Raw genomic sequence first — 57,287 nt, forward strand, 5'->3', positions numbered from 1 at the left:
ACAAGGTCTCGATCGTCAAAGTCGACTTACCGCCGCCTGATACACCCGTGACGCAGACGAATTGCCCCAAGGGGAAGTCAACGGTGATGTCGTGCAAGTTGTTGCCCGAAGCTTTGAGGCTATTCTGGCGGCAAAAGTCACGGCCCCCGGCGAAGATACCGGCCTTACATCGCGGTTGGCCCGCGGTACCCGTGCCTTTACCATCAAAGTGGACGTGTCCAGCGGCGTGTCAGGCTTTTTGCGCCCCGGTGACCGCGTCGATGTCTATTGGACCGGCCGCATCACAGTGGGTGACAGCAATCTGCGCAACGCCGGAGACGTGACAAAACTGATCGAAGCAGGTGTTCAGTTGATCGCCATCGACCAAAGCGCCGGTGGTGAGATGAATGAAGCCAACATCGCCCAAACAGTGACAGTCGCCGTAAAGCCAAGCCAGGTCGCGGCCTTGGCTCAGGCCCAATCGACCGGCAAGCTGTCGCTGTCCTTGGTGGGTGCCGATGACGACACCATCGCCGGTGCGATCGAAGTGGACCAGCGCAGCTTGCTTGGCATCACAAACGAGACGGTGCAGGTTGAAGTCGAAAAGGAACGGGTCTGTACGATCCGGACCCGCCGTGGCGCTGAAGTCGTCGCAATTCCGATCCCCTGCACCAACTGATCTCACCATCGACAGACATCAAAGGCCGCGCATCCTTGTGCGGCCTTTGATTTAAATGGCACATGTTGCTGTTAATCCACAGCCATACAGCGCTGCATCTCATTGATTCTTGCAAAAAAAACAAAATAAACGCACAATGGTACGAACCGCGGGCACCAAGACCCTATCCAGAGGCGTGATCACAAAGGCAGGTCACATGAAAATCGACAGATTTATCACAGCGGCCCTCTTCGGGCTGACCATATGTGCAATGCCGCTTGCTTTGGCGGCACCGACCGCCGTTCAGGCGGATACGTTGCGCGTGGTCAACAGAGGTACCAACCGCGCCCTGGAAGTCCCGATGAACCGCGCCGTCGTTGTCGAAAGCGACATTCCCTTTGCAGAACTCAGCATCGCCAATCCCGGCATTGCGGACATCTCGTCCCTTTCCGACCGCACGATCTATGTTCTGGGCAAATCCCCCGGCCTGACAACCCTGACGCTTTTGGACGCTGCAGGGCAGTTAATCACCAACGTGGACGTCCGGGTTGCATCCGACATTTCCGAATTCAAGGAACGCCTGCGGCAGATCCTTCCGGGTGAAAAGATCGAAGTGCGCACCGCCAACGACGGGATCGTCCTGTCGGGCATCGTGTCATCGACCCAAGGTTTGCAGCGCGCGCTGGATCTGGCGGAACGCTATGCGCCCGAACGTGTGTCCAATCTGATGAGCGTAGGTGGCATTCAGCAGGTCATGCTGAAGGTCCGTTTCGCTGAAATGCAGCGCTCCGTTTCGAAATCGCTTAGCGCGTCCTTGGCGCTCAATGGTTTGCTGGGCTCGGATCTTGCCATCAACGGCGGCACGAACACGACCAACGGATCGACCGCGATCGCGAATTCCCTGAATGGTTCGACACCCACAACGAATAGCAATGCGGGTGCCGTCCTGTTCGGCTTCAACGCAGGCTCGACGCAGGTTGGCCTGCTGCTTGAAGCGTTGGAGCAAAAGGGCGCTGTGCGCTTCCTTGCCGAACCCAACCTTGTCGCGCTTTCCGGCCAAGAGGCGACATTCCTTGCGGGCGGTGAATATCCTGTGCCCGTATCCCAGTCCGGCGACCGGATTTCCGTCGAATACAAGCCCTTCGGCGTCGAGATGAGCTTTATCCCCCGCGTGGTGGACAAGAACCTTATCAACCTTGAACTGAAGGCCGCCGTTTCCGCGATTGACCCCAGCAACAGCGTGTCCCTGGGCAACGGTTTTGATATTTCCGCCTTCACGCGGCGCGAAACCTCGACCACGGTCGAGATGCGCGATGGCGAAAGCTTTGCCATCGCCGGTCTCCTGACCGATGATTTTACCGACACCTCACGGCAGTTGCCGTGGATCGGCGACGTGCCGGTCTTGGGCGCGTTGTTCCGCAGCGCAAATTACCAGCGCAGCCAGACAGAGCTGGTGATCATCATCACGGCACATCTTGTGACGCCGACGCGCGGCGACGCGCTGGCCTTGCCGACCGACCGGATCAAACCCCCGACCGAAAACGAGCTTTTCCTGAGCGGTCGCACGTCGAGCGGCGGAAAGGCCCCGACACGGGGTGCCGCCGGTGAAGTCGCCAAACAGGATTTCAGCGGCTCCTACGGCTATGTACTGGATTGATCAGATGAACACGCGGATCATTGCAAAACTCAGCACAGTCAGCCTTATCGCCGCACTTGCCACGCTCGCGGCCTGCGCGCGCAGCAACGACCCCGTCTATACGCAGTTCTACCGCGAAGCCGGGTCGCTGTCGGATCTGGGCACCTTTGGCGATGCGACACTGAACAATCGTTTGGTGATGACCGGCGAGCGTCAATATACATTTGATCTTGCCAATCGCTTTGCTGGCGAAGTGCAATCGACCGTCACGTTCGACTTCAACTCTTCGCAGCTGGACGCGGCCGCGCAGGCGATTTTGCGCCAGCAGGCGAACTGGATCAGGCAGTTCCCCGAGGTGCGGTTCCGTGTCTACGGCCACACCGATGCGGTGGGGTCCAACCGTTCAAACAAGGCACTCGGCTTGCGCCGCGCACGGTCTGTCGTGGCCTTCCTGACAACCCAGGGCATCAGCACGTCGCGGCTTGAAGCTGTTGTTTCCTTTGGGGAAACCCAGCCCCTTATCGTGACGCAGGGCCGCGAACGCGCCAACCGGCGCACCGTGACCGAGGTAAGCGGGTTTGTCGGTCGCCACCCCACTGTGCTGGACGGAAAATACGCGCAAATCATCTATCGCGACTACGTCGCCAGCGCCGTCCCACCGACGCAGTTGACCGGCGGTACAGCCACGGCAACGACGGAATAATATCCGCCATTTGACCTTGTCAGACCGATCGGGACACCGTCCCTGTCGGGGACCGTGTCGAAATGCCTGTTTGGGCCGCGCGATCGTTGCAAAAGACCAAACAATAGAAACTATTTGGCCCCATTTATGCCCAAGTTAGCTGTGATATTTGCAGCAATAGGACAAATGCGTCTCGCCAAAATGGCACGACGCGGGCGACCGCAGAGCTACTCACAGGGGCCCGGACCATCTGTGACCTTTTGCAAAGCCCCAAGTAGTAAAAGGACTAAGGCCATGAGCAGCAGTATCCCACAGATCGAAGCGCCCCAAATCGTCGCGTGCACCGTCAGCCGCGATGTGCAGAATTTCGACCTGCTGATCGAAGACATGGAGGACGCATTGGGCGAAAGCTGGGGCGATCTCGGGTTCTCCGAGGCGCTCGCCTTTTTCGGACAACCAGAAGCCCAATCCCTTGAGCTGATCGCGTTGGCGCTGGACGTCGAGGACGAAGAAGACCTTGTTTTAATGGGGGAAATCATTGTTCAGGCCAAGGCGCGCGACATCAAGGTGATCCTGATCGCCGAAGATGTCAGCCCCGTCTCGCTGCATTCCCTGCTGCGTCAGGGTGCGGATGAATTTGTCCCCTACCCCCTGCCCGAAGGTGAACTGGCCGCCGCGATCGAACGTGTGCGCGCCGAACCGGACCCCGTCGGCCAATCGGCCACCAAGGCCCCCACCCTGAAACCGGGGGCCGACAAGGACGGGGCGCTGATCGTGGTGCACGGTCTGGCCGGGGGCACGGGCGGAACCACCATGGCCGTGAACCTTGCTTGGGAATTGGCCAATGCCGACAAAAAGAACCCGCCCAAAGTCTGCCTGCTGGATCTAGACCTGCAATTCGGGGCCGTCGCGACCTTTCTTGATCTGCCGCGCCGCGAAGTCGTCTATGACATGCTGTCCGAGACTGAAAACATGGACGAGGAAAGCTTTGGACAGGCCCTGCTGACCTATGAAGACCGGCTTCAGGTTCTGACCGCGCCTGCGGAAATGCTGCCTCTGGACCTTATTACGTCCGAAGACGTGAACCGCATTCTGGATCTCGCGCGCAACCAGTTCGATTATGTGGTGGTCGATATGCCGTCGACCCTCGTGCAATGGTCCGAAGCCGTGCTGAACAACGCGCATATCTATTTCGCGATGCTAGAACTGGACATGCGTTGCGCGCAGAACGCCTTGCGTTTCAAACGTGCGCTGCAATCAGAAGAACTGCCCGTGGAAAAGCTGCGCTATGTCATGAACCGCGCGCCCAAGTTCACCGATCTAAGCGCCAAGAGCCGTGTCAAACGCATGGCCGAAAGTCTGGGCATCTCGATTGATGTGCATCTGCCCGATGGCGGCAAGCAGATTACCCAAGCCAATGATCACGGCATGCCCCTGGCGAATTCCGCCCCCAAAAACCCATTGCGTCGCGAGATTGCCAAGCTTGCCGCGTCCATTCACGACCTCAAGGCCGAAGAAGCCAAAGCAGCGTAACAACCCCGCGCCTGCTAACCCAGAAAGAGTGTTCAGATGTTTTCCAAGTACAAAAAACAGGGTGCCGCACCTGCTGCCAAGATCGCAGAAGTCGCAAAAATAGCACCGGTCAAGCAGGCCGAGGACGCGCCGGCCAAACCTGCTTCGATGCGTCGCGCATCACAGCCCGCCACGGTCGCGCCTCTGGACAAAGACCTCAAGCGCAAGCAACGGATGAGCGAAATCAAGCTTGAACTGCACCGCGCGCTTTTGGACAATCTGAACCTTGCCGCCCTCGAGCACGCAACCGAGCAGGACCTTCGTCAGGAAATCAACGAGATCTCGGCTGAAATCCTGGCCGAGAAGTCCATCGTTCTGAACCGCGAAGACCGGGTGCAATTGAACTCGGAACTTTATGACGAAGTCACCGGGCTCGGGCCGCTAGAGACATTGCTGAAAGACGACACGGTCAACGATATCCTGGTCAACGGGCCGCAGCAGATTTTCGTGGAACGGTCCGGTAAACTGCAACTGACGGACATTACGTTCAAGGATGAAAAGCACCTGTTGCGGATCATCGACAAGATCGTGTCGGCCGTGGGCCGCCGTGTCGACGAAAGCAATCCTTACGTAGATGCGCGACTGAAAGACGGGTCACGCTTCAACGCCATGGTCCCGCCGATCGCGGTGGACGGCAGCCTTGTTTCCATTCGCAAGTTCAAAAAGGACAAGCTGGGCATTGATGATCTGGTGGCCTTCGGTGCGTTTTCCGAAGAAATGGCGGCCTATTTGCAGGCTGCTGTGGCGACACGTCTGAACATCATCGTATCGGGCGGTACGGGTTCGGGTAAAACCACAACACTGAACGCGCTGTCGTCGTTCATCGACAACGACGAACGCATCCTGACCATCGAAGATACCGCCGAACTTCAGCTGCAACAGACCCATGTGGGCCGGATGGAAAGCCGTCCGCCCAACGTGGAAGGCAAAGGCGAGGTTTCCCCGCGCGACTGTCTGAAAAACGCCCTGCGGATGCGCCCGGACCGGATCATCGTGGGGGAAACCCGTGGCGAAGAGGTCATCGACATGTTGCAGGCGATGAACACCGGCCACGACGGGTCGATGACGACAATCCACGCCAACTCTGCCCGCGATGGCGTCAGCCGACTGGAAAACATGATTGCGATGGCCGGGATCGAAATGCCGCTCAAGGCGGTGCGCAGCCAGATTTCAAGCGCTGTGAACCTGATCGTGCAAGCCTCACGTTTGCAGGACGGGTCAAGACGCATGACCTCGATCACCGAAATCACCGGCATGGAAGGCGACGTCATCTCGATGCAGGAATTGTTTCGCTATCAGCGCGTCGGGCTGACCCCCGAGAACAAGATCATCGGTCACTTCACCGCGACCGGTGTGCGCAGCCACTTTTCCGAGCGGTTCAAGATGTGGGGCTATGATCTGCCCTCGACCATCTACGACCCCATTGCCGCCCAGTAAGGACCCTATGTCATGAGCGCTGAACCACTTATCTACGGTCTGATCTTTATCGGCGTTCTTGTGCTGGTCGAAGGCCTGTATCTTGTCGCTTTCGGCAAATCCATCAGCCTCAACAGTCGCGTGAACCGACGCCTTGAGATGCTGGAAAAAGGCACACGCCGCGAAGAGGTGTTGGACAAGCTGCGCAAGGAAATGCAGCAGCACATGGATAACAAATCCATCCCGATCTATTCGATGCTGGCCGCAAAGGCCCAAAAGGCCGCCATCGCCTTTTCCCCCAAACAGTTGATCATGCTGATGGGCGGCCTGTCTGTCGTCGCCTTCATGGGTCTGACCATCGGCACCGCCACCGAAGTGCCGATCCGCGCTGTAATCTCTGTCGCGATCGGCATTGGCGCGGTCTATTTCTGGATCTCTTCCAAGGCGAAGAAGCGCATGAGCATGATCGAAGAACAACTGCCGGACGCGGTTGAACTGATGGTGCGGTCCTTGCGGGTCGGCCACCCCTTCACCAACGCGATCGCCATCGTATCAAAGGAAATTCAGGATCCGCTGGCCTCTGAATTCGGCATCATCTCGGACGAGGCAGCCTATGGCCGCGACATCGGTGAGGCGCTCAAGGAGATGGCGGAACGGCTGGACATGCAGGATCTGCGCTTCCTTGCCGTGGCGGTGACGATCCAGCAGCAATCGGGCGGCAACCTTGCCGAAATCCTTGCCGGCCTGGCCAAGGTGATCCGGGCGCGCTTCAAGCTCTTCCGCCGCGTCAATGCCATCACAGCAGAGGCGAAATGGTCCGGAAAATTCCTGTCTGCCTTCCCCATCGTCGCCTTGATCGTAATCAAGCTGGGTGATCCGCATTACTACGATGAAGTCATGACCCATGAACTTTTCATTCCCGGTTGCATTGCCGTGATCCTGTTCCTGTCGGCCAACCTGCTGGTGATGCGCAAGTTGACAGACATCAAGGTTTAAGGGGTAAAATTATGGAATTTATGAATACAATCAATGAGATAATGGGACCCTTGGGCTGGATCGTGCTGTTGGGCGTTCTGGGCGTGATGATGATCGGCATGACCGTCATCATGTTGATGCGCCAGCCACAGGACCCGATGGCAAAGCTGAAACGCAGCCAGACAGAACCATCAGAACGGCCCAGTCAACAACGCTTGCGCCAGTCGGATCGCAACGAGCAGTTGCAGAAATTCGCAAAGTTCCTTGAGCCTGAAAACCTTGACGAACTGACAGCCAAACAGTTGATGCTGCGTCAGGCGGGTTATTCTTCGCGCGATGCGGTTCGGTTTTTCCATTTTGCCCAGATGGCCCTGGGAATTGGCGGCCTGGTCTTCGGTATTGTCTACGTCAATTTCCTAGGAGGCGGCGAAGGTCTGACCACGCAGAAGATGATGATGTATACCGTGGGTCCTGGCGGGATCGGCTATTACCTCCCGAAATACTGGGTCACCAAACGCGTTGAAAAACGCAAAGAGGAAATCACCCGCGGCTTTCCCGACGCACTGGACATGATGCTGGTCTGCGTTGAGGCAGGGCAATCGCTGGATCAATCCATCGTGCGCGTCGCCAAGGAATTGCATGCGTCCTACCCTGCCCTGGCCGAAGAATTCGAAGTCGTGGCCTATGAAATGAAAGCCGGCAAGGACAAAGTCGGCGTTCTGACCGACATGGGCGACCGTTGCGGCGTGCAGGATGTGTCGTCTTTCGTCACCGTCTTGTGCCAATCAGCGGCCTTTGGGACGTCAATTTCGGATGCGCTGCGGGTCTATGCAGAGGAAATGCGTGACAAGCGCGTGATGCGCGCCGAAGAGGCCGCAAACAAGTTGCCAACAAAGATGACCCTTGCCACTATGATGCTGACCGTCCCGCCATTGTTGATCATTCTGGTCGCACCTTCCGTAATGAACATCACAAAACTTGGTAATTAATTGGAATGAACCCTGAGAAATATCGCAAGCGCACTGTAACGCTCGCGATGTGCCTTCTCGCTGCCACCGTATTGACCGCCTGTTCACCAACGGGCGGTCAGCCCTTGTTTGGCATATCGCGCACACAGACAGGCCCGTTTGCGCCCGGAATCAACCGAAGCAAACAATCCGAAGACGGCGTGGAAGTCGCCCACCGTCTGATGCAGGCAGGCGAATTCGAACTGGCCATTCGCGCCTTTAACCGCGCGGCCTTGGCAGACGGGCTGGATGCTGAAATCCTGTCCGGCCTTGGCAGTGCCAATCTGGGTCTGGGCCGTCTGGGTCAGGCCGAAGAATTGCTGCGCAGTGCGGTCGAAAAGGACGATACCCGGCCAGAAGTCTGGAATAATTTGGGTGTTGTCCTGATGGAAAGTGGCAAACTGGCCGAAGCACAACTGACGTTTCGCAAGGCTTACGCGCTGGATAATGGCGAAAGTGACGCAATCCGGGACAATCTGCGCTTAGCACTCGCAAAATCAGAAAATCCTGTTACGATTAACGTTGAAGAAGAGAATTATAAATTGGTGCGGCGCGGTACGGGTGACTACCTGATCCGGCCAGCATCATGACCGAGGCAGAGCAGTAAAAGGACGCAAAAATGCGCCACCCTATTCTTTTGGCCGCCTGCATTGCAGGCGTCACCGCTGTTGCAGGCTGCGGTGATAAATCGGGCGAAGACACCGTGACGCGGGCCTTTCAGGACGTGAACGTTGTCGATGAAACCAACCTTAACGACGTGATGCTGACCGTGGCGGACCCGAATGAAGCCGTCAGCTATTTCGCCAGAACCGCAAAAGAACATCCCGAACGCATCGACATCCAGCGTGGCTTGGGCAAATCCCTGATCCGCGCCAAGCGGAACCAGGAAGGGGCCGCAGCCTGGGCCAACGTCGTCAAGCTTGAAGGTGCCACACCCGATGACAGCATCGACTACGCCGATGCGCTGATCCGCGCGGGCGACTGGGCCAAGGCCGAAGCGATGCTCGATTCCGTGCCTCCCACGCACGAGACCTACAATCGATACCGGCTTGAGGCGATCGTCGCCGACAGCAAGCAGGAATGGGCGAAGGCCGACAGTTTCTATGAAATCGCCATCGGACTGACGACCAAGCCGGGATCGGTCATGAACAACTGGGGATATTCGAAACTGACCCGCGGTGAATACCAAGACGCCGAGCGGCTTTTCAGCCAGGCCGTCCAGCAAGACCCGACCCTTTTCACCGCCAAGAACAACCTGATCCTCGCTCGCGGGGCACAGCGTGATTACACCTTGCCCCCCATCGCCATGGACCAGACAGAGCGCGCGCAACTGCTGCACACGCTGGCGCTGTCGGCGATCAAAAAGGGTGATGTAGAAACCGGCAAGGGCCTGCTGCGTGATGCCATCAGCACCCACCCCCAGCACTTCGAAGCCGCCGTGCGGTCGCTGCGGGCGCTGGAAAACGCTGGCTAGGCGCGTGTCGATCACCGTATACGCCGCCTTGTGGTTCTTGCCCTTCGTGCTGCCACTGTGCTTGTACACCGCCTATACTGACATCGCCTCAATGCGGATCACCAACCCCACGGTGATCACGCTTGCGGCCGTGTTTGTCATTATCGGACCGGTGGTGCTGCCCTTTGAAACCTATCTTTGGCATCTTCTGGCCATGGTGATCGCGCTGGTCGTCGGCATCATCCTGAATGCTGGCGGCGTCATGGGCGCAGGCGACGCCAAATTTATCGCCGCTGCCACGCCCTTTATCGCCTTGGGTGATCTGCGGCTAGTGATGGCCTTGTTCATGGCGACGCTCCTTGCGGCCGCACTGACCCACCGCATCGCCAAACATACTGTGGCGCGCAGGTTTGCACCCACCTGGACCAGCTGGCAGCAGGGCAAGAAATTTCCCATGGGCTTGGCGCTTGGCCCCGCCCTTGCCTTTTATTTGATCCTTGGGGCGCTGTTCGGGGCCTGAATTACGCCATATTCAACCGCTAGCTTGGCCGTAGAACCCATCGCATTCCATCCAAAGGTCACGCCCATGAACATGCCAAGCTCTGCCGTGATGGCACCACCGCCACCGCGCACCATTGAAGAGATGAAATTGCCCGTGGTGATGATGCGCGACATCATGATCAAGACGATGTACCGCAAAAACGTCACGATGGTCAGCGAGGTGGCCAAAGCGATCTGCCTGCCCATTCAGGTGACCCAGGAGCTGATCGACATGGCCCGCGAGCAACGCCTGCTGGAGGCAACCGGCACGCTGAACGCCAATAACGGCAACGAAATGGGCTATCAGCTGACCGATCTGGGCAAGGCCCGCGCGCTGGATGCGCTGGCACAGTCGGAATATTTCGGCGCGATGCCTGTCCCTCTCGAAGTCTACCGCGAACAGGTCAAACGCCAGTCGGTGCGCAATATGCAGATCACCCGCGCCCAACTTGAAGGCGCGATGGGGCATCTGGTGTTGCCCGATGAACTGATCGGCAATCTGGGGCCGGCGGTATCCGCAGGGCGTTCCATCTTGATGTACGGCCCTCCCGGTAACGGAAAATCAAGCATCTCGAACGGCATCCGTGACGCGCTTGGCGACAAGATCTATGTGCCGCGCGCCATCGAATATGCATCGCAGGTCATCACGGTCTATGACCCCATCGTGCATTCCGCCGCCTCGGACGAAGAACAAGACCCCAATTCCCTGCGCCGTGTGACCCGCTATGACGGCCGCTACGTCAAATGCGAACGCCCCACCGTGATCACAGGCGGTGAATTGTCGCTGGACATGCTTGATCTGGTTTATAACCCGACGGCGCGCACCTATCAGGCCCCGCTGCAATTGAAATCGACCGGTGGCATTTTCATCGTCGACGACCTTGGCCGTCAAAAGGAACCACCCCAAAGCATCGTGAACCGCTGGATCGTTCCGCTTGAAGAAAGCAAGGACATCCTCGCCCTGCAATCGGGCGAAAAATTCGAGGTTCCCTTTGATACACTGGTCATCTTTTCGACCAACTTCCACCCAAACGAAATCTTCGACCAAGCGGCCTTGCGCCGGATCTTTTTCAAGATCAAGATCGACGGACCAAACCAGAAAAACTTCCTCAAGATCTTTGCCATGGTCGCGAAAAAACGTAAAATGCCGCTGGACGAGTCCACATTGATCCACCTGCTGAGGAACAAGTATCCGACGATCGACAATACATTCGCCAACTACCAACCGATTTTTCTGATCGACCAGATGATTGCCATCTGCGAATTTGAAGGGATACCGTATCAGATGAACCCCGAATTGATGGACCGTGCATGGGCCAACATGTTCGTCAAAGACGAACATATCGTGAAATGACGCGATGCGTTCACTGACTGGGGTGGCTGGCTGCGGCCGGATGGGGGCACCGATGCTGGCAGCACTGCGCGCTGCCGGTCTGCCCGCACGTGGCTATGACGTGGTGCCAATGGATGCGGGCCACATCACCGACGACATCGCGGTCTTTTCCGAAGACCTGACGACGCTGATCACGGTCGTGCGCGACATCGACCAAACCGATGCGGTGCTTTTCGGCGATCAAAACTTCAGCGCCATTCCCAGCCTGCGGCGCATCATCATCTGCTCCACTCTCAGCCCGCGCTATGTCCGCGATCTGCGTGCTCGTGTACCTGCGCATATCACACTGATCGACGCCCCGATGTCCGGTGCCCAGATTGCAGCAGAACAGGCGCGTCTCAGCTTTATGCTGGGCGGCGACACCGAAGACATTGCCGCAGCCCAGCCGCTTTTCAATGCGATGGGCAAACATTTCCACCACATGGGTGATTTCGGCGCAGGCATGCAGGCTAAAGTGCTCAACAATCTACTGGCCGCCTCGAACACCGCGATGACCCGACTTGTACTTGATTGGGCAGATGCGGCCGGCCTGGACGAGGCAAAACTGCTTAATCTCATCCACACCTCTTCCGGCCAAAACTGGCTGGCCTCGGGGTTCAATGATATCGAATTCGCCCGCGACGGATTTGCCCCGGACAACACCATCGCGATCCTGGTCAAAGATGTGGCAAGCGCGCTGGACGCAGCCCCGACCGATGCCGACACGACCCTCCCCGCACTGATCCAGAACATGATCAAAACCCTCAAACCCCGCCCCTGACTTCATTTTGCCAGATAAACTCCGGGGGTGTGGGGGCTGGCCCCCACTTAATTCTGATCTGCTGGGGCTGGCACCGGCACAGGCGCATCCTATCTAGACGGATATGAATGCCTTACCCCCCAAATTCACCGAATGGTTCGCCACAAAAGGCTGGGACATCCACCCCCACCAACAGGACATGCTCGACCGCGCCGATGCCCCTGCACTGCTGCTGATTGCCCCAACAGGCGGCGGCAAGACCCTCGCTGGGTTCCTGCCAACCCTGGTCGATCTGGCGCAGGGCGACCACAAAGGGCTGCACACGCTTTATATCTCGCCGCTCAAGGCGCTTGCCGCAGACATCAAACGCAATCTGACAACGCCGGTCACCGAAATGGACTTGCCCATCCGGATCGAAGACAGGACCGGCGACACATCCCAGACGCGCAAGCGCCGCCAACGCGCCGACCCGCCCCATATCCTGTTGACCACCCCCGAAAGCCTCGCCCTGCTTACGTCTTACGAGGACGCACCGCGCATGTTTCAGGGCCTCAAGCGGGTTGTGATCGATGAAATCCACGCGCTGGCCGATAGCAAGCGTGGCGATCAACTGATGCTGGCCTTGGCCCGACTGCAAAGCCTTTGTCCCGACCTGAAACGGGTCGGGTTGTCGGCAACGGTCGAAGACCCGGCTGCCATCGCGCATTTCATGGCACGCCACCCCGATCCCTGCCCGATCCTGCTGGCCGATCCCGGTCCTGCCCCCGACATCCAGATGCTGCGCACCACCGAGGCACCGCCGTGGGCCGGCGCAGGGGCCGCCTACGCGATCCCCACCGTGCTTGATCAAATCCGACAGCACAACACCACGCTGATCTTTCACAACACCCGCGCCCAGGCCGAGATTTTCTTTCACAATCTCTGGCTCGCCAATGATGACGGCCTGCCCATCGGCATTCACCACGGATCGCTGGACCGCACGCAGCGCGAACGGGTCGAGGCGGCAATGGTGCGCGGCGACTTGCGCGCGATCGTCTGCACAGGCAGTCTTGATCTGGGCATCGACTGGGGTGATGTGGACCTGGTCATCCAGATCGGTGCACCGAAGAACGTCAAACGCCTGGTCCAGCGTATCGGCCGCGCCAACCACCGCTACAATGCGCCCTCCAAGGCCCTGCTGGTACCCGCAAACCGCTTTGAAGTCGTCGAATGCGTCGCGGCCCTGGACGCCGTTCTGGCCGGCGATCTTGACGGCGACCCGCGCGGCCCCGGACCCCGCGACGTGCTGTGCCAACACATCCTGATCACCGCCTGCGCTGGCCCGTTTGATGCTAACGCGCTCTTTGCCGAAGTCACCAGCGCTGGTGCCTACGCGGCGCTCACCCGTTCGGAATTCGATGCCTGCCTCAACTTCTGCGCGACCGGTGGATATGCCCTGCGTGCCTATGATCGGTGGCAACGCCTGCTGCAAACGGACGGCAAGTGGCACTTGCGTGACCCCCGCAGCAGCCAACGCATCCGGATGAATATCGGCACGATCCAGGACACGGATACGCTGAAGGTCAGGATGAAACGCAATCGCGGCGGCAACCCCCTGGGCGAGATCGAAGAAGGCTTTGCCGCCACCCTGACGGCAGGCGATACATTCCTGATCGGCGGTCAGATCGTGAAATACGAAGGCCTGCGCGAAATGACCGTCGAGGTCAGCCGCGATGCCTCCAAAAAGCCGCGCATCGCATCCTTCATGGGGACGAAATTCGCCACATCCACCCAACTGTCGGCCCGCGTCCAACGCATGTTTACCAAAGAAACTTGGCCCGAGCTTCCGCCCCACACCGCAGAATGGCTCGAGCTTCAGCGCAAGGTCAGCCAATTACCGCAACCCGGTCGCCTGCTGGTCGAAAGCTTTCCCCATGACGGGCGCGAACAAACCGTCATCTACGGATTTGCGGGGCGCAACGGGCAACAAACGCTTGGCCTGCTGCTGACCAAACGGATGGAGGAACTGGGCCTCGCCCCCCTTGGCTTCGTCTCGACCGACTATGCAACTTTGATCTGGGGCCTGAACGCCGTTGAAGACCCCGCAGCGCTGCTTGACCCGGTCGCCTTGAACGACGGGCTTGAGACATGGCTTGCAGGGAATGCCGTGATGAAAAGGACCTTTCGCGCATCCGCAACGATTGCCGGGCTGATCGAACGCAACACCCCTCAGGCGCGCAAATCCGGCCGGCAAGCGACATTCAGTTCTGATATCTTGTATGACACGCTGCACAAATATGACCCGGATCACCTGCTGCTCGATATTACCCGAGAGGAAGCATTGCGTGGCCTGGTTGATTTTGGCCGCATCGAAGAGATGTTGATACGGATCGACGGACGGATCGATCATCGCAAGCTGAGCCGTGTCAGCCCCTTGTCCGCGCCATTGTTTCTTGAAATGGGCCGCGTGCCAGTCAAGGGCGACGCCGAAGAACGTCTTTTGGCACAAGAAGCAGAACGTCTGATGCAAGCATCAGGGCTGGCCAACATAACGCCGGCCCCCTCAAACAAACCACGCTGGCGGGTGGGCTATTGAAACTAGACGACGAGAACGCTGACAGAGTTGAATTTGAGTATTTGGAAAAGGGTGAAACTGCGGGTTGGTTTACTTATTTTTAAGTATGCGTCCGATATTACCAAGCCGCGGTACAGGCTGGAGAGCCGATGGCCGTAAAGGGTGAAGGCGTCCCTGAAACCTGGTATTCGTACCTTGTGTGGGGCGTCTTCTGCTTCACCCTTTTCAAATACTCAAATTCAACGCTTTCACCCGCGAAGTCGCCTGCGTTCAACACCCTTGCACCCCCGACTGTTTTACCCGATGACCCCTGCATGAGCGTTGGTCATGATTTCACTTTGGCGGGGGCCCAGCTTGCAGCCCTTGGGTCAGGTGCCCTTTGGTGGGCAAAACAACGATTGCTCTGCGTCTCTGACCTTCACCTGGGCAAGTCGGAACGTATCATCCGACGCGGAGGCTCGGCTTTGCCGCCCTACGAGACGCGCGATACTTTGGCACGGCTTGAGGCAGATCTGGAACACCATCCAGCGCAAACCGTTATTTGTCTTGGCGACAGTTTTGATGATCTGGATGCTGCACGTGCCCTGCCCGAACAAGAGAGATTGTGGATTGCGCGACTTCAAGCCGGGCGTCGGTGGATTTGGGTCGAAGGCAACCATGACCCTGGCCCGATCGATGTCGGTGGCAGCCATCTGGACGAAGTATCGATTGATGCCCTGACATTCAGGCATATTGCCGACCCTTCCTGCAACGGCGAGGTGTCCGGGCACTATCACCCCAAGGCAAGCCTCAGTATGCGCGGGCGCACTGTCTCCCGTTCTGCATTCCTATATGACTCAGAGCGGCTGATCATGCCTGCATTCGGCACCTATACGGGCGGGCTGCGCAGCACGTCGGATACACTGGCACGTCTCATGCTTCCGGGTTCCATAGCCGTGCTGACGGGCCCACGTCCGACGGCGATCCCGATGCCGCGTTAGACGTTTTCTTGACCGCAAAAACATGGCAGCTTGACAGGAAAGGACCGACACAATGACCCCAGAAGAGATCGCGCGCATCAAGACCAGCTTTGCCGCCCAATCCATGATGGTGACCTTTGGTGCAACCCTTGCCGATATCGGCAAAAGCAGCATCAGGATCGAAGCCCCCATTTTACCTGGCGCGCTGCAGCAGCAAGGGTTCGGCCATGCCGGGCTTACCTTTGCGATCGGAGACAGCGCAGCAGGCTATGCAGCCTTGACGACCTTGCCGTTGGATATGGAAGTCGTCACTGCCGAGATCAAGATCAACCTGCTGGCCCCCGCACGGGGAGAGAAGCTGATTGCCATCGGCAAGGTGATCAAGCCAGGCAAACGGCTCTGTGTCGTCACCGCAGAGGTTTTTGCCCATAGCAAAGGCCAAGATACGCTGATCGCGATTTTGCAAGGCACGATGGTACCGGTCCCGGCCTAGATCAGCCCCGCATCTTGCGTAAGTATCAGGATCAGGATCAGCGCGCTGCCTGCCCTTCTGACCACATGTAAATAACGATCTTGTGCTTCCATCCTAATCAACGGGGCACGTTCCAAGGGGATGCGCCACAAAAACATTGCCTGAATGTCCACATGGACATCGCCGACAAACGGATCAAAAACACTTAGAGCCAACTAAATAGCCCCATATACTACAGCGCGCTGACGACGAGCCAACAGGCCACTCATCCCTATACACAAATTCGCCCCAACGACTGATAGCCTCACCTTCTATCCGCCGTCGTGCTCGTAGAACTGGTGGTGAATGTACGCGCCGAGCGATCAACGCGGATCCGCCGTCACGTCCGCGGCTGAAGGGCCTCACATCCGGCGCGCAGGGTTACCGAAGGAGGGTTCACCCACCTGCTCGACCGTATCAGGTAGAAGACGAAGACAGGCGGTTAGGCCGTCAATCCTTCAGGCTCTGCCAGCCCGTTTGCGCGACAACAGGCGGTCACGGTGTTGGCCAACAGGCACGCTATCGTCATCGGCCCCACACCACCCGGTACAGGGGTGATCGCACCCGCGACATCGACACAGCTCGCAAAATCGACATCGCCCACAAGACGCGTCTTGCCTTCGCCTTTTTCGGGCGCATCCAGCCGGTTGATGCCCACGTCAATTATGGTTGCACCTGGCTTGATCCAATCGCCTGGCACCATCTCTGGCCGCCCGACGGCCGCCACGACGATATCGGCGCGGCGGACCACCTCTGCCAAGTCCTTGGTCCGCGAATGGGCGATCGTCACCGTGCAACTGTCATTCAGCAAAAGCTGTGCCATCGGCTTGCCCACAATATTGCTGCGGCCGATGATCACGGCATCCATGCCCGAAAGACTGCCATGATGCTCTCGCAACATCATCAGACACCCCAACGGCGTACAGGGTACCATCGACTTCTGCCCGGTGCCCAACAGCCCCACGTTGGAAATATGAAACCCGTCGACATCCTTGGCCGGATCAATCGCGTTGATCACCAGATCCTCGTTCAAATGCTTGGGCAGCGGAAGCTGCACCAGAATTCCATGTATCGCGGGATCTGCATTCAACTGCGCAATCAGCGCCAACAAATCGGCCTCTTCCGTATCCGCTTCAAGCCGGTGCTCAAGCGACTTCATGCCCACCTCGACGGTCATCTTCCCCTTTGAGCGGACATAAACTTCGGACGCCGGGTCAGCCCCGACCAACACAACCGCCAACCCCGGCGTAATCCCGTGATCGGCCTTCAGCCGGGAGACATGTTCGCCGACCTGCTCGCGCACGCGGGCCGCAAATGCCTTGCCGTCAATGATCGTCGCTGTCATGAATACCGTCCTTCATCTTCTCTGGCTCTTAAATATCCCCGCCGGAGGCAGGAAAGGGCGCGGGGGTCTATCCCCCGTGCCCTTTTCATAAGCCTTTAAAACAGACCTTCAACATCACCATCGGCATTCAGACGAATATTCTCGGCCGATGGCACCCGCGGCAGGCCCGGCATGGTCATGATCTCGCCGCAGATCGCCACAACGAAACCCGCTCCTGCAGACAAACGCACCTCACGCACCGGAATATTGAAGCCTGTTGGCGCACCGCGCTTTTCGGGGTCGGTGGTAAAGCTGTACTGCGTTTTCGCCATGCAGACCGGCAGGTTGCCATACCCCTGATCTTCCCAATCCTTAAGCTGGTTGAGAATCTTCTGATCCATCACCGCTGCATCTGCGCGGTAAATCTTGGTGGCAATGGTGTTGATCTTGTCGGCCAGGCCCATCTCGTCCGGATAGATCGGTGCGAAATTTGCTTCATCCTTTTCGATGACCTCGACCACCTTGGTTGCCAGATCGGCCGATCCTTCGCTGCCCAGTTCCCAGTGCCGCGACAGCACCGCTTCGGAGCCTTGCGAGGCGACGTAGTCCTTGACTGCCTGCACTTCGGCATCCGTGTCGGTGACAAAGTGGTTGATCGCCACGACCACCGGCACGCCAAAGGATTTGAGGTTCTCGATGTGGCGGCCAAGGTTCGGACAGCCCGCCTGAACCGCCTCGACATTTTCGCTGCCCAGATCGGCCTTGGCGACGCCACCGTTCATCTTCATCGCGCGCACGGTCGCCACAACCACCACGCAGGACGGGGCCAAACCCGCTTTGCGGCACTTGATGTTCAGGAACTTCTCGGCCCCCAGATCAGCGCCAAAACCCGCTTCGGTGACGACGTAATCCGCCAATTTCAGCGCTGTCGTCGTCGCGATCACCGAGTTACACCCATGTGCGATGTTGGCGAAGGGGCCACCGTGAACGAAAGCAGGATTGTTCTCGAGCGTTTGAACAAGGTTCGGCTGCATCGCGTCTTTCAGCAGAACTGTCATCGCGCCATCCGCCTTGATATCGCGGGCATAGATCGGCTTGCGCTCGCGGGTGTAGGCGACGATCATATCGCCAAGACGCTTCTGCAGATCGCTCAGGTCTTTTGCCAAACACAAGATCGCCATAACCTCGGACGCCACGGTAATGTCGAACCCTGCCTCGCGCGGGAAACCGTTCGATACGCCGCCCAAGGATGCCGTGATCTGGCGCAGCGCGCGGTCGTTCATGTCGACGACACGACGCCACACAACGCGGCGCAGGTCGATCTCAAGCTCGTTGCCCCAGTAGATGTGGTTGTCGATCATCGCGCTCAGCAGGTTGTGCGCCGAGGTGATCGCGTGGAAATCGCCGGTAAAGTGCAGGTTCATTTCTTCCATCGGCACGATCTGGGCATAGCCGCCGCCTGCGGCACCGCCCTTCATGCCAAAGTTCGGGCCCAATGATGCCTCGCGGATGCACACGGCGGCATTCTTGCCGATGCGGTTCAGACCGTCGCCCAGACCCACGGTGGTGGTCGTCTTGCCTTCGCCGGCGGGGGTCGGGTTGATCGCGGTCACAAGGATCAGCTTGCCGTCGGTACGGTCCTGAACCGAGTTGATGAAGCTTTGCGACACCTTCGCCTTGTCATGCCCGTAAGGCAGCAGATCGTCGCTGCTAATTCCCAGCTTCGCGCCGATCTCCTGAATGGGTTTCTTGGACGCTTCGCGCGCAATTTGGATGTCAGTTTTGAAAGCCATGGTATCCCCCATTCAGTGCCGCTACGGCATGTTCATACGACTCCATACAGCGCCCGGCCAGTGGCTTGGGTCAGGATTGCGACATTTTCAAAGCGCGTTGCGGCGTGGGGGCAAGGTGGCGTTTCATTTTAGAAACCCGGTCCGCGCAGCGCTTGACTGCCGCGCGTCCGGACCGGTTAGGTCAGTCGCCTTTAATGCCGGCCACATCTGCAAAAAACCGAATCTGGATCAGCAGAGTGTCTCGGCGATCATCCGTTCACTTTGGATCTAAAAGTAACGAAGAGATATATTCCAGATCTGCCGCGGTCAGGGGCTTGTTCAGAAAGGCCTTCACAATGCTGAACGAGTCAGCGCGTTCCTTGTCTTTTGGATCAAGTGACGTCGTCAGCATCACCACGACGACCTTGGCGAAGGCTGGTCCGACCTCTGCAACCGCGCGTTCGAGAAACTCGAACCCGTTCAGCCTGGGCATATTGATATCCAAGAGCAAGACATCGATCTCACCGCAGTCAGGTGCCTTGAGAAACTCAAGCGCCTTGTCAGGGTACTGGAAGGAAATGATTTTGCGGACCAAGCCTGAGCGGTCAATCACCCGCTTGTACATCATCTGGTCGACCTGATCATCGTCGACCAACATAATGGTGCCTATTTTAGGTAAATCGCTCATATTGGCCTCCTCGGCAGCGACACCGTGAAGACTGCGCCGGCCCCCACTTCAGAGGACACGCGAAGCGTGCCACTGTGGTTCAGGCAAACCCGACGGCACAGTGCAAGGCCAACGCCTGTGCCCGGATACTCCTCTCGGACATGAAGGCGTCCGAAAAGCCTGAAGATACGTTCATGGTTCTCGGCCGCCATCCCTATTCCGTTGTCTTCAAACTCGAGTCTTCTGAACTGGCTTGACGGATCATGATGGCTGCTGACCCGAACGAAAGACGACCGGTTAAGAGCGCGAAATTTGATGCCGTTGCCGATAAGGTTGCGGAAAAGGCTGCGCAGCTGAACCTCACTCCCAACGACAGAGGGCAGATCACCCCGCTCTAACAGCACAGCGGTCGTTTTCAGCTCCGCTTTCAAGTCATCCGCGATTTCGTCGAACAGCATATTCAGATCGACGGTCTTGTGCGCATCGTCGTTGCCGATGGTCTGCGTATACTCAAGAACATCCTCGACCTGTTGCTTCATGCGCACGGTGGTTTCGATACCGATATCAAGAAAGTTCCTGCCGTCCCTGCTCAGCCCCTCTTCTTTCAATTCGCTCAACAGCATGAACAGATTGTTCGCAGGTGACAGCAGGTCGTGTGAAATCGCATAGGTAAAATCACGCTGTTCCTGTCGCAGTTGTTCGCTTGTGATCAGCGATGCATTCAGCCGGATGGCGTCGGTGACGCAGTTGGACAGCTGTTGCAGCGACGCAATTTCTCCGTCCGTCCAGTCGCGTCGCGAACCTTGAATAACGCACAAAGCGCCGACCGGCAGCCTTTCCAATGTGTATACGGGCACGCCAAGATAGGCGATGATGCCAAGCGCTGAAATGCCAAGGTTGTCTTTGACCAAAGGGTGATTTGGTGCGTCCCCGACAACGAGCGGGGCATTTTTCCGCACGACGTGCTGGCAAAACGAATGAGAAAGCGGAGTTTCCTGTTCAGTCGCCCATGGTTCACCCAGCCCGCGATGACTTTTGATGAACTCGCGGTCATTCTCGAAATCAACGAAGGAAACCAGCGAGACTGGCGTTCTCAGAACATCGGAGGCGAGTTGTGTTAGATTGTCATAAACTGGTTCAGGCAGCGCATCGACAAGACCGAGTTGTTGCAAGGTAAACTTCACAATTTAATAGGGACCCTCTGGCCTTTTTGTTTCACCTCGAAAGAATTAGTCCATTTTTCTTAAGAAGGCATGAAGTTGACTGTGACACACCTCATGCCTACACGACCCACCAGTAGCGATCGCACTCGGCATCTAACGTCATGTGACGGCATTCAACCACAGCGGATGGCCGCGGTATCTTGCAACACAAATCATCGCAAACGACGTCTCAAAACCGTATTTAACGACCTAACCCGACCTCTGGCAGCTTAAAACCGCAGGTTCAGATCATCGACGGTGCCCAGGCCCGCTGGTCAGGAACATGCAGCCGCAAACGATCCCCGACTTGCAGGATACCTTCGCGTTCGATCCAGGCTGTAACACCCCGACGGTCTTTTGCGGCTGGCTTGAAGGCCTTGCCAAGCCCGGGCATGTCTGCCTCGATCTCTCGGGACGGCAGGGTGCAGGGGCGGTTTTCCATGTCGATCACGATGGTCGCGCCGGATGGGCCCTGCAGCCGCGAAGACGGGGGCACATGGGTGAAATCGGAAATCCCTTCAATCACCATGGTCGCCCCCATATAGACCGGGTCCAGCGATGCGATACCCATTCCGGCGGCGATGGCGGCGATTTCCTCGGCGCTCATCACGCACATCTGGCGGGTGTTGCGGATCACCGTATCGCGCGGATGCTGGGACAGCACACGGCTGCACGAGGGTCGCGTCAGACCGCCGTGGTCTTCGCCTTCAGGTCCTGCAAAGCTTAAATTCAGCGATTCTCGCGATTGCGCTTTCAACGCGGCAGCGCGGTCGGGGACGATGCCCAGCCAGGTGATGATCGCATAATGGTCGGTGGGGATCAGCGCGGGCATGAGGTCTCTCCTTGTTGGGGGAAATTTGCGTAAAACCCACACAAAAGAAAAGGCCCCGCAGATGCAGGGCCTTTCAATATCTTCAATTCTAACGATTAGATAACACAGATCAGGCTGTAGGTTCAGGCTCCAGATCACCGGACGGGGGCGATTTCTTGCCTTTGGCCTTGGGAATGGACGTGACGCTGGGTTTGTCCATGCCGCTGGTGTCTTCTCCGTCAGGATCCTGCGGCGGTTTACCATCCATGATGCGCTGGATTTCTTCGCCGGTAAGGGTCTCGTATTCCAGCAGGCCTTGGGCCAGACGCTCGAATTCTTCCTCGTACTCGGCAATCATCTTGAACGCGCGATCATAGCCGGTGTCGATAATCGCCTTCACTTCGCTTTCGATCAGTTCTTTCGTCGCGGCAGAGACGCTAAAGCCGCCTGCCCCGCCATTGGCCTGATAACCGGCCGCTGCTTCGGAATAATCGATGTTCCCGACCTTGTCCGACATACCCATGCGCATCACCATGCCACGCGCAAGCTGGCTGGCCTGCATGATGTCGCCCATCGGACCCGAGGAAACGCTATCAGGGCCGTATTTAAAGATTTCAGCCGCTTTGCCCGCCATGGTCATGGCGATTTTCTGTTCGGCTTCATCCTTGAACATCTGCAGCTTGTCCATTTCTGGCAGGCTCATCACCATGCCCAAGGCACCACCGCGCGGAATGATCGTGGCTTTATAGACTGGGTCACACTTGTCCAGTTTCATGCCGACGATTGCATGGCCTGCTTCGTGGTAGGCCGTCTTTTCTTTCTGGTCCTGGGTCAACACCATCGACCGGCGCTCGGCCCCCATCATGATCTTGTCCTTGGCGGATTCGAAATCCATCATCGCCACGAAACGACGCCCTACGCGGGCAGCTGTCAATGCAGCCTCGTTCACGAGGTTCGCCAGATCGGCACCCGAAAAACCGGGTGTCCCGCGCGCGATGATCCGAAGATCGACGTCAGGGCCCAGCGGTGTCTTGCGCGCATGAACGCCCAAAATCTTCTCGCGACCCTTGATGTCAGGGTTACCCACGGTGACCTGACGGTCAAAACGTCCCGGACGCAGCAAAGCGGGGTCAAGCACGTCTTTACGGTTGGTGGCCGCGATGATGATCACACCTTCGTTGGCCTCGAAACCGTCCATCTCGACAAGCAACTGGTTGAGGGTCTGTTCACGCTCGTCATTACCGCCGCCATAGCCGGCACCGCGGTGACGACCGACCGCGTCGATTTCGTCGATGAAGACGATGCAGGGCGCGTTTTTCTTGGCCTGCTCGAACATGTCACGCACACGCGATGCACCGACACCTACGAACATCTCGACAAAGTCGGAGCCCGAGATGGTGAAGAACGGCACACCCGCTTCGCCTGCGATGGCACGCGCCAGAAGCGTCTTACCTGTACCAGGAGGGCCCTCAAGCAACGCGCCTTTGGGAATCTTGCCGCCAAGACGGCTGAATTTTTGTGGATTGCGCAGGAATTCGACGATCTCTTCCAGCTCTTCTTTGGCCTCGTCGATGCCCGCGACGTCGTCAAACGTCACGCGACCATGCTTTTCGGTCAGCATCTTGGCCTTGGATTTGCCAAAGCCCATGGCCCCGCCTTTACCCCCGCCTTGCATCCGGTTCATGAAGTAAATCCACACACCGATCAGCAAAAGAATGGGCAACAGCGACATCAGGAAGGTCTGGAAACCGGACTGCTGCTGCGGCTCTGCACGGACAGGCACATCATTGGACATCAGCAGCGACGTCACTTCGGCGTCTTGCGGCATGATTGTCACATAATCGGTACCATCGGCCCGCCGAAAGCGTACCTGTTCGCCGTCCAGCGTCACGTTGCGGACATCGCCAGCCTCAACGGCCGTGACAAATTCGGAATAGCTGATTTCGCGGCTCTGCAAGCCGCCAGTTGATCCGCTGAACAAATTGAACAGCGCCAATACCAACAGCATCAAGACGACCCAAAAGGCGAGATTACGCATATTACCCAAAGGAAACTCTCCTAAATCCGGGGGACTGCACCAAGACGATGCGCCCGTTGCCTATAAGATAGACCCGATGGGCACATGTTCAATGCGTCATGTGTACGGCAAAGAAGGTATCTTTGCCGCGTTCGAGCACTGCTTGCCAGTTTTGCGAGGTCCCAGCAAGGGGGGCCGCAACCAGCCGCGCGCCCTGCCAGACAGCTGGGGATGACAAAAGCACCCCCCGCGGCAGCCCCAGATCACGCCAGTCGGGGCAAAGTTTAAGCCCGTCCGCGCCAAGCGCGCCGACGGTCAGATCGCCTGTGTCGGCGGAAAATTGCGCGGGCGGCGCGATCCGCCAGCGACCGTCCCATAGATCTCGGATGTCGCAGGTCATTCGCGACACTACCCGCAACTCTCTGAAAACCCATAGCTTTCCAACGCGATGCCGCAGTTCGCAGCCCTGCAATGTGGCTGACGGGGCCGTCGCAAGTGCCGCCATCACATCGCCAAGCGCGGCACTGCGCGGCGCATAGTATGCGCCGTTCACCCACTTCAGCGCATGGGCAATCAGGCGACGTCGGATTTCAAACGGTTGCGCATTCAATCCTGCCACATCAATGGCCACGGCACCTGCATGCAGCGACACATAAGCGCGGGCGGTCTGTTGCATTTGATGGTTCAGGGCATCTTTTGCCGCGCTCATATTCTGCGCGACGACAGACAATGCCTCTGCCTCGACGCCAATGCCTTCGAGAATCGACAAGGCATTGCGGATTCGCACCCGGTCATAGCGCGTGTCTTCGTTGCTGGGATCATCTGCCCATTGGATGCCATTGCTTTCCAGATAGGCCTGCAATGCTGCCCGGCGCGCGCCCAGCAGCGGTCTGATCCATGTCATGCCCTCTCGTTCAAACCGGTCCGGCATCGCGGACAGACCGTCAACGCCGGCGCGGCGGGCCAGCCGCATCAGGAAAGTCTCGGCCTGATCATCGGCGGTGTGGCCAAGAGCAATCACATCAAGCTGCCGCCTGCGGCCCCAGTCAGCCAACAGCTGATACCGTGCCTTGCGGGCTTCGTTTTGCAGGTTGCCGCTGCGATCCCAACCTTGCCAGTGCAGGACCTCGTGATCCAACCCCAAGCTGCGGCAGGTATCGGCGACCATCGCGGCCTCGGCTCCGGCTTCCCGGCGTAGCCCATGATCAACGGTGGCGACGTGCAGCGTGCAACTGTGCGTTACCGCAAAGTCATGAAGAAGGTGCAGCAGCGCGAGGGAATCGCTGCCGCCGGACACGGCAACGCCGATGGTCTTTGGCGGGTCGGGGAGCAATCCGTCAGCAAGCAGCCGCGCCGGATCGACCGTCATCGGGTCACTGGCAGCTTAACGCCGCACGTTCGGCCTGCGCTTGGGGAACAAAGGGGCTGGCGGGAAACCGGGTGGCAACCTCGTCCAGGGTAACGCACCCTTCTTGGACCTGTCCCAAGGCCCCAAGGGACTGTCCCAGCTGGTACAGCGCTTCGGGGGCGACGGGACCCACGGGATCAGCGCTGAAGCTGGCCAGATAGGCACGGGCCGCTTCACGGATGTCGCCCAAACCGCGAAGCGCATCACCGCGGCGCAGGTCTGCCTCGGATCCTAGCGGACCACCGGGGTAGGTTTCATTAAAGGTCGCAAACTGGTCCGCGGCGGTGCGAAAGTCACCGTCAGCGAGCGCCGCCTTCGCCCGCTCGAAATCGGATGCTTCACCGACGGCAAGTTCGGCTGTGTTGGTGGAAGGGGCGGCTGGCGCGATCGGGGCGGTGTTGGTGGCGGGCATCTCCCCGCCGCCCAAGGTGGATGTCGCCCCAAGAGCGCCGACATCGCCGCCCTCAAGTTCGACCAAACGGAATTCAAGATCGCCGATCCGGTTGGTGCCATCGGCAACAACGCGGTTCACGCGGTTCTCAAGCTCTTCGGTTTTGGACGTCAGCCGCTGGAGTTCACTTTCCATCGCGTTGACCCGGTCCAGAACGGACCCGCCTGTAAAGTTCACAGACGCGCCGCCCGTGGTGGACAACTCGCGGCGCAGTTTCTGCACCTCGACGTTCAGGACCGTCAATTCCTGGCGTACATCGGCCAAGGTCTGCGCATCCTGCGCTTGTGCCGTGACTGGCCCGAAGGCCAGCCCAAGCGCTATCATCACAACGAACCGCATAAAGATCATCCTTACCGTCTGGTATTTCGATTTAGCTCGACAGACCGCCTGCCAACACCGTCACGGCGCGACGGTTCTTGGCATAGCATGCCTCGGCCGAACAGACTTCGATCGGGCGTTCCTTGCCATAGCTGACGACGCGCAGACGGTTGCCTGCAACCCCGCGCGAGATCAGGTATTCGCGTGCGGCATTGGCGCGCCGCGCGCCAAGCGCCACGTTATATTCGCGCGTGCCCTGTTCGTCCGCGTGGCCCTCGATGATGGCCTGATAATCGATGTTGGTGATCAGCCAGGTGGCCTGACCGTCCAGGGTGGCCTGACCAGCGGGGGTCAGGTTGGACTGGTTGACCTCGAACAACACGCGGTCGCCGACGGCCTGTTGGAAATAGGCGGTCGAAGACGGGTCATTCGCGCTGCCGGGGATCATCCCGCCAGGGGCCATGGTGCCGCCGCCGTTCATGCCATCGGCCCCAAAGCGGTCGGGGTTGGTACAGGCGGAAACAGCCAGCGCTGCGATCAAAAGAGTACTTGTCAGAATGCGGTTCATAAGCTCGGCCTTTTTGGGATGTGGCGTTTATTCTTGCTGAAGTAACGTTAGCACAGCGCCTTGAGATTGGGAATTATCAAGGCGCTGGCGATTTTATTGTTGCAGGGGCGACCAAGACGGGTCTGATCCGCCTTCTTGCGTGCGTACGGGTTTCAGGTTGCGCCCTGAAATATCCACGGAATACAGCGAAGAGGACCCGCCTGCCCCTTGGGTTTCGCGCGCAAACATGATGACGCGCCCGTTGGGGGCCCATGTCGGGCCTTCGTCCAGAAACGAAGCCGTCAAAAGGCGTTCTTCCGACCCGTCCAGACGCATGACCCCGATGTGAAAGCGGCCCTTGTTCTGTTTGGTAAAGGCCACCAGATCGCCGCGCGGCGACCAGACCGGTGTGCCATAGCGACCTTCCCCAAAGGAAATACGCTGCGCTTCGCCGCCGCTTGCGGGCATGATGTACAGCTGCTGCGTGCCCGAACGGTCGCTTTCAAACACGATCCGGCTGCCGTCGGGCGAATAGCTGGGGGCGGTTTCAATCGCAGGGGTGTTGGTCAGGCGCACGGACTGCCCGGTGTTGATATCCATGGTGTAGATGTCGGTATTGCCGCCTTGGGTCAGCGAATACACAACCGTTTGCCCCGAAGGCGAAAACCGCGGCGCAAAGCTCATCGTGCCATCGGCGCTTTCCAGGACGCGGCGCTGGACCGATCCGATGTCCAGAACGTAGATGCGCGGAAAGCCACTTTCATAGCTGGTGTACAAGATACGGTCTCCGGTCGGGGAAAACCGCGGGGCCAGCACGATCGACGTGCTGTCGGTCAGATAGCGCACGTTCGCCCCGTCATAATCCATGACCGCCAGCCGCTTTTGGCGTCCATCCTTGGGACCCGTTTCTGAAACGTAGACCACGCGGCTGTCGAAATATCCGCCTTCGCCGGTGATCCGGCTGTAGACGGCATCGGCCACCTTGTGGGCCATGCGCCGCCATCCATCAACCGTGCCCTGAAACTGCAGCCCGGACCCAAGCTCGGCCCCCGAAAACACGTCATAAAGGCGGAATTTCACACTCAGCGTGTTGCCCGATACGTTGACGGCCCCGGTGATCAGCGCCTGCGCGTTGATCGCCTTCCAGTCGGCGTATTGTACAGGCGCGTTGAAATCGCTCACGGTCGAGATGAACGCGCTGGCCGGAATTTCCCGGAACAGGCCGGAGCCTACCAGATCCTCCGACACCACACGGGCCAGATCGACAGCCATCTGCCCTGCCTCGCCGCTCTCGGGTTGAAAACTAGGGACGGCAAAGGGCAATGGTTCAATCACACCTTCGGTAATTTCGATCCGCAGGGGGCCTTGCTGGGCCTGCGCAATGCCCGCGACGGCGCAAAGCAGCACCAGACAGAGGCTAAACAGTCGTGTAATCATTTGATGCGCATCCTTTCAGGATTAAATGTCATCTCAATATTCTGCCATTGGCCAAATTTATCCACAGGAAGCTGATATCCCCGCGCGCCACAGCGGATAATCGCCCGTCTTGCTGCCTCGAAGGCCTGATTTGCCGCCGCCTGCGACCCGCCGGAACTGCCTGTCATGGTGATTGACCCGTTTTGCGGTGTGCCGTCCTGGTTCATCGCGACGCTGACAACGACTGTGGTGCTCAGCGCCTCGGAAGACAGGGACCCGACGTTCCAGCAGGATGATACCGCCACGCGCAGCGATTCCTTTTCGCCCGCCGACAGCGGCGGACCGGAGGGCGCAGCTGCCGTGGCCGCTGGGGTATTCTGACTGCCAAGCGCTTCTGCCAGGGCGGCGGCTACCGCATCTGTATCAACAGCAGGCTTCGCCGGTGTTTCGGCCGCAGGCTTTGGTGTCGGCTTTGGCTCTGGCTTGGCCGGTGTTTCGACAGGCGTCTCGGGCTTCTCTGCGACCTGAGGTGCAGGGGGCGTAGGGCGGCGCGCAGGCGGGCGCGCGGATTGGTTCGGCGCGGCCTTTGGGGCCTCGGCTGCTTCGGTCACGATCTCGGTTGTCGCCTCTTCGGGCGCCGTGGCTTGCTGCGACTCTTCGACGACGGTTTCAGCAGGCGCATCCGGGGTCGCGGCCTGCTGCTCCACGACATCCGGGCGCGCTTCGGGGTCGGGCTTGGCCACGGCTTCGGGAGCGACGCGGTCAACCGGTCGCGGCACCGCCACAGGGGCCACTTCGGGGGCCAGCACGGCAACCTCGGCAGGGGGTTCGGGCGATTCCGGAGCCTGATCACTGACCTCTGCGGCGGGCGGCGGCACCTGTTCGGCCACTTCCGGCACGGCGTCCGGCGGCGGGGTTTCCGTCTGGACAGGGGGTGGTTGCTGGATCTCCTCATCCGGCGTAGCGGCAACCTGCGGCTCTTCCACAGGGGCAGCCGGCGCTTCGGGTTGCGAGATATCCGGCGCTTGGTCAGGGGTCTGGTCCGTCGCCTGATCGGATTGCTGCGACGCCGCAACCAGCGCATCGAATTCTGCGCCCGAAATCACGGAAACTTCCTGCATCTCGAACGGCTCCGGGTCGGCAGTAAAGATACTCCCGAACAACAAGAAGGCGATCAGACCCAAATGCCCCGCACCAGAAATGTAATGCCCGGTATGCATGGTTAACCGCCTGACGCGCCCGCGCCGTCAAGCTTGGGGCCACCGGTTTCGGTAACCAGCCCGATGTTTGAAAAACCGCCGCCGTTCAGGGCTCCCATGACCTCCATCACCAGCGCATAAGGTACAGATCCGTCTGCGCGCAGGAAAACACGGTCGCTGGCGCGCTCGGCCGCGATGGCACGCAGCTTGGAGATCAGATCGCCACGGCCGGTTTCTGTTTTCTGGATCTGCACGGTGCCATCGGCCAGCACCGTCACGGTCAACGGCTCTTCCTGCTCTGAGGGCAAGGCCGTGGCCGCTGTCTTGGGCAGTTCAACCGGCACGCCGACGGTCAGCAACGGTGCCGCAACCATGAAGATGATCAGCAACACCAACATCACGTCGACGAAAGGCGTGATGTTGATTTCCGCCATCGGCTGCGCGCGGCCCCGACGCCGTCTGCGCCCGCCCCCGCCTTGTTTTTTCATCACACCTGAGGCCATGGTTCAGCTGTCCAACTGGCGGCTGAGGATGGTGGCGAATTCGTCGGCAAAAGCCTCGTATCCACCAAGAATACGGTCTGAATCAGCGCTCAGCTTGTTGTAGAAGATCACGGCGGGGATCGCCGCCAGCAGGCCGATGCCCGTGGCCAACAGCGCCTCGGCAATGCCCGGTGCCACGACCACCAGACTGGTGTTTTGCTGGGCAGCGATTTCGATGAACGAATGCATGATGCCGAAAACCGTCCCGAACAGCCCGACAAATGGTGCTGTCGATCCGGTCGTCGCGAGCACGGGCAGCCCTTTTTGCAGCTTTTCGGATTCCTTCGCGATGGCCACATCCATCGACCGGTCGATCCGGGCCGTCGCCCCGGGGATCAAGCCGCCATCTTCGCGGTGCGAGCGGCGCCATTCGGTCATGCCGGCCGCGAAAATCTTGTCAGCCGCCCCTTCAGGGTCCGGCCCGATGGAATCGTACAATCCGTCCAGCGGTTCACCCGACCAGAACGCCTGGTCAAACCGCTCCGCCTCGGCCTTGGCACGGCGATACTGCAGGATTTTCTGCACGATGATCGACCACGACCAGAACGACGCAACGATCAGGCTGATCATTACAAGTTTCACGGTGAATGTCGCGCGTAGGAATAGACCCAAGAGCGAGAAATCAATCTCACTCGCCGCCGCCAGCGTTTGTGCTTCCATCGGTACTGCTCTTTTCTTTGCGCCCTTTTAGGGGCTGTTCCGCCTCAACGGCCCTGTTTTCCAAGGCGCTATTTGACGTAATCCTAGCCGAGTGCAATGTTGATTGCTAGGCATATGGCGTCAATCTGCCGCCTGGGCAGGGATTGAGCGGAGTTTCGCTGGCAATCTACAGGGTTTTCCCGCTGAATTGATGCACACAATCGTGACAACAGCCTGAAACAACAGCGTATCGGCCCGCCACACCTCCTGGCGCATGACCATGCGCGCAGGTGAAATTGCCGTGGCCCAGGTGCGCACCTCGAGCAGGTCGTCGAACACCGCAGGCAAAAGATAATCCGCCTCGACCCGGCGCACGGCAAAGACCACACCCTCGGCCTTCATCTCAAGCTGGTCGACCCCGATTTCGCGAACCCAGTCACTGCGCGCGCGTTCGATATAGCGCAGATAATTGGCGTAATAGACGATCCCGGCCATGTCGGTGTCTTCGTAATACACGCGGATCGGCAGGCAATGGGTCATTGTGTTTTGCTCAGCCGGGCAAACAGCCGCAATGCGTGGGACGGGTCCTGTGCGGCAGGCGGCAAAACCGGGTCATAGGCCGCGCGCAACAGCCCGGCGATATCGGGCCGCAATATGGTCGCGCCCTCGGCCACAGCCAAGGGCGACCGGTCCTTGAACGCCCCGTCGGACCACAGCAGGAACGACTGCACGATCTGGCTCAGCGCCAAAGTTTGCGCTGGCACGGCACCAAGATGCTGATCCATCCGCAGAAACACGAAACAAGCCTTGATCGCGCCCGCCTCGTCAAAGCGGAACAGGCGATATTGATTTGCCTCGACTGCTTCCAGCTTTTGCACCAGAGGGCCTAGATCCGGCACCAGCCGGTCCAGTCCCGGCACCTCGGGCAACTCAGACCATTCCTTGAAGAAAAACATCATCAGGTTGCTGCCCAGCTCTGGGTCCGTCTCGGCCATCTGGTGCCCCGCCAAATGGCAGACGGCCTCCAACGCGCCCTTGATCACCGACAAGGTCGCATCATCGACGCCAAAAACCACCGGAGACAGCGGCCGCCCCCAGCGTGCAAACACAAAACTGCCGTCGTCCCGTGTGAACAACGTTTCGATTTCCTGTGGTGTCATCGCATCTTCCAAATGGTCTAAAATCCTCGCCGAAGGCTCCGTCGCCTCAGCCAAACAAATCGGTCTGGGACTTGGGCGGTGCCATGCCCAAATGCGTCCAGGCCTTTTGCGCCAACATCCGTCCGCGCGGGGTACGCTGGATCAGGCCTTGCTGCAAAAGAAACGGCTCGATCACCTCTTCCAAGGCATCGCGCGATTCAGACAGCGCGGCCGACATCGTCTCAATCCCCACCGGACCGCCCTGATAATTCTCGGCGATCATCCGCAAATAGCGTCGGTCCGCACCATCAAGCCCCAGATAATCCACGCCAAGCCGCGTCAGCGCCATATCCGCCAATTCGCGCGTCACGCGGCCATCGCCTTCGACGACTGCGAAATCCACGACACGGCGCAACAGCCGGCCTGCGATCCGAGGCGTGCCGCGGGCGCGTTTAGCGATCTCGCGGGCACCGCCTTCGTCTGCGGGGGCCCCCAGTTTGCGGGCATTGCGGTCTACGATGATGAACAATTCATCCTCGGTATAGAACTGCAAACGCGTCGGAATGCCAAAGCGGTCGCGAAGCGGCGTGGTCAGCAACCCCATCCGCGTGGTGGCCCCCACCAGCGTAAAGGGCTGCAATTCGATCCGCACCGTACGCGCAGCGGGGCCTTCGCCGATCACAAGATCAAGCTCGAAATCCTCCAGGGCGGGGTACAGCACTTCTTCCACCGCTGGGTTCAGCCGGTGGATTTCGTCGATAAACAAGACATCGCGCGCTTCGAGGTTGGTCAGGATCGCGGCCAGATCGCCCGCCTTGGCCAGCACCGGCCCCGAAGTCATGCGAAACCCGACCCCCAGTTCGCGCGCCATGATCTGTGCCAGCGTGGTTTTGCCCAGTCCGGGAGGGCCGTGGAACAGCGTGTGATCCATTGCCTCGCCGCGTTGTTTGGCCGATTGGATGAATACCTTGAGGTTCGACCGCGCTTCGGCCTGCCCCACGAATTCATCCAGCAACTGGGGACGCAATGCGCGGTCGAAATCACCGGGCATCGGGTCAGGCCGCAAGGTTGGGTCACTTTCGATCATGCATTATCCAAGGCTCTTGGGCGCAAGACGCGCCGGTGCGGCCACTCTATCCCTTTGGGGCCAGCAGTTTCAACGCCGCGCGGATCAATGTCGGCGTATCGGCATCAGGCATGTCACCTGCCGCCTGCGCCACCGCCCCCGCCGCATCGCCTGGCCCGTAGCCAAGGTTGCCAAGCGCCGACAAGGCTTCGGATTGGGCAGAGTGGTTGGGGGCTGTTGCGGGGCGACGCTTCGCCTCGGGCGCTTCAATGACTTGCACGGCCTCGACCTCGCCATGGGCTTCGGCCAATGTCTGGGTCATCGCCATCACGCCGGGGGCCTTGTCTTTGAGGTCCAGAACAACGCGCTGTGCGATCTTGGGGCCGACACCCTTGGCAACCTTGACCGCGTTCCAATCCCCCAGTGCGATAGCGCGACTGACCCCGTCAGGGCCGAGCGCGCCCAAAATGGCCAGCGATGCCTTGGCCCCGACCCCCTGCACCGACGTCAACAAGCGGTGCCATTCCTTTTCCGCCAGCGTTTGAAAACCGAACAACTGCATCAGATCCTCGCGCACCACCAGATCGGTGAACAGCGCCACGGCTTCGCCTACACCGGGCAAGGCGGCCAAAGTCCGGTCGGAACAATAAACAAGATATCCGACACCGCGCACGTCGATCAGCACATGGTCAGGCGCGCGGTAGTCAATCCGACCTGTGATCTTGCCGATCATGCGCTGGCCCTTGCCACGGCTTGCGCCAGGGTGCTGGCCCCGCCGTGATGGGCGTGGCAGATCGCGATGGCCAGCGCATCAGCGGCATCAGGTCCCACGATTTCCGCGCCCGGCAGTTGCATTTTCACCATATGTAGCACCTGACCCTTATCCGCATGGCCCACGCCGACGACGGTTTTCTTTACTGTGTTGGGGGCATATTCACCCACCGCCAGCCCAGCCTGCGCAGGGACCAGCATCGCAATGCCGCGCGCCTGCCCCAACTTAAGCGTGCCGGCCCCATCCTTGTTTACAAAGGTCTGTTCAACTGCGGCGGCCTGGGGGTGGTAGGTTTTTATGATCCGCGTCAACTGGCCGTGCAGCGACAAAAGCCGCGACCCCAGGTCAGGCCCCTCGGACACGCAGACGCCATTTGCCACATGACTGAGTCGGCTTCCCGCCACATCAATGATGCCCCAACCCATATTGCGCAGCCCCGGATCGATGCCGATTACCCGTATCATATGCTTGAATACCTCGAATTTTTTGTTTTTTCAGGGTTAGCACGAAACACGAACATCCACCAAGGCTTTTGCACCCCGCCCTACAAAGGCCACAATTCGTCGCCGCGACGGCTGGAATGATGCGAAAACGACCCCTTGGCGCAATCAAACGGCAACCGCCGATACTGCAATCTCGCTTTGTTAAATAAGGGTTCCGGCAAAAATGCTGCCATGCAGAAAACGCAGGTCAGGGATGCGCCGGTGGGTGTTGTGGGAAGTTTTCATTCTGCCTAGTTCATGGGCACAACGCCGGATCGACCGGCTGTCAACATTAGTATAGAAGGATGGCTCCAATGGCTGTTTTCCACACCACCCAGACTACCTACGGAACGGCAGCTGCCGTCAACCGCTTTTTCTCGCACCTTGGCGACATCGCCGGCAACGTCGTTGCCTGGAATGATGCACGCGTCACACGCAACGCCCTGTCTTCGCTGTCAGACCGCGAACTGGACGATATCGGCCTTGTACGCGGCGATATCGATAAAGTCGCCTTGAACCACTTTATCCGTTAATCCCTGATGGGCAGACAACGCCCGAAGGGCGGTCACCGGGATAAAAAATAAGCCACGCCGTCCGATGGGTCAGCGTGGCTTTCCCGTTAAAAAGTGCAGTTTAAAAGTGCTGCCTAAAATGACTTGGTCTCATTTTAACGCCACATTTAACCGTTTTTCGGATCAGCCCCGAAAAATCGGGCCGACCTTCGTCGAAATCGCCAACGTCACCGGATCCAGTCCCAGCATCCAGGCCCCCGCCTGTTCGACCACCGTGCCGCTTTGCAGCTTGTTCAGTCTGATCTGGTAAGTGCCCGGTCCGACAGAGGACAAGACCAACGCTTTAAATATAAAAAACAGAACGCCAAGAAGCAAGAACGTCTTGAACGGAAAACCGGCTGAGCGTTTTGCGGGACGCGCAATCACCAGACCGTCGTCGCGAATTACCGTGTGATATCCGTTCGCCATCATGACGTGTTTCCGGTTCAAATCGTTGATGCGTTTTCCAAAATGTTGATGTGTTTCAACCATGGTAGCCTCAAAATGCTTAAGGCCCCCACCTTTCACATTTCAATATTACAGCATAACCCAACTTGTTGCTAACAATTTGCCTCGAATTGGGGCATCAACCGGTCGCAAATTAGGGCATTTTTTGGACCGTTAGCGTTGTCCAGTCGCCAATCATCTCTTTATGCAGCAGATTGATGCCAGATTCGGCATAAACAGCGATAACATCGTCCGCCTGCTCGTTCAAAATGCCCGAGAGAATCGCTTTGCCCTGCGGGGCCAGTGCTTGGGCCATATCGGGGGCCAAAGCGACAAGCGGCCCCTTGAGGATATTGGCAAAGATCAGATCGAATGGAGCCTTTGCGGCAAGGTCAGGATGGTCAAAGCCAGCGGCCTCGACGCAGATCAACCGGTCTGACAGTTCGTTTGCCTCCGCATTCGCCCGCGCCACGTCAACCGCGACCTCGTCAATGTCACTTGCCAGAACCGGATTTGGCCAGATGCGTGCAGCGGCCATCGCCAGCACCGCCGTGCCGCACCCGATGTCGGCCACATTCTGAGCAACCATCCCGTCATTCGCCAAACGGTCCAGCGCGCGCAGACAGCCCAGCGTCGTGCCATGGTGGCCGGTGCCAAAGGCCATGGCGGCTTCGATCAGCAAGGGCTCGCAATCTGCCGGGACCTTATCGGCGTCATGGCTGCCATAGACAAAGAACCGCCCGGCCGCGACCGGGGACAGTTCGCGACGGACATGGGCAACCCAATCGGTTTCGGGCAACTCAGACACCACAAACGCCTTGGCCCCCATCGCCGCCGCAAGCACGGCAAGCGCGGTCTCGTCGGGTGCTTCTTCGAAATAGCCGCCCACTTCCCACAGCCCCGATCCGTCTTCCATTTCAAAGACGCCCACGCCTGTCGGCTCCGGCACCAGGTTCTCCATCGCCTCGCCCAAAGCATAGGCGGGCTTGCGTCCTTCGAGGGTGGTCAGGGCTGTGAAAGTGGTCATGTGGCTCTCCGAAAAGGGTTCAAACGGCGCGTAAGGTCGTGGGCCCGCCCCGTCAAGGGCCGGCTATTCCGCGACGGCTGGAACGGGGGCGGCAAAAATCGTCTCATTCCCGGGTGCAGGGTGGCGCGGGATCATCATTGCCAAGGCCAGCGATACGCCTGCCATCCCCGCCGCCAGAAAGAACACGGCAGCAGGCGACACCAGCCACAGCAGGCCCAGGCCCACCGGCAGGAAAACAGCCGCAATATGGTTGATGGTAAACGCAACGGCGGCCGTCGGCGCGATGTCACGCGGGTCGGCGATCTTTTGAAAATAGGTTTTCAACGCCAGCGCCAGGGCAAAGAACATGTGATCCAGAACATACAACGTGGCGGCGACAACAACACCCCAGCCCAGATAATAGACACCGCCATAGGCCAGAAACACGATGATCAGCCCGATATATTCGAACCCCAAGGTGCGCCTTTCGCCGAAACGACCCACAGCGCGCCCCATCAAGGGCGCAAAGATCATGTTGGCGATCAGGTTGATCAGGAACAGCAGCGTGATCTCATGCACGTCAAAGCCGAAACGTTCGACCATCATGAAGCCTGCGAAAACGACAAAAATCTGCCGCCGCGCGCCCGACATGAACTGCAGCGCGTAATAGAGCCAATAGCGCTTGCGCAGCACCATCTTCTTGACCTGCGGCGTCGGCGCTTCGAACTGCGGATAGGCGGCCAGCGCGAATAGCGCGATCGCAACGGTCACTCCGCCGCCAATCAGATAGACGATATTATAGGACAGCGACAGCGTGTCCCACAGCGCCATGATCGCCAGATAGGCTACCAGCGTCGCCGCCGACCCCGCGGCCATCAGCCAGCCCAGCATACGCGGCGCGTCCTCAATCTTGAGCCATTGCAGCTGCAGCGACTGGTTCACCGTCTCGTAATAATGAAACCCGATCGAGCTGAGCATCGTAATGGTCAAAATCCCGCCCATCGACGGAAACCAGGCGGTCACGGCCGTGGCCGCGCCCAGCAGAACCAGCGATACCAACCCCAGAATCTGCTCGCGCACGAAAATGATAAGTGCAATGACACCAACAGCCAGAAATCCTGGAATTTCGCGCACCGTGTGCAGCAACCCGATGTCAGCACCATCGAATCCCGCCACCTCGATCACGAAGTTGTTCAACAGCGCCGACCAGGTGTTGAAGGCGATCGGCATCGCCAAGGCCATCAAGAACAACAGCGCCACGGGGCGGCGCCAAAACGGCTGATGCTTGGCATCTTCAAGGGTCACTAAATGCGTCATGCGACCTCCAATACGCCTCTTGCCGCCCCTTGACGAGATCAAATCAAACGCCCCCGGCGCGCATCGTCCACACCCTTCACTTCCAAATGGAAAAAAATCCTCGCCGAAGGCATGTTTTGCCCCTTGAGGGCAAAACCATCAAAGACTCTCCAACGGTAAAGCACAGCGTAAAACGGTTCAGTAAAAACTCTGCGGATCAATATCCACGGCGATCCTCAGATCCCCCTTCAACCGCAATTGCCCGACCCATTTCGCCAAGGCGTCTTGCAAGGGGGCCGATTTATCCGCCTTCACCAAAAGCCGCACCCGGTGCCGCCCGCGTACACGCGCAATAGGCGCAGGCGCGGGCCCATAGACCTTTGCGCCAACCGCCCGCAGCGGTCCGTCTTGCCGTGCAAGCTGATTGCCCGCGTCAAAGGCGGCCGCCACATCGGGCCCGCTCAGGATGATCCCCGCCATGCGCCCGTAGGGTGGCACACCGGCCTGACGCCGCTCGCCGGCTTCGGCTTTCCAGAAACCTTCTTCGTCCCCTGCCAAGATGGCGCGGATCACGGGGTGGTCCGGCTGATAGGTCTGCAACAACGCAGTCCCCGGAGTCTCTGCCCGGCCGGCCCGGCCCGCAACCTGACGCATCAACTGAAAAGTCCGCTCGGCTGCACGCAAATCCGACCCCATCAGCCCCAGATCGGCATCAATCACCCCCACCAGGGTGAGGTTGGGAAAGTTATGCCCTTTGGCCACAAGCTGCGTGCCGATGATAATGTCGGCGGCCCCCTCCGCGATGCCTGCAATCTCGGCCTTCAGCGCCCGCGCCGATCCGTACATGTCAGAACTAAGGGTGGCGACCCGCGCATCGGGCCAAAGAGCTGCGGCTTCCTCACCCAGACGCTCTACGCCCGGCCCCACTGCGGCCAGTTTACCTGTCGCGTCGCAAGACGGGCAGGCTTCGGGCATCGGTTTACTCTCACCACATTGGTGGCAGACCAGACGCTTGAGAAACCGGTGCTCCACCATACGCGCGTCACAATCATCGCAGCCGATCTGGTGCCCGCAGGCCCGGCACAACGTCACCGGCGCATAGCCGCGACGGTTGATGAACAGCATCGCCTGTTCGCCTCGTTCCAGCCGCTTGTCCACCTCGGCACGCAAGGTCGGAGACACCCATTTATCGCTGGGCAACCCTTCGGCGCGCATGTCTATCGCGCCCATCTTCGGCATCACCGCAGGCCCGAACCGCGACGTCAGTTCAACCCGCGTATACTTACCTGCCTCGGCATTGGCCCAGCTTTCCAGACTTGGCGTGGCGGATGCCAGCACCACCTGTGCCCCGCAGATCGAGGCGCGCAAGACCGCCATGTCGCGGGCATTGTACAAAACACCCTCTTCCTGCTTGTAGGAAGTATCGTGTTCTTCATCAACGACGATCAGCCCAAGGTTCTGGAACGGCAGGAACAACGCCGACCGCGCACCGATCACGACCTGCGCATTGCCCTGCCCCACCATGCGCCAGATCCTGCGGCGTTCGGTCATCGTCGCGCCCGAATGCCATTCCGCAGGCTTTGTCCCGAACCGCGCGGCGATCCGGTGCAGAAATTGTTCGGTCAGCGCGATTTCGGGCAGCAGGACCAACGCCTGCCGCCCGGCTTTCAACGCGGCCGCGACGGCCTCAAGGTACACTTCGGTCTTGCCCGATCCGGTAACACCACGCAGCAGGGTGGTGGCATAGGTCTCCGATGCAACGCCTTTGGCCAGCAGCGCCGACGCTGCGGCCTGATCCGCTGTCAGTTCCTTGCTGGGCAGCGTCGGATCCATGCGGGCGAAGGGGACATCGCGCGGGCTGTCTTGCTCAATCACCGCGTCCTGCGCCACCAACCCTTTGATAACCGACGATGTGACCCCCGCCATTTCGGCCAATTCCTTGAGGGTGAACGACAGATCACCATAGTCTGCCAAGGTCGCCAGCACCCGACGGCGGGCATCTGTCATCCGGTCAGGTTCTGCTGTCCCGCGCCGATAGATCTTGCGCATCGACGGCGGGTCGCCCAGCCCCGGCGCACGGGTCGCCAGCCGCAGCATCGCGGGCATGGGCGTCAGCGTATAGGCGGCAGCGCGGGACAGAAAACTGCGCAATTCCTCGCGCATCGGGGCTGCATCCAGCACGCGGATGACCGACCGGACCTTTGACAGATCGTAATCACCCTGCCCTGCCCCCCAGACCACCCCAAGAACCTTGCGCGGGCCCAAGGGCACCTCGACAAACGCGCCCAGATGGCAGCCGCCTTCGGGTGCTTTATAGTCCAGCGCACGGCCCAGGGGCTGTGTGGTCAACACGCCGACAAGTTCGCCTTGATGAAAGAATTCAGGGGGGGGCACCGACGTCTCCGGCTTGGGATAAATAGAATTAGGGTTTCGGCACCGCAGTTCATAGGCTAAAGCCCCTTGGCAAGAGACATAGCCATTCGCGCCGCCCATTCCAACCAGAAGGACCAAATATGAAATTCTTCGTAGATACCGCCGAAATCGACGCCATTGCAGAACTGAACGATCTGGGGATGGTCGACGGGGTGACCACCAACCCGTCGCTGATCCTGAAGTCAGGCCGCAACATTCTGGAAGTCACCAAAGAGATTTGCGATCTGGTCGAGGGTCCCGTTTCCGCCGAAGTCGTCGCCCTCAAGGCAGAGGAAATGATCGCCGAAGGCCGCAAGCTGGCCGAGATTGCCGAGAACATCACTGTAAAGCTCCCGCTGACATGGGACGGGTTGAAAGCGTGCAAGGTCCTGTCCGGCGAGGGCAAGATGGTCAACGTCACGCTGTGCTTTTCTGCCAATCAGGCATTGATCGCCGCCAAGGCGGGTGCCACGTTCATCTCTCCCTTCATCGGGCGTCTGGATGATATCAACCTTGATGGCATGGAGCTGATCCAGGACATCCGCACGGTCTATGACAACTACGGTTTCGAGACGCAGATTTTGGCCGCCTCCATCCGGTCGCCCAACCACGTGTTGGAAGCGGCCCGCATCGGTGCCGACGTGATGACCGCCCCGCCAGAAGTCATCAAAAAGCTCGCGTCGCATCCGCTGACCGACAAGGGCCTTGAGCAGTTTATGGCCGATTGGGCCAAGACCGGTCAGAACATTCTGTAAGCTCTGATCATGTCAAACTCTTGCGCGCGGTGTCTTCAAGCAGCGCGCGCAAGAACGACGGGCTAAGCGGGAAAAGCGTGTTGGCCTGTTCAGGCAAGGGCTGAGGTGCTTCTTTCATCTTCTCAGTCAAGACATCCAAGCCGCGCTGCGTCCCGAAAATACGTCACATGAAGCCTGACTTTTCCCCGGCGAAATCGTTTTTGCTGAAAAAACGCGCGAAATCTCAAAATAAAAATGCAGATTTTGCGGATGTCGCATGCTAAGACGGTCAAAATCAAAAAAAACGAGCCCCGCATGAGCAGCAACCACAAGATCGAAGATTCCCTTCGGGAAGCGATCATTTCGCAGCCCGATGTCATTCTGGACGACAACGATGTGATGCAGGCCCTGATCGCCGCGAATGAACGCGCGATGGGGAACAACATCGTGGACCTGCGCGGCATCGCGATGGACCGTCTGGAAACCCGGCTGGACCGCCTGGAAGACACACACCGCAACGTCATCGCGGCGGCCTATGAAAACCTGGCTGGCACGAACCAGATCCACCGCGCGATCCTGCGGATGCTGGACCCGGTCGAATTTGAAACCTTCCTGCGGGATCTGGGCGGTGAAGTCGCTGATATCCTGCGGGTGGATGCGGTGCGGCTGTTGCTGGAATCGGTCCAGAACGACAACGACCCTGCGGTCAAACGCCTGGGCGATGTGCTGAACGTGGCCGAGCCGGGATTTATCGATGATTACCTGACCGCAGGGCGCGGCGGTACCGTGCGGCAGGTGACATTGCGCAGCGTCCAAGACAGCCCCGAAACGGTTTACGGCGGCGCGGCCGACTGGATCCGGTCCGAAGCCTGCCTCAAGCTGAACTTCGGCGAGGGGCGTCTGCCTGGCCTGCTGATCCTCGGGTCAGAAGATCCACACATGTTCGGCCCGCAGCAAGGTACCGATTTGCTGGGCTTTTTCGCCGGCGTCTTTGAGCGTACGATGCGCCGCTGGTTGTCTTGAGCAGCGCCACCAACACGCTCCTGATCAGCCCGGCGGCGCGGGACGCCATGCAAACCTGGCTGGATCATCAACGTGCTCTCAAAGGCGCGGCAGAAAATACGATCACGGCCTACCAAGGGGACGTGACCGACTTTCTGGCTTTCATGACGCTGCACAAAGGCGACAGCATCGGCTTGGGCGCGCTGGCAAACATCACCATCTCGGATATGCGCAGCTGGATGGCCCGGACCCGCGGTCCCGATGTTGGTCCGCGGTCTTTGGCCCGCAAGTTGTCGGCGGTAAAGGCATTCTACCGCTGGCTGGCCGAGCGTGAAGGGTTTGAACCCACGGCGGTCTTGTCGACACGGTCGCCGAAATTTCCTAAGAAACTGCCGCGCCCCTTGGCCGTGGATGCTGCAAAAGCGATGATCGACTGTGTCGAACTGCAATCGCCCCGCCCATGGGTTGCCGCGCGCGATGTCGCGGTATTGACGCTGCTTTGGGGCTGCGGCTTGCGGATCTCCGAGGCGCTTGGCCTGAAAGGAGCCGACGCACCCCTGCCCGATGTATTGCGCATTGTCGGCAAGGGCGGGAAAGAACGCGTCGTGCCGGTGCTGCCTGCCGCCCGTGACGCCGTTGACGCCTATTTGCGGGCCTGTCCACATCCCCAAGAACATGGCACGGCGCTTTTCAAGGCCGTGCGCGGCGGCCCCTTGGCGGCCCGCGCCATCGCCCAGGTGATGGCAGATGCACGGATGCAGCTTGGCCTGCCTGCGACCGCGACACCGCACGCGATGCGCCACAGCTTTGCAACCCATCTGCTGGACGCGGGCGGCGATCTACGCGCGATCCAGGAATTGCTGGGGCACGCGTCCTTGTCCACCACGCAGGCTTATACGGCGGTCGATACCGCGCGGCTCATGGATGTCTACAACCGCGCCCATCCCAAGGCGACGGGCTGAAAACCAGGCTTTCGCCAAGTGCCCTTCTGTTCGAAAAAATCGATCCGGAATTTTTGAAAATTCCGGTCAGCCTCTTACCTGTCCAACTGCGCCACGAAATCCTGCGCGGCCTTGGTCGGGTCTTCCCCGCCTTGCGCCACCAGATCGCTCAGCGCGGCCAGCGCGGCCTTTGCCTTTGGTGCCTCAAGCTGTGCCAACAGCGCGTGTTTCACGGCCTGTTCGAACCAATACCGCGCTTGCGCCGCGCGGGTGCGTTGCCAGAACCCGTGATCCTTCCGCCAGCCCGCCAGCGTCTGAACCTCTGCCCACGCCTCTGACAACCCGTTTTCCTCCAAGGCCGACACCATCATCGCCTTGGGAAAGCCGTCGGGGTCCTGCGGGCGTTTGCGCAACAATCTCAATGCACCGGCATAATCCGCACAGGTCCTTGAGGCTGCTGGCTTCAGGTCGCCGTCAGCCTTGTTCACCACGATGATGTCCGCCATCTCCATGATTCCGCGTTTGACGCCTTGCAATTCGTCCCCGCCCGCGGGGGCCAACAGCAGCAAAAACACATCCGACATTTCCGCGACCACAGTTTCCGACTGTCCGACGCCGACCGTTTCGATCAGCACCACGTCAAACCCGGCAGCCTCGCAAAGGGTGACCGCCTCGCGGGTGCGGCGGGCCACGCCGCCCAAATGGGTCTGGCTGGGCGAGGGTCGAATAAATGCGCCTCTCTCGCGGGCCAGCAGGTCCATGCGGGTCTTGTCCCCCAGGATCGACCCGCCGGAACGGCTTGAGGACGGATCGATCGCCAACACAGCCACGCGCAAGCCCTGACGGATCAGCATCATGCCAAAGCTTTCGATGAAGGTGGATTTGCCGACACCCGGCGTGCCTGACAGACCTATCCGCAACGCCTCCCGGTCTTTGGGCAGGGCCGCCAGCAGTGCTGTGGCCTGTGCACGGTGATCCGCGCGGGACGATTCGACCAGCGTGATCCCCCGCGCCAGCGCGCGCCGGTCCCCCGCGACGATGCCCTTGGCCAACTTGTCGATATCCATGCCACAGCCCCTTTGTCTTGGCCTGCATCTTTCAGACGATCCGCGGCAAATGTCCAGACCAACGCAAGGCTTGGCGGCGCGCCCGGATTGACCCATAACCCCGATCATGAGCTTTGAACTTCCCATCGATCACGTCATGCCGCAGGTCATCGACGCGTTGCGCCAGACCGGGCGCGTCGTGTTGCAAGCGCCCCCTGGCGCGGGCAAGACCACCCGCGTGCCCCTTGCGATGCTGGATGCCGGCCTGACCTCTGGCCGGATTATCATGCTGGAACCGCGCCGCCTCGCCGCGCGCGCTGCCGCCGAAAGGATGTCTGCGACTTTGGGCGAAGACGTCGGCCAGACCGTTGGCTTTCGCGTGCGCGGAGCCTCTGCCATCGGGCCGAACACCCGGATCGAGGTCGTCACCGAGGGCATCCTGACCCGCATGTTGCAGGACAACCCCGATCTGCCGGGCGTCGGTGCCGTGGTCTTTGACGAATTTCACGAACGGTCGCTGAATGCCGATCTGGGGCTGGCGCTGTGTCTTGAGGTGGCAGGCGCGTTGCGCGACGATCTTTTGCTGGTTGCAATGTCCGCCACATTGGATGCTGCCCCCGTGGCCACCTTGATGGACGCCCCGATCGTGACGTCGGAGGGGCGCAGTTTTCCCGTGACGCCCCGCTGGCTGGACCGACCCGTCGGCACACAACGCTTTGAACAGGCGATGGCTGATCTGGTCATTCACGCGCTCGAAACGGCCCCCGGTTCCGCCTTGGTCTTTCTGCCCGGCGAAGGTGAAATCCGCCGCGTTGAATCCGCGTTGAAGGACCGCCTGCCCCCAGATTGCACCCTTGCCCCGCTGTTCGGCGCGATGGAATTCAAAGCGCAGCGCGCCGCCATTGCCCCCGCCATCACGGGACGCAAGGTCGTGCTGGCAACTTCCATCGCCGAAACCTCGCTGACCATCGAAGGCATCCAGATCGTCGTGGACGGGGGCCGCGCGCGCCGCGCACGGTTTGATCCGTCGTCGGGCATGTCGCGACTGGTCACCGACCGCGTGACGCGGGCCGAAGCCACCCAGAGGGCCGGCCGTGCGGGCCGTGTCTCAGAAGGGGTCGCCTTCAAGCTCTGGACCCGGGGCGAAGAGGGCGCGCTGGCCGCCTTCCCTCCAGCCGAAATCGAAGTGGGCGATCTGTCGTCTTTCGCGCTTGAACTCGCGATGTGGGGCGCGCGCGCCGCCGACCTTAACTTTGTCACGCCGCCGCATGACGGGCGACTGGCCGAAGCGCAAGGCGTCTTGCAAATGCTGGGCGCGCTGGACCACGCGGGCCGCATCACCGACCACGGTCGTGCTTTGGCGCGGCTGCCGTTGCCCCCCCGCCTCGCGCATATGGTTGCCAAGGGCGGGCCGCGCGCGCCGACACTGGCGGCGATCCTGTCTGAACGCGATCCTCTGCGTGGTGCCCCGATTGATCTGGCGCTGCGCATGGATGCCGTCGCTGGCAAGCGCACCTTGGGCGAGGTCAACCACGCCACCCTTGCCCGCATCCGCCAAGAGGCCAAGCGCCTTGCGCGGGGCCAATCGGTGCAGGGGCCGGATACGCTGGGGGTGCTTGCAGCACTTGCCTATCCCGACCGCGTGGCCTTGCGCCGCAAGGGCGATGCGCCGCGCTTTGTGATGTCGGGCGGCAAAGGGGCAGTGATCCAAGACAATGACCCGATGGCGGGCGAACGTTTGATCGTGGCGACCGATCTTGACGGCGACCCCCGCGAGGCGCGCATCCGTCAGGCTGTCCGTCTGTCCGATGCTGATTTGCGCGACACGTTTCCCGATCAGATTGTCTGGCATGACGTCTGCATCTGGTCGCGCCGCGAAGGGCGCGTTCTGACCCGCCAACAGGAACGCTTTGGCGCGCTGGTGCTGGACGACCGCGCGTGGTCCGACGCCCCGCCCGAAGATATCGCCCGCGCCATGCTGGACGGTGTGCGCCAGTTGGGGATGATGCCGGGCAAAGCAGCGGCGCTTTTTCTGGCGCGCGCGCGGCTGATGGGGGAAAATTTCCCCAATTTCTCGGACGCGCATTTAATGGAAACCATCCAGGACTGGTTGCTGCCGCATCTGACCCGCGTGCGAAGCAGCGGCGACTGGAAAGCATTCGATCTGCTGCCCGCCCTTACGGCGCGCCTGTCCTGGGACGAACAACAGATGCTCGACAAGGCCGTGCCTGCGCATTTCACCACACCTCTGGGCCGCAAGCTGGCCATTGATTATGACGGCGCGCAACCACAGATATCGCTGCGCCTGCAAGAGGTGTTCGGCGTGACCCGCCACCCGATGATCGCGGGGCAACCGTTACAGGTCACCTTGCTGTCGCCCGCCCAGCGTCCGGTTCAGGTGACAACCGATCTGCCGGGGTTTTGGGCGGGATCCTATGCAGATGTGCGCAAGGACATGCGCGCGCGCTATCCGCGCCACCCCTGGCCAGAGGACCCGACACAGGCGGACCCGACGCTGCGCGTTAAACCGCGCGGAACGTAAGTTGGGTGCTTCTTCGCCAAACGGGCCGAAAACGATGGGGCCGCGCAACGAGAACGCCGACTGCAAGACAGCCGGCGTCACTCGTTATTGCGCGCAATGGCGCTGATACTTGTCAAACTGATAAGCAGGGCACATCGTTACGACTTGGATCAACTTGTTACCGATTGCGACAAACACACAGGGCATCGCGACCCTTCGCAGCGGAAAACCTCGGCGCATCGCGCGCGCAAGGCGCGGTGTTTTGATGCAAGGGAGTTCATCAGAATTCTGCCGCTGGTCCTTTATCCACGCCAGACACTGACGAAGAGTTTCAAACCAACCAGAATCTCTGCGGGTTTTGACTAAAAACCGGGAATACATCTGACGTGGGCAGTCCGGCCAAGGGGCCGAACACCGCACCGTAAGGTGTCAAAGTTCGGTCATTTCCCCAACGGCCAGCACGTCGCCGGTCGGCGCACCGGTGGGCGAGCCGCCCAAAGGTTCGTCCGAAATGGCCAGCGTGATCTGGGCAGCCTGGCTGCGCAGGGCCTCGGGCACCAGCAGGCGCACGGTTTCCTGTTCCGGCAGCACGCCCAAGGATACCGGCGCTTGGCCGGGCAAGATCGCCCAAAGTTCGAACGCGCGGTTCGGGGCCACCTGACCTGATACGCGGCGCAGGGCGATTTCATGCTTCACCGGCTCGACGACCGCAAGGATCTGCAAGCCGCTTGTTTCCCCGACCAATTGTGCGGCCAGAACGGTGGGCTGCGTAACAGGGCCCGTATTGATCTGGAGCAGTTGGACACCGAGGTATCCGGCAAACAGGAGCGCTGCGATACTGACGCCCTGCCACAACCAGACACGCTGCAAGACCGATACACGCGGCTTGGGAAAGACCCGCGCCAGCATCTTTTTCTTGAGCTTGGCGGATGGCTTGACCGGGGCAATCGCGCCCGTCATCGCGGCAAAGCGTTCCTGCCAGAAGACCATACGTTCGGCAAAACCGGCATCCGTCGCCATGCGCCGCCGCGCGGCGGCCTGATCATCGGCAGAGGCAAGGCCCAACACCAGTTCGGCGGCCATCAGATCATCGTCGGGGGGGGTATCTTGGATATCGGTCATTGGCTCATGCACTCCCGCAGGGCGATCAGACCACGGCGCAGCCATGTGCGCATCGTGTTCAGAGGCACGCCGAACCGATCTGCCAGATCCGCGTAGGTTTCACCGTCCAGGTAGGCACCGCGAATGGCCTTTCCGCGGTCCTCCTCAAGGGTATCGAGACATCCGGACAGGCGCGACGCCTCTGACGAAGCCACAGCAAATTCTTCGGGGTTGGGGCCGGGCGACACCAGTTCCAGGCCCGGCGTGTCGATATCCTGATGCCCCTTCTTGCGCGCGCGCAGCCGGTCGATCGACGTATTGCGCGCGATCGTGATCAGCCAGGTCATCGGGCTGAGGCCATTGGAATGATACCTGTCGGCGTTATTCCAGATTTTGACAAATGTATCCTGCATCGCGTCCTCTGCTGCCGCGCGTTTGTTCAACACACGCAGGCAGACCCCGAAAAGTTTCGCACAGGTCCGGTCGTACAACAGATCAAACGCGGCCCGGTCCTTGAGAGCGACGCGCGCGATCAGGTTCTCGATTTCTTGTCGGTCCATTTGCAACAGCTGGCTCCGTCATGCAGGGTCTATGTCTTCGGTCACGATGATAGACGCAGCTTTGGCTTTGTCCAGCGCGGGGGCTTGGGCACAGCGTAACATCAAGCGATCCGATTTGGCGATATTTCATTTCAAGTGGCCCTTGGGGGCAATCGGCTCTTTTCATGGGGGAAAATTTCCGTAGGGATGGTGCCAAACCCCACCCTAAAAGGATCCCACCAATGCCCCCTGCCCACGCCTCTTATGATGTTGTGATCGTCGGTGGCGCGATCTTTGGATCGTCGCTGGCCTGGTGGCTGACACAGATGCCGGGATTTGATGGCAAGGTGCTGGTGGTTGAACGTGACCCAAGCTATCAATTTGCGTCGACAAGCCATACCAATAGCTGCATCCGGCAGCAGTTCACCGCAGCGATCAACGTGAAGGTGTCGCAATTCGGGGCGGAGTTCGTCAAGAACTTCCGCCATTTCATGGGCGATGATCCGGAGGTGCCGAATCTGGCGCTGCAAAGCTTTGGTTATATGTATCTGGCCGATACGCCTGAATTTGCCGAAACGCTGAAACGCAACCAACAGGTGCAGATGGCGCTTGGCGCGGGGACAAAACACCTGAGCCGAGCCGAGATCGCCGCAGCCTATCCGTTTTACCAGCTTGATGATATTCTGGCCGGAAATCACAACCTGATCGACGAAGGATATTTCGACGGCGGCACCATGTTTGACTGGTTCAAGCGCATGGCACGGCGTCAGGGTGTGGAATATGTCCACGACGAGGTCATTGCGATGACCAAGGCCCCGAATGGCAAGACCGTGGACAGCGTGACGCTGAAATCAGGTGCCGTGATCGCCTGCGGCACGGTCGTCAATGCCTCTGGTCCGCGCGCGCAGGCGACAGCACAGATGGCAGGGCTTAGCCTGCCGGTCGAACCGCGCAAGCGCTACACCTTCGTGTTTGATGCCGCCGATCCGCTTGACCGTGATCTGCCGCTGACGATTGACCCGTCCGGCGTGCATTTCCGCAGCGAGGGGAAATATTACATGGCCGGATGCACCCCCGACGAAGACCCAGCCGTTGCCTACGACGATTTCGGCTTTGATCATTCCATTTGGGAAAGCAAAGCGTGGCCGGCCGTAGCGACCCGTGTGCCGCAACTGGACCGGGTGAAGGTGATCAACGAATGGGTCGGGCATTACGCCTATAACGTGCTGGATCAAAACGCGATCCTTGGCCCGCATGGCGAAGTCGGCAATTTCATGTTCATGAACGGGTTCTCCGGCCATGGGCTGCAACAATCCCCGGCCCTCGGGCGTGGCATGGCGGAATTGATTGCCTACGGGGAATATCGCAGTCTCGATCTGACACCCTTTGCCTTCAAGCGGATCGAAACCGGGGCCTCAATGATCGAAAAGGCGGTGATATGAAACTGCGCGAGAATACATTCCTGCGCGCGATCCGCGCGGGGCAGCAACAGGTCGGCCTGTGGATCAGCCTTAGCAATGCCTATGCCGCCGAGGCCGTGGCCCCTGCCGGATACGACTGGGCGCTGCTGGACATGGAACATTCGCCGAATGAACTGGCGTCGCTTTTGGGGCAGTTGCAGGCTTTTGCGGCAACCGACACCACCGCCATCGTGCGCCCCGACTGGAATGACGCCGTCAAGGTCAAGCGGCTGCTTGATCTGGGCGTGCCCGGGTTGCTGTTTCCGATGGTCGAGAGCGTCGAAGAGGCCCAAGATGCCGTTGCCGCCTGCCGCTATCCACCGCACGGGGTGCGCGGGGTGGCGGGAACCACGCGGGCGAACGGCTTTGGCCGGATCAAGGATTATTACAGCGAGGTTGAAAAACAGACCGCCATTCTGATCCAGCTTGAAACCGTGCAAGCGGTCGAAAATGCCCTGGCTTACGGCGAAGTGGACGGCGTCGACGGTATCTTTTTCGGGCCGGCCGATATAGGGGCAAGCATGGGGCATGTCGGCCAACCGATGCACCCCGAGGTCTGGCAACTGATCCGCCCTGCCGCCCGCGCCCTGATGAGCCGTGGCATGCCCGTGGGCACGCTGGTGTCCGATCCGGCCTTTGCGGCCGAATTGCTGAACGAAGGCTTCAGCTTTGTCGCATGTGGCAGTGACGCGGGGTTGCTGGCCAAGGGTGCGGATAATTTATTGGGCCAGGTCAAATCGGCCCTGAAGTGAGAAAGTGAAGGAAATGACAATGCTGAAAAAACTCGTTTTGACAGGGGCCGCGGGCCGACTGGGATCCTACTTGCGTGAACCTTTGGCCGCGATGTGTGACGAACTGGTCAGCACGGATATCGCCGATGACATCGGCACACTTTACGCGGGCGAAACCTATGCCAAGGCCGATATTGCTGTTTACGACCAGATTGCGCCCCTGCTGGAAGGGGCCGATATGGTGGTGCATTTCGGGGCGATCGTGGATGAAAAGCCTTTCATGGAACTGCTGGGCCCGAATTTCGTCGGTTCGTATAACATCTGGGAAGCGGCCTATCAGCACGGCCTGCAACGGGTCGTCTATGCCTCTTCAATCCACGCGGTCGGGATGCACAAGAAAGCGGATTTCATCGGCATCGATGCGCCCCACAAGCCCGATACTTTCTACGGGCTTGCCAAGTGCTTCAGCGAAGATCTGGCGTCGATGTATTGGGACAAGCGTGGCCTCGAGGCAGTTTGCATGCGCATCCTGAGCTGCGCGCAGGTCAATAATCCGCGCGCTCTGGGATCCTGGCTGTCCTATGATGACCTTATCCAGCTGGTGACACGCGCTGTCGACACCCCGTCGGTCGGGTTCAGCGTCGTCTACGGCGTATCCAACAACGACCGCGCGCCGGTGGACAATGCCAAGGCGTCTTTCCTTGGCTACCGGCCCAAGGACAACGCCGAACAATTCGCGCCCGAGATTCTGGCGAACGCCCCGCCAGCCGATCTGAAGGATCCCGGCGAAATGCACCAAGGTGGCCCCTTCGCCAAGGTCGATCTGGGCGAAAGCGGCGTGGCGTCGATGAACATCGTCAACGACAAGAAAACGACCTGACGCCTCAAAGGCCGCGCGCTTAGGCTTTGTCGAGCGAGCGGCCGATGATCTCTTTCATGATCTCCGAGGTGCCCGCATAAATCCGTTCAATGCGGGCATCCACAAACGCTTGGGCGATGGGGTATTCCTCCATATAGCCATAGCCGCCAAACAGTTGCAGGCACTGGTCCACGACCCGCCCGAGCAATTCGGAATGATACAGCTTGCCCGCAGACGCCTGCACCGCGTCCAGCTTTCCGGCAAGCCGCAGGGCAATCAACGCATCGCAAAACGCACGCCCTGCCATCAATTCGGCCTTGAGCCCAGCCAACACAAACCGCGTGTTCTGGAAATCGAGGATCTTTTTGCCGAAGGCCTTGCGTTCGTTCACATAGTCCACCGTCATCTCGAACGCGGCTTCGGCGCGGGCCTGACACTGGACAGAGATCAGCAACCGTTCCTGCGCCAGCTCCTCCATCAGGTAGTAGAACCCCTTGTTTTCCTCGCCCAACAGGTTCTCGCCGGGCACAAAGACATCCTCGAAGAACAGTTCGGCAGTGTCATTGCCATGCTGACCGATCTTGCGCAGGTTGCGCCCCCGGCTAAAGCCCGCCATTTCGCGTTCGATCACGAAAAGCGACACGCCCTTGGCCCCTTTGCTGGGGTCGGTCACGCAAGCCGTGACAACCACATCGGCGTTCTGGCCATTGGTGATAAAGGTCTTTTGACCGTTGATCTTCCACCCATTGCCGTGGCGTTCTGCGCGGGTCTTGATGGCTGCCAGATCACTGCCGGTACCGGGTTCGGTCATGGCAACAGCCCCGATCGCATCACCGCTGACCATCCGCGGCAGAATGCGCGCCTTCAGCTCATCAGAGCCGCGGTTGTTGATATAGGGCGTCACGATCAGCGAATGCAGCGAAAACCCCGGCCCCGTCGCGCCGATGCGGCCCAATTCCTCGCTCACGATGATATCAAACAGGATTCCCTGCCCGATCCCGCCGTATTCTTCAGCCAGCCACGCGTTCAACATGCCCAAGGCCCCCGCCTGCTTCCACGTTTCGGGCGGGACCTGATGCGCTGCATTCCAATCGGCCATGTGGGGCTTGATCTGTGTCTCGCAGAACCGGCGGACGGTATCGCGGAAGCTGTCATGGTCCTTGTTGAACAAGGTGCGGGGGAATGCGGTCATGGGGTCTCCGAAGGTTTTGTGGCGCACGGATGGGGGCGAAATGGCGGGGCGCTTTTTGCGTCATGTGATCTGGATCGAACAAACATCCCGGCATTTAGGAAGGGGAACAGCACCGGTGTCAAACCTTCTGTTCGTCGCTACGCGGTAGAAACACCCCCGAATTTTCCAAATGGTAGTGGTCAGGCGTGCGCCCCGTTTTTGCAACGCCGACCGTGGTTCAGGTGTTCGGGCCGAACAGCATCGCAAGCGCCCGCCTGTCGATTTTTTTCGAAGTGGTGCGAGGAAATTCCTGAAGAATATGGATCTCTGCAGGGACGCAATACCGTGCCAGCCTGTCGCGACAATGCACGATCAGTTCCTCAGGCGTGGTCATCGCCCCCGGCTGCAAGGTGACCGCAGCCCAAATGGTCGATGCGTCCCGGCTCAGGAAACTTCCGGCTTCCTCGACCTGCTCATGCTGCGCCAGAACGGCCTCAATCTCGTCAAGCTCAATCCGGAAGCCGCGCAGTTTGATCTGGCGGTCCTTGCGGCCCAGAAACTGCATGCCGTCAGGGCCGCCATCCACCACCAGATCACCCGTCCGGTAAAACCGGTCCGAAAAATCTTCGGTCACGGGACGATGATAGAAGCAGGTCGCGTTCAGGTCGGGCGCGCGCCAATAGCCGCGCATCATCGTGGGGGTCCGGACCAGCAATTCACCCGGGGTGCCGAATGCAACGGGCGCGTCGTTCTCATCGACGATCAATCCTTCGGCGACATCCCATATCCGCCCAATCGGAATCGCCTCGACATCGTCGGCCAAACTCTGGTCGATGTGATGATACGTGCACGCGTTGACCTCGGCGGGGCCGTAGCAATTGCTGAACCGCGCATGGGGCCACTGCGCGATCAAAGCATTGAGGTACTTGGGGGCAAAGGGTTCCCCACCAAAGATCACCCACCGCAGTGCCGTCAGATCACGCTGGTCCAAAACCCCGCGCAGACACAGTTCTGTCAGCGCGAAGGGAGCCGAAAACCAGATTGAAACCTTCTCCTTCTCCATCAGTTCCGACATGCTGGCGGGAAAAGCCTTGTAGGGATCGGGCAGGATCACGGTCGTGGCACCGCACAGCGGCCCGCCCAGAAAATCGAACAAGGAGATATCGAAATGCAAAGGCGCGTGGTTGGCCAGCCGGTCCGAGGGCAGGATGCCGAACAGGTCAGTGATGCCGCGGGCATAATGCAGCCCACTGGCGTGGGTATGGGTCACGCCCTTGGGCATTCCGGTCGAACCGGAGGTAAAGATGATGTAGGCGATGTCACTGGAAATCATCCGCACCGGGGCCGCCGGCGGGGTGGTTGTGACACTGTCCCAACTGATGCAGCGGACGGTTGGCGCGATGTCCGTCGTCACGCCGACGATGCAGGACAGCTTTGGCAATCTTTCGCATAGGGCTTCAAGCGTCGCCGTTTTGGCATCAGCCGAGATCAGATGCGTGATCCCGCATTGCTGCATGATCAGCACAAGCCTTTCGACCGGAGCGCTCGGATCAAGCGGCACATAGGCAGCCCCTGACTTGAGTATCCCGTAGATGGCCAAGGCCGATTCAAGCGACATGGGCATCAAAATACCGACACGGTCACCGCGCTTGACGCCTTGGCCGATCAACTCAGCCGCAAGACGGGCGCTGCGGTCTGCAAGCGCGGCGTAGGTCAGGCTTTGATCCATGAACCGGAACGCCTGGCTTGTTGGATCACGTTCAGCCGCGCGGTCGATTATCTGGTGGAGGAGGTTAACGGTCATCGTCAGGCCAACCCTTCCCGTGCGGTTGCCGCCGAAAGTGCCATTGGCGTCTCAGGTTTCATCCCGTGCTGATGGTTTGCAGATATCACGGGACCACGCCTAATCCAGCAGACGCGCAATGATCTGGCGCTGGATATCCGAGGTACCGGAATAAATCAGACCGGCGGTCGCATCCCGCAGATCACGTTCGACACCATCGGCGGACAGGTACCCCCGCCCCCCGAAGATCCGCACTGCGTCCAGACTTGAGGCGGCAAATGCTTCCGAGATGTGCAATTTCGCCATTGCGGCCTCCAGCGGGGCGGGGCGCTTTTTGTCCTTAAGCGACGCGGCCCGGTAAAGCAGCAACCTTGACGTCTCAAGACGCAGGCGCATGTCGGCAAGCCGGTTCGAGACGGACTGGTGATCAATAATCGGCACGCCGAAGGTCTCGCGTGATCGGGCATAGGCCGTGCAGTCCTTCAACTGCCGCGCCATGGCCCCCACATGGCTGGAGAAAATAAAGCACCGTTCCCATTCCATCGTATGCTGGAAAATGCTCATCCCCGCGCCGACGGGCCCCAGCAGGCGATCTTTGGGAATCCAGCAATTGTCAAAGCCCAGGGGGCCCAGCGGCACGGTGCGCAGCCCCATCTTTTCATCCGCTGCCCCCCGGATAAATCCGGCATCAGACGTTTCGACAAGAAAGGCCGAGACGCCCCAAGCGCCCTTGTCAGGATCGGTCTTGGCAAAGACGATGGCCAGATCGCAAGCTGGCCCCATGCCGACAAATGCTTTGGCCCCGTTCAGTACAAAACCACCGTCACGTTCCCGGGCGGTGGTGGTCATTTTCATCGCATCGGACCCGGTTTCCCGTTCGGTCAGCCCATGCGCGCCCACAAGGCTGCCATCACACAGACCCGGCACATATTTCTTCTTTTGCGCGTCTGAGCCAAAGGCCAGGATCGGGTAAAGAACAGTCCAGATGTGCCCGTTTATCGCCAAGGTCAGGCCATTGTCCCGGCACCCTTGCCCGATCGCTTCCAGCGCCATAATCGTGGTCAGGACATCGTGGCCTGCACCGCCATATTCTTCGGGTACGCCCAGACCAAACAGGCCAAAATCACCGCATTTTTGCCACAGGGCGCGCCAGGCGGGGTCTTTGACCGGGTCGCCTTTTTCGCGCTCGGCCGTACCCGGGTCCAGATTTTTCTGTGCAAAGGCCAACGCCGCCGCAGTCAGCGACCGCTGGGCATCACTGGGGTCAGACATCATTCCCGCATCGTGATCGGGGCTCACGCTCACAGTCCCCTGCTTTCAAGATAGATCATTACCGCGTCGATACTGGCCAGATTGGTCAAGGTGATATCCTGAGGCGGGATGACCAGATCGAATTCGGTCTCAAGCATCGCGACAAAGCGCACAACGGAAAGGGAATCGAGCAATCCGCTGACCAACAGGTCTTCGTCATCAGTCAGATCGCGCCCCAAACGCAGGCCTTCCCCCAGATAGCTGCGGATGACGGTGCGTGTCTGGGCCTGTAATGCTGGCGTCATTTCAGAGACCTTTCAGAAAGAAAATACGAGGCTAGAACAGCAATCTGGAAAGCGAAACATCCAGCATAAACGCACGTTTTACGCACCAGTACAATGCGATGAGCATCAAAAGAGATGACCCGCCATAGAGGAACACCGGCACGTAGACCCACAATTTCCGAAGCACGAAAAGTACCGGAAAACAGATCAGGACAAATGCGATCTGTCCAATTTCGACGCCGATGTTGAACCCCAGTAGCGTCACGAAAAGGTTGGATGGATCGACGCCCAGCGGCGACAGTACATTCGCAAAGCCCAGCCCGTGCAACAAGCCAAAGCCACAGATAACGATCCAGACCCGCCGCCTGGGCGTGGCGGTCAGATTGGCCGCGGCGGCAATGGCGATGGATGCTGCGATCAGCGTCTCGACCAGACGCTCCGGCAGGCGGATCAACTCCAACGCCGCAAGGCTGAAGGTGACGGAATGCGCTATGGTGAACAGCGTCACGACTGTCAGCACATTCATCAACCCGGACCGAAGACTGTCCACCGGCACCCAACTGCGGTTGCGCAGGGTCAGAACCGCCGGCAGTAGCAGCGCAAAAAGGAACAAAAGATGGTCATAGCCGATCAGGATGTGATGAAATCCATAGACGATGAAACTGGTGAAAATCCCCCAGGACGACCCACCCGTCAGGTCGATGCTGCGGGTTTCACGGTTTGGCGCGAATATCAGGCTGTGACGGGCCTCGTTGCCCTCTAGCCCCGATTTTGCGTTGCTTTCAATAATCAGGAACACCGGCAGGCTTGGCCCGTTTTCGGGGAAATAGGGGGTGTAGGCCGCATCCACACTGTCGGGCAATGGCGTTGCAACATCGGTATCAAAATAGACCTGCGCAAAGACACCGATAGCAACCTCTAGAAACCGGTGGTGGGACGGTGCAATCGGATAGCTTTGACCGTTGATGTCAAAGACCAAGACCGTTTGCAGAAGGTCGTAAATTTCGGTGCGATGGGCGTCGAACTCTGCCGGGGTCACGATGCCGTTCGCGTCGTCATCAAGAGGCAGAACCTCCCCGAAATCCTGAATGTTGAATTCAAACCGCCCCGAAAGGGCCGCGTCTGCGACGTTCAGGTAAATATAGCTTTCGTTTTTACGGTGGGCCGACGCTTCGGTTGCGATAAATCCGAAACTCAGAAGAAAAGGCAGCAATAGGCGCAAGAACAACTGTGTAATTCCATTTTTAAAATCAAAACCTGATGGATGCTGGGCCGAAACCCGCTTGATGTCCAGAGTTGTCGACCATGCGTGGTGCGATGGGCCGCAGCATCTGAAGCCTTAAGGTTTTGGCCCGACACGCTGCCAAAAAAGCGCACGAATTTCAAGCAGATGCAGGATCGAAAAGGCAGCCATCGCGCCGACACCGACTGGAAAGGCCGCAGGGCTGTCGATCAGGCGCAACGCGGCGACGACCCCAAGCCCGAGGATCAACTGGGCAGCGATCAGCTTCACATCACGCTGCCAATAGGACAGGATACCTTCCTTTTGCAGCAAAAGCCCCGTGACGAGCATCGCAATCGGTCCCGTCACATTGGCGAAAGCCACATAGTCAAAGGGCTGGTCCAGCAACACCACCAGCCCGACTGTGGCGACATACACCACCGCCGCGACCACTTGGGTCACCAGATAGGCACCATTCCGGTCCCGCGCGAGCAAGTTGAAAATCGGGATCCAGGCCAGCGATTTGACGACCTCGCCCACGAACCAGATCGCAGCGAATGTCACCAACCCTGTAAGTTCCGACGAAAAAAGCACACTGAAGACAGCGGTTGAAAACCCGTTCACCCCCAGCAAGACACCGCCCACGACAATCAGCAGCAACCGCGCCTGATCGTTTGAAATCTTTCGCGCGCGGGCATGATCCGACCCTGCACGGCTGAGCTGCGGATACAGGTTTGCCTGAAAGCTCAGCAGCAGGAAGGCCGAGATTTGAAAAGCAATCGCATAGACGCCTTGAAACCCGCCGACGGCTGGCAGGCCATAGGTGGTCAGGATAAGGTGTTGGACGACCAGAACGCTGCCGACCCCCAACGCGCCGCCCGACATGAAATGCAGACCGGTCAGCATCATCGGCCGCACCGTGCGCCATGCGGCCCGTATTCGCAGATGCTTGCGCATCTCGACCAGTCGGTCACGGCCATAGGCCTGCGCCAGAACCATCATTCGCACCAGATGATAAACCAGGATCAACGGAAACAGACCGCCCGTGCCATAGACCCATATCAGCCAGATCCCGACCGGGATC

The 57,287-nt window shown here is 59.5% G+C and carries 54 protein-coding genes (1 of these 54 cut by a window edge); 23 read left to right on the forward strand and 31 right to left on the reverse strand.

What is annotated here, in order from left to right:
- Nucleotides 1–91 precede the first annotated feature (91 nt).
- The 15 genes from cpaB to RGAI101_RS09485 all read left to right on the forward strand — a co-directional run bounded on the left by cpaB (nt 92) and on the right by RGAI101_RS09485 (nt 16,056).
- Complete coding sequence (cpaB, locus tag RGAI101_RS09415) at nt 92–658, forward strand: Flp pilus assembly protein CpaB (protein WP_441295890.1); 567 nt, start codon at nt 92–94, stop codon at nt 656–658.
- A gap of 196 nt (nt 659–854) precedes the next feature.
- Complete coding sequence (locus tag RGAI101_RS09420; RefSeq protein WP_037227860.1) at nt 855–2,294, forward strand: type II and III secretion system protein family protein; 1,440 nt, start codon at nt 855–857, stop codon at nt 2,292–2,294.
- Entirely contained in the window at nt 2,281–2,976 is a 696-nt protein-coding gene (locus RGAI101_RS09425; protein WP_008225957.1) for an OmpA family protein, read from the forward strand. Before RGAI101_RS09420 ends, RGAI101_RS09425 begins: the two co-directional genes overlap by 14 nt.
- 273 nt (nt 2,977–3,249) lie before the next feature.
- Entirely contained in the window at nt 3,250–4,488 is a 1,239-nt protein-coding gene (locus RGAI101_RS09430; RefSeq protein WP_008227507.1) for an AAA family ATPase, read from the forward strand.
- A gap of 36 nt (nt 4,489–4,524) precedes the next feature.
- A complete protein-coding gene (locus RGAI101_RS09435) occupies nt 4,525–5,964 on the forward strand; it encodes a CpaF family protein (protein WP_008226309.1) in 1,440 nt (479 codons plus the stop codon).
- A gap of 12 nt (nt 5,965–5,976) precedes the next feature.
- Nucleotides 5,977–6,939: a type II secretion system F family protein gene (locus RGAI101_RS09440; RefSeq protein WP_008227412.1), complete on the forward strand. Its 963-nt coding sequence runs from the start codon at nt 5,977–5,979 to the stop codon at nt 6,937–6,939.
- 11 nt (nt 6,940–6,950) lie between these two features.
- Entirely contained in the window at nt 6,951–7,907 is a 957-nt protein-coding gene (locus tag RGAI101_RS09445; protein ID WP_050763198.1) for a type II secretion system F family protein, read from the forward strand.
- A gap of 5 nt (nt 7,908–7,912) precedes the next feature.
- Nucleotides 7,913–8,515, forward strand: coding sequence for a tetratricopeptide repeat protein (locus RGAI101_RS09450; RefSeq protein ID WP_008225369.1), 603 nt, complete (start codon nt 7,913–7,915; stop codon nt 8,513–8,515).
- Nucleotides 8,516–8,544: 29 nt separating this feature from the next.
- Nucleotides 8,545–9,399, forward strand: coding sequence for a tetratricopeptide repeat protein (locus tag RGAI101_RS09455; RefSeq protein WP_008226956.1), 855 nt, complete (start codon nt 8,545–8,547; stop codon nt 9,397–9,399).
- A gap of 4 nt (nt 9,400–9,403) precedes the next feature.
- The gene (locus tag RGAI101_RS09460; protein WP_008228669.1) at nt 9,404–9,898 is read left to right on the forward strand and encodes a prepilin peptidase; all 495 of its coding nucleotides are present in this window, start codon (nt 9,404–9,406) and stop codon (nt 9,896–9,898) included.
- Between the two features lie 66 nt (nt 9,899–9,964).
- Nucleotides 9,965–11,272, forward strand: a complete 1,308-nt coding sequence (locus tag RGAI101_RS09465) for an ATPase (protein WP_008225538.1) — start codon at nt 9,965–9,967, stop codon at nt 11,270–11,272.
- Nucleotides 11,273–11,276: 4 nt separating this feature from the next.
- Nucleotides 11,277–12,071: an NAD(P)-dependent oxidoreductase gene (locus tag RGAI101_RS09470; RefSeq protein ID WP_083792040.1), complete on the forward strand. Its 795-nt coding sequence runs from the start codon at nt 11,277–11,279 to the stop codon at nt 12,069–12,071.
- A 103-nt stretch (nt 12,072–12,174) separates the two neighbouring features.
- Nucleotides 12,175–14,625 (forward strand): ligase-associated DNA damage response DEXH box helicase, encoded by a 2,451-nt coding sequence (locus tag RGAI101_RS09475; protein WP_008227334.1) that lies wholly within the window; start codon nt 12,175–12,177, stop codon nt 14,623–14,625.
- Between the two features lie 293 nt (nt 14,626–14,918).
- Nucleotides 14,919–15,584 carry a ligase-associated DNA damage response endonuclease PdeM gene (gene pdeM, locus RGAI101_RS09480; RefSeq protein ID WP_037229356.1) on the forward strand — a complete coding sequence of 222 codons (666 nt, stop codon included), beginning with the start codon at nt 14,919–14,921 and terminating at the stop codon, nt 15,582–15,584.
- 52 nt (nt 15,585–15,636) lie between these two features.
- The gene (locus RGAI101_RS09485) at nt 15,637–16,056 is read left to right on the forward strand and encodes a PaaI family thioesterase (RefSeq protein WP_008226713.1); all 420 of its coding nucleotides are present in this window, start codon (nt 15,637–15,639) and stop codon (nt 16,054–16,056) included.
- A gap of 460 nt (nt 16,057–16,516) precedes the next feature.
- Here RGAI101_RS09485 and folD read toward each other — a convergent pair whose 3' ends face one another.
- From folD to ruvC, 18 genes are all read right to left on the reverse strand, one after another.
- Nucleotides 16,517–17,419, reverse strand: coding sequence for a bifunctional methylenetetrahydrofolate dehydrogenase/methenyltetrahydrofolate cyclohydrolase FolD (gene folD, locus RGAI101_RS09495; RefSeq protein WP_008228106.1), 903 nt, complete (start codon nt 17,417–17,419; stop codon nt 16,517–16,519).
- 95 nt (nt 17,420–17,514) lie between these two features.
- The gene (locus RGAI101_RS09500) at nt 17,515–19,191 is read right to left on the reverse strand and encodes a formate--tetrahydrofolate ligase (protein WP_037227868.1); all 1,677 of its coding nucleotides are present in this window, start codon (nt 19,189–19,191) and stop codon (nt 17,515–17,517) included.
- A 256-nt stretch (nt 19,192–19,447) separates the two neighbouring features.
- Nucleotides 19,448–19,858 carry a response regulator gene (locus RGAI101_RS09505; RefSeq protein WP_157044668.1) on the reverse strand — a complete coding sequence of 137 codons (411 nt, stop codon included), beginning with the start codon at nt 19,856–19,858 and terminating at the stop codon, nt 19,448–19,450.
- Nucleotides 19,855–21,009, reverse strand: a complete 1,155-nt coding sequence (locus tag RGAI101_RS21260) for an ATP-binding protein (RefSeq protein ID WP_157044669.1) — start codon at nt 21,007–21,009, stop codon at nt 19,855–19,857. Before RGAI101_RS21260 ends, RGAI101_RS09505 begins: the two co-directional genes overlap by 4 nt.
- Nucleotides 21,010–21,283: 274 nt before the next feature.
- Complete coding sequence (locus tag RGAI101_RS09515) at nt 21,284–21,871, reverse strand: MOSC domain-containing protein (protein ID WP_008228693.1); 588 nt, start codon at nt 21,869–21,871, stop codon at nt 21,284–21,286.
- A 109-nt stretch (nt 21,872–21,980) separates the two neighbouring features.
- A complete protein-coding gene (gene ftsH / locus RGAI101_RS09520; protein ID WP_037227871.1) occupies nt 21,981–23,897 on the reverse strand; it encodes an ATP-dependent zinc metalloprotease FtsH in 1,917 nt (638 codons plus the stop codon).
- Nucleotides 23,898–23,976: 79 nt separating this feature from the next.
- Nucleotides 23,977–25,236: a tRNA lysidine(34) synthetase TilS gene (tilS, locus tag RGAI101_RS09525; RefSeq protein ID WP_008228557.1), complete on the reverse strand. Its 1,260-nt coding sequence runs from the start codon at nt 25,234–25,236 to the stop codon at nt 23,977–23,979.
- Nucleotides 25,237–25,240: 4 nt separating this feature from the next.
- The gene (locus RGAI101_RS09530; RefSeq protein ID WP_037229365.1) at nt 25,241–26,065 is read right to left on the reverse strand and encodes a tetratricopeptide repeat protein; all 825 of its coding nucleotides are present in this window, start codon (nt 26,063–26,065) and stop codon (nt 25,241–25,243) included.
- A 31-nt stretch (nt 26,066–26,096) separates the two neighbouring features.
- Nucleotides 26,097–26,612 (reverse strand): peptidoglycan-associated lipoprotein Pal, encoded by a 516-nt coding sequence (gene pal, locus RGAI101_RS09535; RefSeq protein WP_008228308.1) that lies wholly within the window; start codon nt 26,610–26,612, stop codon nt 26,097–26,099.
- 93 nt (nt 26,613–26,705) lie between these two features.
- Entirely contained in the window at nt 26,706–28,028 is a 1,323-nt protein-coding gene (tolB, locus tag RGAI101_RS09540; protein ID WP_037227873.1) for a Tol-Pal system beta propeller repeat protein TolB, read from the reverse strand.
- Nucleotides 28,025–29,227: a biopolymer transporter TonB gene (locus tag RGAI101_RS09545; protein ID WP_008226195.1), complete on the reverse strand. Its 1,203-nt coding sequence runs from the start codon at nt 29,225–29,227 to the stop codon at nt 28,025–28,027. Before RGAI101_RS09545 ends, tolB begins: the two co-directional genes overlap by 4 nt.
- Before the next feature lie 2 nt (nt 29,228–29,229).
- Nucleotides 29,230–29,709, reverse strand: a complete 480-nt coding sequence (gene tolR / locus RGAI101_RS09550; protein ID WP_008226187.1) for a protein TolR — start codon at nt 29,707–29,709, stop codon at nt 29,230–29,232.
- A 3-nt stretch (nt 29,710–29,712) separates the two neighbouring features.
- Entirely contained in the window at nt 29,713–30,408 is a 696-nt protein-coding gene (gene tolQ, locus RGAI101_RS09555) for a protein TolQ (RefSeq protein WP_008228013.1), read from the reverse strand.
- Between the two features lie 120 nt (nt 30,409–30,528).
- On the reverse strand, nt 30,529–30,927 hold the full coding sequence (gene ybgC, locus RGAI101_RS09560) for a tol-pal system-associated acyl-CoA thioesterase (protein ID WP_008225557.1): 399 nt from the start codon (nt 30,925–30,927) through the stop codon (nt 30,529–30,531).
- Entirely contained in the window at nt 30,924–31,547 is a 624-nt protein-coding gene (locus RGAI101_RS09565) for a hypothetical protein (protein ID WP_037229369.1), read from the reverse strand. The genes ybgC and RGAI101_RS09565 overlap by 4 nt, the downstream gene beginning before the upstream one ends.
- 46 nt (nt 31,548–31,593) lie before the next feature.
- Entirely contained in the window at nt 31,594–32,613 is a 1,020-nt protein-coding gene (gene ruvB / locus RGAI101_RS09570; protein ID WP_008227691.1) for a Holliday junction branch migration DNA helicase RuvB, read from the reverse strand.
- 46 nt (nt 32,614–32,659) lie between these two features.
- Entirely contained in the window at nt 32,660–33,325 is a 666-nt protein-coding gene (gene ruvA / locus RGAI101_RS09575) for a Holliday junction branch migration protein RuvA (protein WP_008226977.1), read from the reverse strand.
- Nucleotides 33,322–33,828 carry a crossover junction endodeoxyribonuclease RuvC gene (gene ruvC / locus RGAI101_RS09580; RefSeq protein WP_008227344.1) on the reverse strand — a complete coding sequence of 169 codons (507 nt, stop codon included), beginning with the start codon at nt 33,826–33,828 and terminating at the stop codon, nt 33,322–33,324. The genes ruvA and ruvC overlap by 4 nt, the downstream gene beginning before the upstream one ends.
- Before the next feature lie 332 nt (nt 33,829–34,160).
- On the opposite strand from ruvC, the gene RGAI101_RS09585 reads away from it, so the two are divergent.
- Nucleotides 34,161–34,379, forward strand: coding sequence for a DUF1127 domain-containing protein (locus RGAI101_RS09585; protein ID WP_008227272.1), 219 nt, complete (start codon nt 34,161–34,163; stop codon nt 34,377–34,379).
- A gap of 162 nt (nt 34,380–34,541) precedes the next feature.
- On the opposite strand, the gene RGAI101_RS09590 is transcribed toward RGAI101_RS09585, so the two are convergent.
- From RGAI101_RS09590 to RGAI101_RS09605, 4 genes are all read right to left on the reverse strand, one after another.
- Nucleotides 34,542–34,829, reverse strand: coding sequence for a hypothetical protein (locus RGAI101_RS09590; RefSeq protein ID WP_254655264.1), 288 nt, complete (start codon nt 34,827–34,829; stop codon nt 34,542–34,544).
- A gap of 169 nt (nt 34,830–34,998) precedes the next feature.
- Complete coding sequence (locus tag RGAI101_RS09595) at nt 34,999–35,871, reverse strand: 50S ribosomal protein L11 methyltransferase (RefSeq protein ID WP_008229001.1); 873 nt, start codon at nt 35,869–35,871, stop codon at nt 34,999–35,001.
- A gap of 63 nt (nt 35,872–35,934) precedes the next feature.
- Complete coding sequence (locus RGAI101_RS09600; RefSeq protein WP_008228483.1) at nt 35,935–37,167, reverse strand: MFS transporter; 1,233 nt, start codon at nt 37,165–37,167, stop codon at nt 35,935–35,937.
- Between the two features lie 177 nt (nt 37,168–37,344).
- Nucleotides 37,345–39,540 carry a primosomal protein N' gene (locus RGAI101_RS09605; RefSeq protein WP_008225687.1) on the reverse strand — a complete coding sequence of 732 codons (2,196 nt, stop codon included), beginning with the start codon at nt 39,538–39,540 and terminating at the stop codon, nt 37,345–37,347.
- 119 nt (nt 39,541–39,659) lie between these two features.
- Here RGAI101_RS09605 and fsa point away from each other — a divergent pair, with 119 nt between their 5' ends.
- From fsa to RGAI101_RS09620, 3 genes are all read left to right on the forward strand, one after another.
- Entirely contained in the window at nt 39,660–40,313 is a 654-nt protein-coding gene (fsa, locus tag RGAI101_RS09610; protein WP_008228814.1) for a fructose-6-phosphate aldolase, read from the forward strand.
- A 294-nt stretch (nt 40,314–40,607) separates the two neighbouring features.
- Nucleotides 40,608–41,315 (forward strand): DUF484 family protein, encoded by a 708-nt coding sequence (locus RGAI101_RS09615; protein ID WP_037229371.1) that lies wholly within the window; start codon nt 40,608–40,610, stop codon nt 41,313–41,315.
- A 47-nt stretch (nt 41,316–41,362) separates the two neighbouring features.
- Complete coding sequence (locus RGAI101_RS09620) at nt 41,363–42,256, forward strand: tyrosine recombinase XerC (protein WP_037229373.1); 894 nt, start codon at nt 41,363–41,365, stop codon at nt 42,254–42,256.
- Nucleotides 42,257–42,330: 74 nt separating this feature from the next.
- Here RGAI101_RS09620 and meaB read toward each other — a convergent pair whose 3' ends face one another.
- Nucleotides 42,331–43,302 carry a methylmalonyl Co-A mutase-associated GTPase MeaB gene (gene meaB / locus RGAI101_RS09625; RefSeq protein ID WP_008225436.1) on the reverse strand — a complete coding sequence of 324 codons (972 nt, stop codon included), beginning with the start codon at nt 43,300–43,302 and terminating at the stop codon, nt 42,331–42,333.
- Nucleotides 43,303–43,408: 106 nt separating this feature from the next.
- Here meaB and hrpB point away from each other — a divergent pair, with 106 nt between their 5' ends.
- The gene (hrpB, locus tag RGAI101_RS09630; RefSeq protein WP_008225719.1) at nt 43,409–45,823 is read left to right on the forward strand and encodes an ATP-dependent helicase HrpB; all 2,415 of its coding nucleotides are present in this window, start codon (nt 43,409–43,411) and stop codon (nt 45,821–45,823) included.
- Nucleotides 45,824–46,231: 408 nt separating this feature from the next.
- On the opposite strand, the gene RGAI101_RS09640 is transcribed toward hrpB, so the two are convergent.
- Nucleotides 46,232–46,924, reverse strand: a complete 693-nt coding sequence (locus RGAI101_RS09640; protein WP_008225750.1) for an anti-sigma factor — start codon at nt 46,922–46,924, stop codon at nt 46,232–46,234.
- Entirely contained in the window at nt 46,921–47,463 is a 543-nt protein-coding gene (locus RGAI101_RS09645; protein ID WP_008228897.1) for a sigma-70 family RNA polymerase sigma factor, read from the reverse strand. Before RGAI101_RS09645 ends, RGAI101_RS09640 begins: the two co-directional genes overlap by 4 nt.
- 221 nt (nt 47,464–47,684) lie before the next feature.
- Between RGAI101_RS09645 and RGAI101_RS09650 the strand changes: the two genes are divergently transcribed.
- Genes RGAI101_RS09650 through RGAI101_RS09660 form a run of 3 tightly spaced genes read left to right on the forward strand, consistent with a single transcriptional unit; the run spans nt 47,685 to nt 50,513 of the window.
- Nucleotides 47,685–48,884, forward strand: coding sequence for an NAD(P)/FAD-dependent oxidoreductase (locus RGAI101_RS09650; RefSeq protein WP_008228290.1), 1,200 nt, complete (start codon nt 47,685–47,687; stop codon nt 48,882–48,884).
- Entirely contained in the window at nt 48,881–49,654 is a 774-nt protein-coding gene (locus RGAI101_RS09655; RefSeq protein ID WP_008228014.1) for an HpcH/HpaI aldolase family protein, read from the forward strand. Before RGAI101_RS09650 ends, RGAI101_RS09655 begins: the two co-directional genes overlap by 4 nt.
- Before the next feature lie 19 nt (nt 49,655–49,673).
- Nucleotides 49,674–50,513: an NAD-dependent epimerase/dehydratase family protein gene (locus tag RGAI101_RS09660; RefSeq protein WP_037227879.1), complete on the forward strand. Its 840-nt coding sequence runs from the start codon at nt 49,674–49,676 to the stop codon at nt 50,511–50,513.
- 19 nt (nt 50,514–50,532) lie between these two features.
- Here RGAI101_RS09660 and RGAI101_RS09665 read toward each other — a convergent pair whose 3' ends face one another.
- The 6 genes from RGAI101_RS09665 to RGAI101_RS09690 all read right to left on the reverse strand — a co-directional run.
- Nucleotides 50,533–51,684 carry an acyl-CoA dehydrogenase family protein gene (locus RGAI101_RS09665; RefSeq protein WP_008228071.1) on the reverse strand — a complete coding sequence of 384 codons (1,152 nt, stop codon included), beginning with the start codon at nt 51,682–51,684 and terminating at the stop codon, nt 50,533–50,535.
- Between the two features lie 217 nt (nt 51,685–51,901).
- Nucleotides 51,902–53,467, reverse strand: coding sequence for an amino acid adenylation domain-containing protein (locus RGAI101_RS09670; RefSeq protein ID WP_008226339.1), 1,566 nt, complete (start codon nt 53,465–53,467; stop codon nt 51,902–51,904).
- A 99-nt stretch (nt 53,468–53,566) separates the two neighbouring features.
- Nucleotides 53,567–54,751, reverse strand: a complete 1,185-nt coding sequence (locus RGAI101_RS09675; RefSeq protein WP_157044670.1) for an acyl-CoA dehydrogenase family protein — start codon at nt 54,749–54,751, stop codon at nt 53,567–53,569.
- Nucleotides 54,748–55,002: an acyl carrier protein gene (locus RGAI101_RS09680; RefSeq protein ID WP_008227588.1), complete on the reverse strand. Its 255-nt coding sequence runs from the start codon at nt 55,000–55,002 to the stop codon at nt 54,748–54,750. Before RGAI101_RS09680 ends, RGAI101_RS09675 begins: the two co-directional genes overlap by 4 nt.
- A gap of 31 nt (nt 55,003–55,033) precedes the next feature.
- Nucleotides 55,034–56,209, reverse strand: a complete 1,176-nt coding sequence (locus tag RGAI101_RS21265) for a HupE/UreJ family protein (protein ID WP_050763199.1) — start codon at nt 56,207–56,209, stop codon at nt 55,034–55,036.
- A 111-nt stretch (nt 56,210–56,320) separates the two neighbouring features.
- A protein-coding gene (locus tag RGAI101_RS09690; RefSeq protein WP_008226002.1) for an oligosaccharide flippase family protein crosses the window boundary here: on the reverse strand, nt 56,321–57,287 show its 3' portion. The gene runs 575 nt beyond the window's last position; the window shows 967 of its 1,542 coding nt (coding positions 576–1,542); its start codon lies beyond the right edge, outside the window; its stop codon occupies nt 56,321–56,323.

Origin of the sequence: Roseobacter sp. GAI101 (assembly GCF_000156335.1) — a bacterium.
In the GTDB taxonomy this organism is placed as follows: domain Bacteria; phylum Pseudomonadota; class Alphaproteobacteria; order Rhodobacterales; family Rhodobacteraceae; genus Sulfitobacter.

What these genes read in the sequence shown, in the direction of transcription:
- RGAI101_RS09420 (WP_037227860.1), top strand. Translation starts at nt 855, where the DNA reads ATGAAAATCGACAGATTTATCACAGCGGCCCTCTTCGGGCTGACCATA.
- RGAI101_RS09425 (WP_008225957.1), top strand. Translation starts at nt 2,281, where the DNA reads ATGTACTGGATTGATCAGATGAACACGCGGATCATTGCAAAACTCAGC.
- RGAI101_RS09430 (WP_008227507.1), top strand. Translation starts at nt 3,250, where the DNA reads ATGAGCAGCAGTATCCCACAGATCGAAGCGCCCCAAATCGTCGCGTGC.
- RGAI101_RS09435 (WP_008226309.1), top strand. Translation starts at nt 4,525, where the DNA reads ATGTTTTCCAAGTACAAAAAACAGGGTGCCGCACCTGCTGCCAAGATC.
- RGAI101_RS09440 (WP_008227412.1), top strand. Translation starts at nt 5,977, where the DNA reads ATGAGCGCTGAACCACTTATCTACGGTCTGATCTTTATCGGCGTTCTT.
- RGAI101_RS09445 (WP_050763198.1), top strand. Translation starts at nt 6,951, where the DNA reads ATGGAATTTATGAATACAATCAATGAGATAATGGGACCCTTGGGCTGG.
- RGAI101_RS09450 (WP_008225369.1), top strand. Translation starts at nt 7,913, where the DNA reads ATGAACCCTGAGAAATATCGCAAGCGCACTGTAACGCTCGCGATGTGC.
- RGAI101_RS09455 (WP_008226956.1), top strand. Translation starts at nt 8,545, where the DNA reads ATGCGCCACCCTATTCTTTTGGCCGCCTGCATTGCAGGCGTCACCGCT.
- RGAI101_RS09465 (WP_008225538.1), top strand. Translation starts at nt 9,965, where the DNA reads ATGAACATGCCAAGCTCTGCCGTGATGGCACCACCGCCACCGCGCACC.
- RGAI101_RS09470 (WP_083792040.1), top strand. Translation starts at nt 11,277, where the DNA reads ATGCGTTCACTGACTGGGGTGGCTGGCTGCGGCCGGATGGGGGCACCG.
- RGAI101_RS09475 (WP_008227334.1), top strand. Translation starts at nt 12,175, where the DNA reads ATGAATGCCTTACCCCCCAAATTCACCGAATGGTTCGCCACAAAAGGC.
- pdeM (WP_037229356.1), top strand. Translation starts at nt 14,919, where the DNA reads ATGAGCGTTGGTCATGATTTCACTTTGGCGGGGGCCCAGCTTGCAGCC.
- RGAI101_RS09485 (WP_008226713.1), top strand. Translation starts at nt 15,637, where the DNA reads ATGACCCCAGAAGAGATCGCGCGCATCAAGACCAGCTTTGCCGCCCAA.
- folD (WP_008228106.1), bottom strand. Translation starts at nt 17,419, where the DNA reads ATGACAGCGACGATCATTGACGGCAAGGCATTTGCGGCCCGCGTGCGC.
- RGAI101_RS09500 (WP_037227868.1), bottom strand. Translation starts at nt 19,191, where the DNA reads ATGGCTTTCAAAACTGACATCCAAATTGCGCGCGAAGCGTCCAAGAAA.
- RGAI101_RS09505 (WP_157044668.1), bottom strand. Translation starts at nt 19,858, where the DNA reads ATGAGCGATTTACCTAAAATAGGCACCATTATGTTGGTCGACGATGAT.
- RGAI101_RS09515 (WP_008228693.1), bottom strand. Translation starts at nt 21,871, where the DNA reads ATGCCCGCGCTGATCCCCACCGACCATTATGCGATCATCACCTGGCTG.
- tilS (WP_008228557.1), bottom strand. Translation starts at nt 25,236, where the DNA reads ATGACGGTCGATCCGGCGCGGCTGCTTGCTGACGGATTGCTCCCCGAC.
- RGAI101_RS09530 (WP_037229365.1), bottom strand. Translation starts at nt 26,065, where the DNA reads ATGCGGTTCGTTGTGATGATAGCGCTTGGGCTGGCCTTCGGGCCAGTC.
- pal (WP_008228308.1), bottom strand. Translation starts at nt 26,612, where the DNA reads ATGAACCGCATTCTGACAAGTACTCTTTTGATCGCAGCGCTGGCTGTT.
- tolB (WP_037227873.1), bottom strand. Translation starts at nt 28,028, where the DNA reads ATGATTACACGACTGTTTAGCCTCTGTCTGGTGCTGCTTTGCGCCGTC.
- RGAI101_RS09545 (WP_008226195.1), bottom strand. Translation starts at nt 29,227, where the DNA reads ATGCATACCGGGCATTACATTTCTGGTGCGGGGCATTTGGGTCTGATC.
- tolR (WP_008226187.1), bottom strand. Translation starts at nt 29,709, where the DNA reads ATGGCCTCAGGTGTGATGAAAAAACAAGGCGGGGGCGGGCGCAGACGG.
- tolQ (WP_008228013.1), bottom strand. Translation starts at nt 30,408, where the DNA reads ATGGAAGCACAAACGCTGGCGGCGGCGAGTGAGATTGATTTCTCGCTC.
- ybgC (WP_008225557.1), bottom strand. Translation starts at nt 30,927, where the DNA reads ATGACCCATTGCCTGCCGATCCGCGTGTATTACGAAGACACCGACATG.
- RGAI101_RS09565 (WP_037229369.1), bottom strand. Translation starts at nt 31,547, where the DNA reads ATGACACCACAGGAAATCGAAACGTTGTTCACACGGGACGACGGCAGT.
- ruvB (WP_008227691.1), bottom strand. Translation starts at nt 32,613, where the DNA reads ATGATCGAAAGTGACCCAACCTTGCGGCCTGACCCGATGCCCGGTGAT.
- ruvA (WP_008226977.1), bottom strand. Translation starts at nt 33,325, where the DNA reads ATGATCGGCAAGATCACAGGTCGGATTGACTACCGCGCGCCTGACCAT.
- ruvC (WP_008227344.1), bottom strand. Translation starts at nt 33,828, where the DNA reads ATGATACGGGTAATCGGCATCGATCCGGGGCTGCGCAATATGGGTTGG.
- RGAI101_RS09585 (WP_008227272.1), top strand. Translation starts at nt 34,161, where the DNA reads ATGGCTGTTTTCCACACCACCCAGACTACCTACGGAACGGCAGCTGCC.
- RGAI101_RS09590 (WP_254655264.1), bottom strand. Translation starts at nt 34,829, where the DNA reads ATGATGGCGAACGGATATCACACGGTAATTCGCGACGACGGTCTGGTG.
- RGAI101_RS09595 (WP_008229001.1), bottom strand. Translation starts at nt 35,871, where the DNA reads ATGACCACTTTCACAGCCCTGACCACCCTCGAAGGACGCAAGCCCGCC.
- RGAI101_RS09600 (WP_008228483.1), bottom strand. Translation starts at nt 37,167, where the DNA reads ATGACGCATTTAGTGACCCTTGAAGATGCCAAGCATCAGCCGTTTTGG.
- fsa (WP_008228814.1), top strand. Translation starts at nt 39,660, where the DNA reads ATGAAATTCTTCGTAGATACCGCCGAAATCGACGCCATTGCAGAACTG.
- RGAI101_RS09615 (WP_037229371.1), top strand. Translation starts at nt 40,608, where the DNA reads ATGAGCAGCAACCACAAGATCGAAGATTCCCTTCGGGAAGCGATCATT.
- RGAI101_RS09620 (WP_037229373.1), top strand. Translation starts at nt 41,363, where the DNA reads ATGCAAACCTGGCTGGATCATCAACGTGCTCTCAAAGGCGCGGCAGAA.
- meaB (WP_008225436.1), bottom strand. Translation starts at nt 43,302, where the DNA reads ATGGATATCGACAAGTTGGCCAAGGGCATCGTCGCGGGGGACCGGCGC.
- hrpB (WP_008225719.1), top strand. Translation starts at nt 43,409, where the DNA reads ATGAGCTTTGAACTTCCCATCGATCACGTCATGCCGCAGGTCATCGAC.
- RGAI101_RS09640 (WP_008225750.1), bottom strand. Translation starts at nt 46,924, where the DNA reads ATGACCGATATCCAAGATACCCCCCCCGACGATGATCTGATGGCCGCC.
- RGAI101_RS09645 (WP_008228897.1), bottom strand. Translation starts at nt 47,463, where the DNA reads ATGGACCGACAAGAAATCGAGAACCTGATCGCGCGCGTCGCTCTCAAG.
- RGAI101_RS09650 (WP_008228290.1), top strand. Translation starts at nt 47,685, where the DNA reads ATGCCCCCTGCCCACGCCTCTTATGATGTTGTGATCGTCGGTGGCGCG.
- RGAI101_RS09655 (WP_008228014.1), top strand. Translation starts at nt 48,881, where the DNA reads ATGAAACTGCGCGAGAATACATTCCTGCGCGCGATCCGCGCGGGGCAG.
- RGAI101_RS09660 (WP_037227879.1), top strand. Translation starts at nt 49,674, where the DNA reads ATGCTGAAAAAACTCGTTTTGACAGGGGCCGCGGGCCGACTGGGATCC.
- RGAI101_RS09665 (WP_008228071.1), bottom strand. Translation starts at nt 51,684, where the DNA reads ATGACCGCATTCCCCCGCACCTTGTTCAACAAGGACCATGACAGCTTC.
- RGAI101_RS09670 (WP_008226339.1), bottom strand. Translation starts at nt 53,467, where the DNA reads ATGACCGTTAACCTCCTCCACCAGATAATCGACCGCGCGGCTGAACGT.
- RGAI101_RS09680 (WP_008227588.1), bottom strand. Translation starts at nt 55,002, where the DNA reads ATGACGCCAGCATTACAGGCCCAGACACGCACCGTCATCCGCAGCTAT.